General features: G+C 70.4%; 47 protein-coding genes (2 of these 47 only partly in view). 24 read left to right on the forward strand and 23 right to left on the reverse strand.

Annotated features, from left to right (window positions below):
• From BQ8420_RS20500 to BQ8420_RS20510, 3 genes are all read left to right on the forward strand, one after another.
• Window positions 1-1791, forward strand: partial view of an NACHT domain-containing NTPase gene (locus BQ8420_RS20500; protein ID WP_087100763.1) — the 3' portion only. Its footprint begins 1521 nt before the window's first position; the window shows 1791 of its 3312 coding nt (coding positions 1522-3312); the start codon falls outside the window, past its left edge; its stop codon occupies window positions 1789-1791.
• A gap of 264 nt (window positions 1792-2055) precedes the next feature.
• Complete coding sequence (locus BQ8420_RS20505) at window positions 2056-3813, forward strand: GAF domain-containing sensor histidine kinase (RefSeq protein WP_087100764.1); 1758 nt, start codon at window positions 2056-2058, stop codon at window positions 3811-3813.
• A gap of 240 nt (window positions 3814-4053) precedes the next feature.
• The gene (locus BQ8420_RS20510) at window positions 4054-5700 is read left to right on the forward strand and encodes a transposase (protein ID WP_200816018.1); all 1647 of its coding nucleotides are present in this window, start codon (window positions 4054-4056) and stop codon (window positions 5698-5700) included.
• Window positions 5701-5836: 136 nt separating this feature from the next.
• Here BQ8420_RS20510 and BQ8420_RS20515 read toward each other — a convergent pair whose 3' ends face one another.
• Complete coding sequence (locus BQ8420_RS20515) at window positions 5837-6493, reverse strand: response regulator transcription factor (RefSeq protein WP_087100765.1); 657 nt, start codon at window positions 6491-6493, stop codon at window positions 5837-5839.
• A gap of 341 nt (window positions 6494-6834) precedes the next feature.
• Here BQ8420_RS20515 and BQ8420_RS20520 point away from each other — a divergent pair, with 341 nt between their 5' ends.
• The 3 genes from BQ8420_RS20520 to BQ8420_RS20530 all read left to right on the forward strand — a co-directional run bounded on the left by BQ8420_RS20520 (window position 6835) and on the right by BQ8420_RS20530 (window position 10760).
• Complete coding sequence (locus BQ8420_RS20520; protein ID WP_087100766.1) at window positions 6835-7365, forward strand: pyridoxamine 5'-phosphate oxidase family protein; 531 nt, start codon at window positions 6835-6837, stop codon at window positions 7363-7365.
• Between the two features lie 231 nt (window positions 7366-7596).
• Window positions 7597-9888: a DUF6351 family protein gene (locus tag BQ8420_RS20525; protein ID WP_235006388.1), complete on the forward strand. Its 2292-nt coding sequence runs from the start codon at window positions 7597-7599 to the stop codon at window positions 9886-9888.
• A gap of 101 nt (window positions 9889-9989) precedes the next feature.
• Window positions 9990-10760, forward strand: a complete 771-nt coding sequence (locus BQ8420_RS20530) for a hypothetical protein (protein WP_087100767.1) — start codon at window positions 9990-9992, stop codon at window positions 10758-10760.
• 29 nt (window positions 10761-10789) lie between these two features.
• Here BQ8420_RS20530 and BQ8420_RS20535 read toward each other — a convergent pair whose 3' ends face one another.
• Window positions 10790-11344, reverse strand: a complete 555-nt coding sequence (locus BQ8420_RS20535; protein WP_087100819.1) for a transcriptional regulator — start codon at window positions 11342-11344, stop codon at window positions 10790-10792.
• Window positions 11345-11419: 75 nt separating this feature from the next.
• Here BQ8420_RS20535 and BQ8420_RS20540 point away from each other — a divergent pair, with 75 nt between their 5' ends.
• Both BQ8420_RS20540 and BQ8420_RS20545 read left to right on the forward strand, forming a co-directional pair.
• Window positions 11420-12715 (forward strand): MFS transporter, encoded by a 1296-nt coding sequence (locus BQ8420_RS20540; RefSeq protein WP_087100768.1) that lies wholly within the window; start codon window positions 11420-11422, stop codon window positions 12713-12715.
• A gap of 43 nt (window positions 12716-12758) precedes the next feature.
• On the forward strand, window positions 12759-13559 hold the full coding sequence (locus tag BQ8420_RS20545; protein WP_087100769.1) for a phosphotransferase: 801 nt from the start codon (window positions 12759-12761) through the stop codon (window positions 13557-13559).
• Between the two features lie 13 nt (window positions 13560-13572).
• Here BQ8420_RS20545 and BQ8420_RS20550 read toward each other — a convergent pair whose 3' ends face one another.
• Window positions 13573-14274 (reverse strand): class I SAM-dependent methyltransferase, encoded by a 702-nt coding sequence (locus tag BQ8420_RS20550; RefSeq protein WP_087100770.1) that lies wholly within the window; start codon window positions 14272-14274, stop codon window positions 13573-13575.
• A gap of 443 nt (window positions 14275-14717) precedes the next feature.
• On the opposite strand from BQ8420_RS20550, the gene erm reads away from it, so the two are divergent.
• The 4 genes from erm to BQ8420_RS20570 all read left to right on the forward strand — a co-directional run bounded on the left by erm (window position 14718) and on the right by BQ8420_RS20570 (window position 18627).
• Window positions 14718-15497: an ErmE/ErmH/ErmO/ErmR family 23S rRNA (adenine(2058)-N(6))-methyltransferase gene (gene erm, locus BQ8420_RS20555; protein WP_087100771.1), complete on the forward strand. Its 780-nt coding sequence runs from the start codon at window positions 14718-14720 to the stop codon at window positions 15495-15497.
• A gap of 50 nt (window positions 15498-15547) precedes the next feature.
• On the forward strand, window positions 15548-16138 hold the full coding sequence (locus BQ8420_RS20560) for a hypothetical protein (protein ID WP_087100772.1): 591 nt from the start codon (window positions 15548-15550) through the stop codon (window positions 16136-16138).
• A 179-nt stretch (window positions 16139-16317) separates the two neighbouring features.
• A complete protein-coding gene (gene guaD / locus BQ8420_RS20565) occupies window positions 16318-17700 on the forward strand; it encodes a guanine deaminase (protein WP_087100773.1) in 1383 nt (460 codons plus the stop codon).
• Window positions 17701-17709: 9 nt separating this feature from the next.
• Window positions 17710-18627 carry an alpha/beta hydrolase gene (locus BQ8420_RS20570; protein WP_087100774.1) on the forward strand — a complete coding sequence of 306 codons (918 nt, stop codon included), beginning with the start codon at window positions 17710-17712 and terminating at the stop codon, window positions 18625-18627.
• Here the strand turns inward: BQ8420_RS20570 and treZ are convergent.
• Entirely contained in the window at window positions 18616-20400 is a 1785-nt protein-coding gene (gene treZ, locus BQ8420_RS20575) for a malto-oligosyltrehalose trehalohydrolase (RefSeq protein ID WP_087100775.1), read from the reverse strand. The two genes, BQ8420_RS20570 and treZ, sit on opposite strands and share 12 nt — an antisense overlap.
• Before the next feature lie 55 nt (window positions 20401-20455).
• Window positions 20456-21244 carry a class I SAM-dependent methyltransferase gene (locus tag BQ8420_RS20580; protein ID WP_235006389.1) on the reverse strand — a complete coding sequence of 263 codons (789 nt, stop codon included), beginning with the start codon at window positions 21242-21244 and terminating at the stop codon, window positions 20456-20458.
• Between the two features lie 100 nt (window positions 21245-21344).
• Here BQ8420_RS20580 and BQ8420_RS20585 point away from each other — a divergent pair, with 100 nt between their 5' ends.
• Window positions 21345-21926 (forward strand): NADPH-dependent FMN reductase, encoded by a 582-nt coding sequence (locus tag BQ8420_RS20585; RefSeq protein ID WP_087100776.1) that lies wholly within the window; start codon window positions 21345-21347, stop codon window positions 21924-21926.
• Window positions 21927-21936: 10 nt separating this feature from the next.
• Here the strand turns inward: BQ8420_RS20585 and BQ8420_RS20590 are convergent, their stop codons facing one another.
• Both BQ8420_RS20590 and treY read right to left on the reverse strand, forming a co-directional pair.
• Entirely contained in the window at window positions 21937-22815 is an 879-nt protein-coding gene (locus tag BQ8420_RS20590) for a putative RNA methyltransferase (protein ID WP_087100777.1), read from the reverse strand.
• An 8-nt stretch (window positions 22816-22823) separates the two neighbouring features.
• Window positions 22824-25199 carry a malto-oligosyltrehalose synthase gene (gene treY, locus BQ8420_RS20595; protein ID WP_087100778.1) on the reverse strand — a complete coding sequence of 792 codons (2376 nt, stop codon included), beginning with the start codon at window positions 25197-25199 and terminating at the stop codon, window positions 22824-22826.
• 323 nt (window positions 25200-25522) lie between these two features.
• Here treY and pstS point away from each other — a divergent pair, with 323 nt between their 5' ends.
• Window positions 25523-26674 (forward strand): phosphate ABC transporter substrate-binding protein PstS, encoded by a 1152-nt coding sequence (gene pstS / locus BQ8420_RS20600; RefSeq protein WP_200816019.1) that lies wholly within the window; start codon window positions 25523-25525, stop codon window positions 26672-26674.
• 174 nt (window positions 26675-26848) lie between these two features.
• Here pstS and BQ8420_RS20605 read toward each other — a convergent pair whose 3' ends face one another.
• The 5 genes from BQ8420_RS20605 to BQ8420_RS20620 all read right to left on the reverse strand — a co-directional run bounded on the left by BQ8420_RS20605 (window position 26849) and on the right by BQ8420_RS20620 (window position 33006).
• A complete protein-coding gene (locus tag BQ8420_RS20605) occupies window positions 26849-28507 on the reverse strand; it encodes a glycosyltransferase family 2 protein (RefSeq protein WP_369825524.1) in 1659 nt (552 codons plus the stop codon).
• 165 nt (window positions 28508-28672) lie between these two features.
• A complete protein-coding gene (locus BQ8420_RS32400; RefSeq protein WP_200816020.1) occupies window positions 28673-28840 on the reverse strand; it encodes a hypothetical protein in 168 nt (55 codons plus the stop codon).
• Between the two features lie 90 nt (window positions 28841-28930).
• A complete protein-coding gene (locus BQ8420_RS20610) occupies window positions 28931-29938 on the reverse strand; it encodes a C40 family peptidase (RefSeq protein WP_087100781.1) in 1008 nt (335 codons plus the stop codon).
• A 524-nt stretch (window positions 29939-30462) separates the two neighbouring features.
• Window positions 30463-32361 (reverse strand): S9 family peptidase, encoded by a 1899-nt coding sequence (locus BQ8420_RS20615; protein WP_087100782.1) that lies wholly within the window; start codon window positions 32359-32361, stop codon window positions 30463-30465.
• Window positions 32362-32547: 186 nt separating this feature from the next.
• Complete coding sequence (locus BQ8420_RS20620; RefSeq protein ID WP_087100783.1) at window positions 32548-33006, reverse strand: Rv3235 family protein; 459 nt, start codon at window positions 33004-33006, stop codon at window positions 32548-32550.
• 155 nt (window positions 33007-33161) lie between these two features.
• Here BQ8420_RS20620 and BQ8420_RS20625 point away from each other — a divergent pair, with 155 nt between their 5' ends.
• The 5 genes from BQ8420_RS20625 (at window position 33162) to BQ8420_RS20645 (ending at window position 40135) form a co-directional block, all read left to right on the forward strand.
• A complete protein-coding gene (locus tag BQ8420_RS20625; RefSeq protein WP_200816021.1) occupies window positions 33162-33977 on the forward strand; it encodes a glycerophosphodiester phosphodiesterase in 816 nt (271 codons plus the stop codon).
• A 6-nt stretch (window positions 33978-33983) separates the two neighbouring features.
• Window positions 33984-35378 carry an MFS transporter gene (locus BQ8420_RS20630; RefSeq protein ID WP_087100784.1) on the forward strand — a complete coding sequence of 465 codons (1395 nt, stop codon included), beginning with the start codon at window positions 33984-33986 and terminating at the stop codon, window positions 35376-35378.
• A 127-nt stretch (window positions 35379-35505) separates the two neighbouring features.
• A complete protein-coding gene (locus BQ8420_RS20635) occupies window positions 35506-38499 on the forward strand; it encodes a DEAD/DEAH box helicase (RefSeq protein WP_369825523.1) in 2994 nt (997 codons plus the stop codon).
• On the forward strand, window positions 38496-39191 hold the full coding sequence (locus BQ8420_RS20640) for a hypothetical protein (protein ID WP_087100785.1): 696 nt from the start codon (window positions 38496-38498) through the stop codon (window positions 39189-39191). Before BQ8420_RS20635 ends, BQ8420_RS20640 begins: the two co-directional genes overlap by 4 nt.
• A gap of 107 nt (window positions 39192-39298) precedes the next feature.
• A complete protein-coding gene (locus BQ8420_RS20645) occupies window positions 39299-40135 on the forward strand; it encodes an SAM-dependent methyltransferase (RefSeq protein WP_087100786.1) in 837 nt (278 codons plus the stop codon).
• Window positions 40136-40159: 24 nt separating this feature from the next.
• Here BQ8420_RS20645 and BQ8420_RS20650 read toward each other — a convergent pair whose 3' ends face one another.
• The 8 genes from BQ8420_RS20650 to BQ8420_RS20685 all read right to left on the reverse strand — a co-directional run bounded on the left by BQ8420_RS20650 (window position 40160) and on the right by BQ8420_RS20685 (window position 47801).
• Complete coding sequence (locus BQ8420_RS20650) at window positions 40160-41032, reverse strand: isocitrate lyase/phosphoenolpyruvate mutase family protein (RefSeq protein ID WP_087100787.1); 873 nt, start codon at window positions 41030-41032, stop codon at window positions 40160-40162.
• Window positions 41033-41085: 53 nt separating this feature from the next.
• The gene (gene pcaD, locus BQ8420_RS20655) at window positions 41086-42219 is read right to left on the reverse strand and encodes a 3-oxoadipate enol-lactonase (RefSeq protein ID WP_087100788.1); all 1134 of its coding nucleotides are present in this window, start codon (window positions 42217-42219) and stop codon (window positions 41086-41088) included.
• Window positions 42216-43598, reverse strand: a complete 1383-nt coding sequence (gene pcaB / locus BQ8420_RS20660) for a 3-carboxy-cis,cis-muconate cycloisomerase (RefSeq protein WP_087100789.1) — start codon at window positions 43596-43598, stop codon at window positions 42216-42218. Before pcaB ends, pcaD begins: the two co-directional genes overlap by 4 nt.
• 19 nt (window positions 43599-43617) lie before the next feature.
• Window positions 43618-44181: a protocatechuate 3,4-dioxygenase subunit alpha gene (pcaG, locus tag BQ8420_RS20665; RefSeq protein WP_087100790.1), complete on the reverse strand. Its 564-nt coding sequence runs from the start codon at window positions 44179-44181 to the stop codon at window positions 43618-43620.
• Window positions 44178-44927 (reverse strand): protocatechuate 3,4-dioxygenase subunit beta, encoded by a 750-nt coding sequence (gene pcaH / locus BQ8420_RS20670; RefSeq protein ID WP_087100791.1) that lies wholly within the window; start codon window positions 44925-44927, stop codon window positions 44178-44180. The genes pcaG and pcaH overlap by 4 nt, the downstream gene beginning before the upstream one ends.
• A gap of 27 nt (window positions 44928-44954) precedes the next feature.
• Complete coding sequence (locus BQ8420_RS20675) at window positions 44955-46130, reverse strand: thiolase family protein (RefSeq protein ID WP_087100792.1); 1176 nt, start codon at window positions 46128-46130, stop codon at window positions 44955-44957.
• Between the two features lie 61 nt (window positions 46131-46191).
• Complete coding sequence (locus tag BQ8420_RS20680; protein WP_087100793.1) at window positions 46192-46953, reverse strand: CoA-transferase subunit beta; 762 nt, start codon at window positions 46951-46953, stop codon at window positions 46192-46194.
• On the reverse strand, window positions 46950-47801 hold the full coding sequence (locus tag BQ8420_RS20685; RefSeq protein WP_087100794.1) for a CoA transferase subunit A: 852 nt from the start codon (window positions 47799-47801) through the stop codon (window positions 46950-46952). Before BQ8420_RS20685 ends, BQ8420_RS20680 begins: the two co-directional genes overlap by 4 nt.
• A gap of 181 nt (window positions 47802-47982) precedes the next feature.
• Between BQ8420_RS20685 and BQ8420_RS20690 the strand changes: the two genes are divergently transcribed.
• Window positions 47983-48786: an IclR family transcriptional regulator C-terminal domain-containing protein gene (locus BQ8420_RS20690; protein ID WP_087100795.1), complete on the forward strand. Its 804-nt coding sequence runs from the start codon at window positions 47983-47985 to the stop codon at window positions 48784-48786.
• A 172-nt stretch (window positions 48787-48958) separates the two neighbouring features.
• Window positions 48959-49837, forward strand: a complete 879-nt coding sequence (locus BQ8420_RS20695; protein WP_235006390.1) for an aldo/keto reductase — start codon at window positions 48959-48961, stop codon at window positions 49835-49837.
• Here BQ8420_RS20695 and BQ8420_RS20700 read toward each other — a convergent pair.
• Entirely contained in the window at window positions 49834-50259 is a 426-nt protein-coding gene (locus BQ8420_RS20700) for a very short patch repair endonuclease (protein WP_087100797.1), read from the reverse strand. The two genes, BQ8420_RS20695 and BQ8420_RS20700, sit on opposite strands and share 4 nt — an antisense overlap.
• Window positions 50260-50314: 55 nt before the next feature.
• Here BQ8420_RS20700 and BQ8420_RS20705 point away from each other — a divergent pair, with 55 nt between their 5' ends.
• Window positions 50315-51526, forward strand: a complete 1212-nt coding sequence (locus BQ8420_RS20705) for a DNA cytosine methyltransferase (protein ID WP_087100798.1) — start codon at window positions 50315-50317, stop codon at window positions 51524-51526.
• A gap of 65 nt (window positions 51527-51591) precedes the next feature.
• Here BQ8420_RS20705 and BQ8420_RS20710 read toward each other — a convergent pair whose 3' ends face one another.
• The gene (locus tag BQ8420_RS20710; protein ID WP_087100799.1) at window positions 51592-52113 is read right to left on the reverse strand and encodes a GNAT family N-acetyltransferase; all 522 of its coding nucleotides are present in this window, start codon (window positions 52111-52113) and stop codon (window positions 51592-51594) included.
• Between the two features lie 144 nt (window positions 52114-52257).
• Window positions 52258-53889: a transposase gene (locus BQ8420_RS20715; RefSeq protein WP_200816022.1), complete on the reverse strand. Its 1632-nt coding sequence runs from the start codon at window positions 53887-53889 to the stop codon at window positions 52258-52260.
• Window positions 53890-54211: 322 nt separating this feature from the next.
• Between BQ8420_RS20715 and BQ8420_RS20720 the strand changes: the two genes are divergently transcribed.
• Complete coding sequence (locus BQ8420_RS20720) at window positions 54212-55198, forward strand: glycoside hydrolase family 6 protein (protein ID WP_235006391.1); 987 nt, start codon at window positions 54212-54214, stop codon at window positions 55196-55198.
• A gap of 182 nt (window positions 55199-55380) precedes the next feature.
• On the forward strand, window positions 55381-57217 hold the 5' portion of the coding sequence (locus BQ8420_RS20725; RefSeq protein ID WP_087100801.1) for a glycoside hydrolase family 13 protein. 2 nt of this gene lie beyond the right edge of the window; the window shows 1837 of its 1839 coding nt (coding positions 1-1837); it begins with the start codon at window positions 55381-55383; the stop codon is cut by the window's right edge — 1 of its three bases falls inside, at window position 57217.

The following is a 57217-nucleotide window of genomic DNA, read 5'->3' on the forward strand; positions in this document are numbered from 1 at the left end:
CAACGTGGAGTGCCGGGCGTGGATCTCTCTCGTCGGGAGTTGGTCCTACTGTTGCAGGAGCTGGCCAAGTGGCTGATCCTCAACGGCAGTTCGGACGCCCCGATCACCACCGTCAAGCGCCAGGTCGGCAGGCTCTTGGCCGGGATGCACCACATCGAGGAAGGGTCGGAGGAGGTCTTCACCCACCTGAGGGTGCGCAGCGGACTGCTCCAGTGCCCGACCGTCGACCGGGTGAGCTTCCTGCACCGCACCTTCGAGGAATACCTGGCGGCCAAGGCCCTGGTGGAGGAGGACAGTCTCCCCCTGCTGGTCAAGCACGCCCACGATGACCAGTGGCACGAGGTCGTGGTCATGGCCGCAGGCCACGCCACCCCGGCCCAACGCGAGGAACTGGTCACCGGGCTTTTGGAACGCGCGGACCAGGTCAAGAAGCACCACGACCGATTGCTGCTGGTGGCGTTCGCCTGCTTGGAGACCTCACACCAACTCGCCGAGCGGCTCCACTCGGAGGTGACCGAGCGGGTTCAGAGCATCCTCCCGCCGAGAACCAAGGAACACGTCCACACGCTGAATCTGGTGGGAGAAGCCGCCCTGCCACTCCTGGCCCGTACCCCACCGACCAACGCACGCGAGGCGGCCAAGTCGATCAAAGCGGCGTCCCGCATCGGCGGGCCCAGCTCGTATTCCGTCATCGAACAGGCTCTGCCGTTCCGAAGCAGAGACGTATTCTACGCTGCACGAGAGGCCTGGGAACGCGATCCCTCATCGGAGCTCGCCGAAGTGCTCTTGGCCGACACCCTCACCACCTACCCGTACGTCTTCCCCATCCGGGCCGAACACCTCAACCTGGTCGCACCCCATATCGGAGCGATCGAGCAATTCGTCTTGAAGGGCCACGGGAACGACTCCATCGAGACGTTATCGAAACTACCCCAGTTGGTCTCACTCATCCTGTGGCCGGGGTCGTCCGACGAGCGTTGGGAGATCGATCTGGATCCACTACGAGGAATGCCCTCGCTACGTATCCTGAGTTGCCTCGGCCAGACTTCTAGCTCTGGTATCGCGCCCCTCACGGAAAGTCCTCTCGAGCAGCTCCACCTCTCACACCCCGACCCCATCTCTGACCTGGGGCTTCTCAGTGAAATGACGGACCTGAAGAAACTCGGGTTCGGTTACGGACTCCCACAAGAGTCACTCCGAGACCTCCTTCCGGTGGAGCCTCTGAATGAGTTCTCGATCCACCATGAAACAACGCTTTCCGGCCTGGACTATTTGTCCACTGCTCCGGACTCGATGGGAGGGGTCCAGCTGCTGGGCTGCCCTGAGCTCAACAACATCGAAGGGCTAGTCAGCCAGAGCGGATCACTGACCGATTTCTTCTACTACGGAGAGGTGAACCCGAAACTGGACCTGTCTTCGCTGAGGGAACTTCCATTACTCGAGGTTCTTAAACTGAGCGAAGCCTTGGCGACCACCCCGGCATCGAGGAAGGTACTCACGTCACTATCAGGGGTACGTCTCCTGGAGTTGCTGCATGGTAAGGCGATCATGCGACCACCCGCGTGGCTTCGGGACATGCCGCGCCTGCGAACACTGCGAGCAACTGGGTCAGGGGACGTGGACCTGACCGACCTAGCCGGGGCGACCGGCCTCACCATCGAAATCAGCGCATTCGGACGCCGGAACGTCATCGGGGCCAAAGCACTCGGACCCGGATCTCGAGTGATTCACGAACGTCCAACCGCATTGTTCAGAAGTTTTCAGCGGAAGAGACCAAAACCGTCTCGGTAGTGCCGGCCGCCTGTCGACGGAGCGCCGAGCGGGTGAAGTCCGGCGGAGAAGAGACGTGGGTGGGTCCACCGTGAAAATGGCCCAAGGACCCCTTTACCGGTGGCCTTCGGCACTTGTGTCGGGTGGAGTGACAGCTCGGGGAAGTGGCTGGTCAGAGGGGGTGATCTGGGGCACGTCGCTGTTCGTGGGGCCGAGTCGAACCCGTACAGACCGCCCATAGACTCGGTTGTGGAACCTTTGGACAGCAGCCGGAAAGAGTCCCCCATGAGTGAGACAGACGGCGACCACTTCGATCCTCACGAACACGACCGGCTGTCCCTGCCCCAGGTTCGGCTGGACGACCTGCTCGACGAGGTCCGGTCCCGATTGACCGAGATCTCCCGCAAACAGGAACGCATCCACACCCTTCTGGAAGCGGTCATCTCCATCGGTGAGGGTCTCGAACTGGATCCCCTCCTGCTACGGATCACCGAGACCGCCACCGGACTGGTGAACGCGCGCTACGGGGCCCTGGGGGTGATCGGACCCGACGGGAACATGAGTCGGTTCATCCCGGTGGGCCTGGACCCCCACGAGATCTCCTGCATCGATCACTGGCCCAGGGGCGAAGGCATCCTCGGGCTGCTCATCAAGGAACCCGAACCGCTGCGGCTCAAGGAAGTGAGCGACCACCCCGAGTCGCGAGGGTTCCCCGCGGGCCACCCGCCGATGCACACCTTCCTGGGGGTGCCGATCCGCATCCGCGACAAGGTGTTCGGCAACCTCTACATGACCGACAAGGCCGACGGCACGGAGTTCACCGGCGACGACGAACTCCTGATGCGCGCCCTGGCGACGGCCGCGGGCACCGCCATCGAGAACGCCCAGTTGTTCGCTCAGACCCAGAGCCGTGAGACCTGGTTGGACGCCTCCGGGCAGATCACCACCCGGTTGCTGTCCGGGGCCGCACCCGAGGAGGTGCTGCGCCTGGTGGCGCGCCGGGCCCGGGTGATGGCGCAGTCCGACATCGCGGTGATCGCCATGCCCGGGGAGGACCCCGAGACCCTCACGGTGCGGGTGTGGGACGGCCCCGAGGACCAGTGCGAGTCCCTGGCGGCCGGGGCGCGCGGAGCGACCCTGACCCGGGCCGAGGACACCCTGCTGGGCCGGGTCTACCTGAGCGGCACCCCGCTACAGACGGACGTGTCCGAGTTCGAGCACCTCGGGGTCGGTTTCCTCACCCGGATGGGGGTCGGTCCCGTCCTGGTGCTGCCGTTCGGTCCGCCCGACGGCGCCCGGGGCGTGCTCGTGCTGGCTCGGGACAGCGGCCGGGAGGACTTCCAGGGCAGCTGGTTGAACATGTTGTCGTCGTTCGCGAACCAGGCGGCGGTCGCCCTGGAGTTGGCCGAGGCACGCCTGGACTCGGAACGGTTGAGCGTGTTGGAGGACCGGGACCGGATCGCCCGCGACCTGCACGACACGGTCATCCAGCGGCTGTACGCCACCGCGATCACGTTGATGGGCACGGTGCGACGGATCGACGACGCGACCTCCGCCAAACGGGTGCAGGGCGCGGTGGACGACCTGGACGACACCATCCGGCAGATCCGGTCGACCATCTTCGCCCTGCAGAGTTCGGGTGAGGACGACTCCTCGTGGTTGCGTTCGCGGGTGCTGGAGTTGGTCAACACCTCCGCGGAGACGTTGGGCTTCGCGCCCAGGCTGCTCACCCAGGGCCCGGTGGACAACGCCGTGGACGAGCGGGTGGGCGAGCATCTGATTCCGGTGCTGCGGGAACTGCTGTCCAACGTGGCCCGGCACTCGGGGGCGACCACGGTGGACGTGGAACTGTCGGTGGACAACGGTGAGGTGGTGTTGCGGGTGTCCGACAACGGCCGCGGCATCCCCGAGGGGGTGGCGCGCAGCGGGTTGCGCAACCTGGCCTCGCGCGCCGAGGAACTGGGCGGTGCGATGGCGGTGGCCTCCGGCCCCGGCGAGGGCACGGTGGTGGAGTGGTCCGCGCCCGTCCAGCGTGAGGAATAGCCTCTGGGGGGGTTCTCATCTGTTCGTGTGCGCGGTCACATGAGTGTGCGTGAACGTACACGAGCGAACACGTCGAACCACTCCGCCCGCGAAGAGTGTGGGAACCGGATCCGAGCGGTGCGCACCCCCACCCCCGGGCGGAGGAGTTTCCCGGTTCGTGCCACACCCACCCCCGGAGGTGGCTAGCGTGAGATTCGAACACGGGAACCGAACATGGCCAGGGACGGGGGTGGCAAGCGAGTGGCAAGCACCGACCAGCGGGGTCTACGACCGATCGCGGCTCCCTACCTGGTTCCGGGGCCGACCGGTGTGGCCGTGCGCACCCGCCTCAAGCACCTGACCTCGCAGGATGAGAAGGTGCTGCGGCTGGTCGGCGCACACTTGGGGTCGCTGGCCGCCACCGACCTCAAGGCCCGCTGTGCTGATGGCCTGGACCACGACAGCCACACGTGGGCGGAGCGTAAACGCCACCTGACCCCGGAGTGCTCCTCCCGGTGGGCGGGGTCGATCACCAAGGCCACCCACGACCAGTGGGCGCTGGCCCGGCGTGGCCAGGTGGCGCACCTGCGCTCTGTGGAAGCCGGGATCGCCACGCTCCGCCACCGGCTGTCGTTGCCGGTCGGGACCAAAGGCACCAAGAAGAGGCCGGGCGGCTACCGATCCAAGCAGGAGTGGCACGCCAAGTCCCGGCGCCTGGCCACCTTGCAGGAGCGGCTCGCCACGGTGCGGGCCGACTTCGAGGCCGGTGTGGTGCGCGTGGTACGTGGCGGTAAGCGCTTGGCCCGCAATCGCCACCACCTGGACGCCACGGGTTTGAACCAATCTCAGTGGCGTGAGCGATGGCAAGCGGCCCGTTGGTTCCTTCAGGCCGATGGAGAGTCCGGCAAACGATTCGGGAACGAGACGATCCGCATCACCCCGCAGGGTGAGGTCTCGATCAAACTCCCGGCCCCGCTGGCCGGGTGGGCGAACGCCCCGCACGGCCGGTACCGGCTCTCGGGAACGGCCGTTTTCGCCCACCGAGGCCAGGAGTGGGCCGAGCGGGTGGAAGCGAATCGGGCGGTGGCCTACCGGGTGCACCATGATGTGGAACGCGGGCGCTGGTACATCACCGCCTCATGGCAGATCCCGACCACACCGCAGATCCCCCTTCGAGCCCTCCTGGCCCAAGGGGTGATCGGTGTAGACACCAACGCCGACCACCTGGCCGCCTGGCGTCTGGACACCCACGGCAACCCCATCGGGGACCCGCGCCGCTTCGACTACGCGTTGTCCGGCACCGCCTCCCATCGCGACGCCCAGGTCCGCCACGCCCTCACCCGACTGTTGCGCTGGGCGCAAAGCTGTGGTGTGCAAGCGATCGCGGTGGAGGACCTGGACTTCACCGACTCCAAGAGTCGGGAGAGGCACGGCCGTAGGAAACGGTTCCGGCAGGTCATCTCCGGGATGCCCACGGCCAGGCTGCGTGCTCGGCTGACCTCGATGGCCGATGCCACCGGTATCGCGATCATCGCCGTGGATGCGGCCTACACCTCCAGGTGGGGTGCCCAGCACTGGCAAAAACCCACCACCAGCAAGAAACGTCAGACCTCCGGTCATGATGCGGCGAGCATCGCGATCGGGCGACGCGCCCAAGGGCACCCGATCCGGCGACGGACGGCACCGCCCCGCACCCACCGGAGTGATGGGTGCGGGCCTCGGACCGTCCAGGCCGAACCGGGAGCTCGTGGGGATGAGGGAATCCGCCACCCCGGTTTGGAACGCGCACATGATGCGCGCACCCCGACCTTGGGGGAACGAGAACGCGGAGGACCAGCGCATCCAACACCGTTCGGGGTGCGCGCAGGACCAGGGGCGGCATCGGATGTCACTCCTGCACACTGCTGAGGAACGGTTGATCGGGTTCCGCGGCCGGCTTCGAGAGACGCCTCGAAGCCCCGACGCCCCGACGCCCCAGCAGAACGGGAGGAGCCGGGCCGCCCCCTTCTCGGGGTGGTCCGGCTCCTGGTTCGGTCCGTGCGGGTCAGGTGGTCTGGGTCATGGACAGACGCACCGCGTAGGCGGCCGCCTGGGTACGACGGGCCATGCCGAGCTTGGCCAGGACTCGGGACACGTAGTTCTTCACGGTCTTCTCCGCCAGGTACATCCTGGCGCCGATCTCCCGGTTGGTGAGTCCCTCACCGATGAGCTCCAGGACACGACGTTCCTGTTCGGTGAGCTCGCTGAGCGGGTCCTTGCGGCCGGCCTCGTCACGTAGTCGCTTGAGCATGCGCGCGGTCGACTCCGGGTCCAGCAGGGACCGCCCCTGGGCGACCGTGCGGACGGCGCCGACGAGGTCGGTTCCGTGGATCTGCTTGAGGATGTAGCCGGCGGCACCCGCCATGACCGCCCCGTAGAGGGCCTCATCGTCGGAGTAGGACGTGAGCATGAGCATGTGGGTGTCGGGGAGCATCGACCGGATCTCCCGGCAGACGGTGACACCGTCACCGTCGGGGAGTCGCACGTCGAGCACGACCACGTCGGGTTGGAGCGCGGGCACCCTGGCGAGGGCCTGCGCGGCGGTGCCGGCCTCGCCGACCACCTCGATGCCCTCCTCGTCGTCGAGGAGTGACCCCACGCCTCTCCGGACGATCTCATGGTCGTCGACCAGGAACACCCGGATCGATTTGTCGCCGCCCATCAGGTGCGCACCTCCATAGCACTGGTGACCTGAGGCGGCGGCGCCGCCTTGGGTCATGGGCTTTTCGCCGCCTGTTGTGGTGCACCATCGGGCGGTTCCGAGCCGTGTGTTCGCCCCCGACCCGAAAGCTCGGACCAGGTGTGACCACCCTATCCGTGGGCGACCGCCACGAGAGGGGGCGAACGTCCCCTCCTGCTGGGGGCCTGTGTCCCGGTGGGCAGCGCCCAAGTGGGGACCTTCGCCGTGACTCAGGGGATCACGGACCCTGTTCTGGTGTTCGCGGCCCCGAGATGATAAGGAGGACAGGTAGCGGGAAGGCACCGGATTTCGGGGGGCTTGTCATGGTGGGAACGAGCGGTGCCGACGCGTCCGCGAATGGGCGGGATCCGGAGGTGGGGCCGACCCCGACCCCGGAACGACGCAGGGCGTCGGAGGAGTTCGCGGGCCCGGACCCGGCCACCGACGATCAGGGCTCGTCCACCGTCCTGGAGCGTCAGGCGTGCCTGAACCTGTTGGCCACACGGGACATCGGGCGAGTGGCCTTCACCGTCGACGGGGACGCCGCGCCGACGGTGTTGCCCGTCAACTACTTGCTACTCAACGACACCATCGTGTTCCGTTCGACGTTGGCCGGCACCATCATGCGCTACGCGCGCGGGTACACGGCTTTCCAGGTCGACCGTCTCGACGAGGAACACCGGGTGGGGTGGAGCGTGCTGTGTTCGGGGCGTTGCCGTTGGGTTCGTCATGACGGGGAGCTGGGACGCATCCCGCAGGGTCGTATGCCGCAGCCATGGGTGGCCGGTCCGCGGGATCAGGTCCTGAAGCTCGTCCCGGCCCGGATCAGTGGCCGGGAGATCCACCGGCCCTGACAGTCCGAACACGTACGTGGGTCGGGTGGCCGGATCCGGACGGATCCGACCACCCGACCTTTTTGTTCGTTCCGTCGCTTTTGCGGGTATCGATGGCGGCATGGGAGTGCAAAGCCGGTTCCCGCTTCGGTGCGTCCCCCTTCGACGGGGCCGTGCCGCGGAGACCATGCCGGCATGCGCCATCGACCGGTTCGTTCCTCCTCGTCCCGCGACCGCCACCAACGTCCCCACATGTGCGGACCCACCGTCTCCGGGGCCGCCGTGATGGGGCCGGCCTGGCGGAGGGCGGCCCTGGGCATGGGGGCGGCCGGTGTCGCGGCGCTGTTCACCGTCTCGGGCAGTACGGTGCCCGAGCACGCCACCGCGCTGGAAGCACCCCTTTCGGCGGCGCCCTTGGCACGCCCCTCGGAGGTTCCTCGGGAGGGACTCGACGTCGAGGTGCTGTCCTCGCGGCCCGACACCGTCATGGGCGACACCGTGCTGGTCAGGGTGACACCGCCCCGCCCCTACCAACCCCACCAGATACGGCTGGAGTCGGGCGGCGAGGACGTCACCGAGGCGCTGCGTCGGGTGCACCTGCCCGGGGTGGGTCCGGTGATGGAGGGAGCGGTGTCGAACCTGTCCGAGGGGGCCAACCCCCTGGTGGCCTCCGTCCATGCCACGGAGGAGGACACGGCGCGGGACGGTGACGCACCGCCCGAAGCGGTGGAACTGACCGTGACCGCCCACCCCATGACCGGTCCGGTGTTCTCCGGACCGCACCAGGAACCGTTCGTGTGTCGGACCGAGGACTTCGCCCTGGCCTGGGGCGGGACGTTGGGCGCCGCCCTGGACGAGGACTGCTCGGCGACCACCCGGGTGGGATACGTGTACCGGTCCACCGACGAGGAGTTCAAGGCGCTGCCGGACCGGGACCGGCTGCCGTCCGACGTGGCCACCACGACCACCTCCACCGGAGCGGAGGTGCCCTACACCGTGCGGGTGGAGACGGGGACGGTGAACCGTTCGGTGTACGAGACGGCGATGCTGCACGACCCCCGCGAACCCGAACCCGACCCGTGGACCTCCCCCGAGGGGTGGAACCGGCGTCTGGTGTACAAGTTCGGCGGCGGCTGCCCGGGCGGTTGGTACGTGCAGGGGGATCACACGGCCGGGGTGGTGGACCACGGCATGCTCGCCCAGGGGTACGCGGTGGCCTCGGCGTCGTTGAACGTGTTCGGCAACAACTGCAACGATCTTCTCGCCGCCGAGACCATGGCGGCCACCAAGGAGCGTTTCGCCCTCGCCTACGGCTCCCCCGACCACACCCTGGGCTGGGGTTCCTCCGGGGGTTCCTACCAGGCCCACCAGATCGCCGACAACCAGCCCGGGCTACTGGACGGGATCCTGGTCTCGCAGAGCTACCCGGACGTGGGTTTCGCGACCACGCCGGCGGCGACCGACGCCCTGTTGCTGCGTTCCTACGCCGAGAAGCACCCCGAGGAAATCACCCCCGAACAGGTGGGCGCGGTCTCCGGGTTCGGTGGCCCCGAGGGTGTGGACGCGATGGCCGAGGCCGCGTCCCGGATCGATCCCCAGGGCGTGTGCCCCGACGCGCTGCCCGAGTCCGAGCGCTACCACCCCGAGGACAACCCCGATGGGGCGCGCTGCGACCTGTACTCGCACACCGTCAACGTCTACGGGACCGATCCCGACACCGGGCTGCCCCGGCGGCCGTTGGACAACGTGGGTGTCCAGTACGGCCTGTCGGCGCTGCTGGCCGGGGACATCGACGTGGACGCCTTTCTGCACCTGAACGAGCACATCGGCGGGCTCGACACGGACGGACGGGTGGTGTCCGAACGTACCGAGGGCGACCCGGAGGCCATCGCGGCGGCCTATGACAGCGGCCGGTTGCTGCACGGGGGCGGCGGACTGGCCGACATCCCCGTGGTGGACCACCGCCCCTACCAGGACGACGCGCCGAGCGGCGACATCCACATGCGCTACCACTCCTTCTCCACCCGGGAACGGCTGTCGGCGGCCAACGGCACCGACGCCAACCACGTGATGCTGGTGGAGCCCTACCGGTCGGGGGTCTTCGACGCCCGGAGCACGGTCGCCGGGCGCGCCCTGGTGGAATTGGACTCCTGGGTGAGTGCGGCCGCCCATGACGCGCGGGTGCGCCCGCGCTCCACCCCGGGCGAGCGGGTGGAACGCACCCGCCCGGACTGGCTGACCGATTCCTGTTGGATCGAGGGCGAGCGTGTGGTCGCGCCCCAACTGCCGCTGCCCGCCGGGCAGGGCGACCGGTGCGCGGACGCCTTCCCCGTGCACGGTTCACCTCGGACGGTGGCGGGCGGCCCGCTCGCTTCGGACGTGGTCAAGTGCAGGCTCACCCCCTTCGAAGAGAGCGAGCATCCGGTGGACTTCGACGCCGGTCAGGCCGAGCGGGCCCGGGAGGTCTTCGCCGAGGGGGTGTGCGACTGGTCGCGTCCGGGGGTGGAGCAACGGCCGCCGAAGGGTCCCTGGCAGTTCTTCTGAGTGTGATCACGACCGTGACCTGGGCCGGCGCAACCGGTCGGGGTTCGGGCGCGTCCTAGTCGGCGTATCGGTTCCCTCCTTCCCTTCCCCCGGAGCCCGCCGTGTCCGACGTCCCCCAGGCCGTGATCCCGTTCGTGATCGACCGTGCCGCCGCAGAGGCGGTCCTGTCCCGTTGGTCCGAAGGGCTGTGGTTCGCGCCCCGTGGGATCCGGCGCTCGGGCGCCTTCGCGAACCTGCGCCCGGTGTTCGTCCCCTACCGGGTGTTCGAGGCCGACACCGTCTCCCGGTACGAGGGGTGGCACGGGGAGCACTACTGGGTGGAGCGGGGCAACCATGATACCGACGGGCGCCCCGACCTGACGGGTTCGCACCAGACGCGGGAGACCTCCTGGCGTCGGGTTCGGGGCACGTTGGAACGCCACTTCGGCGACGTGGTGGTGTGCGCGGCGACCCGGCCCGCGGGGGCCGAACTGCTGGGCTCCTGGCTGTTGGACAAGGTCGTGGCCCACACCCCCGACGCGGTCCAAGGGGTGGAGGTCGCCGCGGTGGACACCTCCGCCGAGGACGGGTGGGAGCGGGCCGAGCAAGTGATGCGCGAGTCCATCGAGCGGGCCTGCGCCGAGGAGATCGGCGGGGACGAGCAGCGGGTGGAGACAGTGGAGAGCACGCTGTCGGACCCGGTCCACACCCTGGCGTTGATGCCGGTGTGGGCGGCCTCCTACCGGCTGCGAGGCCGGGAGTGGCCGGTGGTGGTGAACGGGCGCACCGGGCGCGTGGAGGGAGAACACCCCTACAGCAGAGTGAAGCTGACGGCGGCCTTCGCCGCGTTGATCGCCCTGGCCGAGCTGACGAAGGAGATGTTCTTCGGCTGAGGCGAGGGGCCGGGCAAAGGGCCGTGCGGTCAGTCCGCGGGGCGGTGCAGGACGAAGATGCCACCGTAGGCGGGCTGGTCGAGGCGTTCGTCGTCGGTGGCCACGTACTCGTCCAGGACCGCCAGGACCCGCCGATCCAGTTCCTGGAGCTGCTCCTCGCTCAGGTGCAGGACGAAGCGGGCGTAGGTGCGCAGCGACTCGGGGCCGGCATGGGCGAGTTCGTCCTGGAAGGCCTGGACCGGCGCGGCCCGCGCGATCGGTTCCTCGTCCGCGAGCGGCCCGTCCAACCACCAGGTCTTGTCGGTGGCCCGGTAGGGCTTCTCCAAGGCTCCCCCGTCGCCGGTGCGGACCGGAGCGACCGCCAGGAGTCCCGCCGCCACCAACTGGCGGACATGGTAGAGAACCGTGCCGGGCGAGGTCTCCAAGCGGTCGGCGAGCTCCTTGTTGGTGAGTTCGCGCAATCGGCACTCGCGGAGGATACGCAGGCGCAGGGGATGCCCGAGCGCCTTGACCTCCTGAGCGGTGGCGGGGCGGCGCTTCCTTGGCTCGGACTCGGGGGGCGGGGTCGGCTCCGACTCACTCATGTGGCCCACACTAATGGATCGATCTATCAAAGCCATTCGATTGAGTTTTCTCAATCGATCTGTCATTGTCGATCCATGGCCGAGAACGATGGACACACGCCCTCCACCCCTCCGTCCGGCATCACCACGACCGCTCCCGGACCACTGGGCGGCTCCTACTGGCGACTATGGACCTCCTCGGGGTTGTCCAACCTCGCCGACGGCGCGCTCAAGGCCGCTCTGCCTCTGGTGGCCCTGCGCCTGACCGACTCACCCCTGCTCATCGCCGGTGTGGCCACCGCGCTGACCCTGCCCTGGCTGCTGTGCGCCCTGCCCGCCGGTGCCCTGGCCGACCGACTCGACCGCCGCATGGCCATGATCGGCGCCAACGTCGTGCGCGCCACCCTCCTCGTGCTGCTGGTGCTCTCCCTGTCCCTGGGGTTCGGTTCGATCTGGCTGCTGTACGCGTTCGCCTTCGCCATCGGGGTCACCGAGACCCTCTACGACACCTCCGCCCAGTCGATCCTTCCGCAGATCGTCCCTCGGAGCAGCCTGTCCCGGGCCAACGGCCGCCTGTACGCGGCGGAACTGACCGGGCAGGAGTTCATCGGCCCACCGCTCGGCAGCGCCCTGGTGGCGGTCGGTGTCGCCTTGGCCTTCGTCACCCCGGCGGCACTGTGGGCCGTCGCCGTAGGGATGTTGCTACTGGTCAAGGGCCGATTCCGGGCGAAGAGGACCGGGCCGGCCACCACCATGCGCGCCGAGATCGCCGAAGGGGTGCGGTTCCTCTGGGGCAACCGACTGCTGCGCCGGTTCGCCCTCATGGTCGGGGCGTCCAACTTCGCCACCCAGGCGGCCTTCGCGGTGTTCGTGCTCTACGCGGTGGGCCCCGGTTCGCACCTCGGGTTGCCCGAGGCCGTGTTCGGCCTGCTGCTGATCTCCACCGCCGTGGGCAGCCTGATCGGGTCCTTCCTGGTCGAGTGGGCCGAACGGTGGTGCGGGCGCACCTGGGCGCTACGCGTCTCCATGGTCGGGTTCGCCCTGTTGCTCGGGGTACCCGGGCTGAGCACGAACCTGTGGGTGGTGACGGCGGGCCTGTGCGTGGGCGGTGCCGCCATCATGGTCTGGAACGTGATCGTGGTGTCGCTACGCCAGCGGTTGACCCCCGACCACCTTCTCGGCCGGGTGAACAGCGTCTTCCGGCTGCTGGCCTGGGGCACCATGCCGCTGGGCGCGGCCACCGGCGGAGTGCTCGCCTCCCTCATGGGGCTCAGGCCGATGTACCTGCTGCTGGGCGGGTCGATGTTGCTGCTGTTGTTGCCGTTGATCCGGCTGAGCGACGCGCGCTTCGAGGCCGCCGAGACCGATGCCATCGCCCGAGAAGCTCGCTGAATTCGATGGACCCGCAGGAGTGCCGGCGGCCAGGATGGGGCACATGAGTTCCACCGAACCCGCCCCGGACGACGTCGAGGTGTTGGAGGGCGGCAACGTCGCCGAGAGCGTGCTGCGCGTGGGCGCCACGGTGCGCAAGCCGTGGCTGCCCTCCTCCCCCGCCGTCACCGAACTCCTGCGCCACCTGGACCGGCACGGCTATCCGGCAGTACCCGCCACGTACGGGCGGCACCCCGAGGGTTCCCAGTGCCTGGAGTACATGCCCGGGACCCTGGCCGACCGGATGCCGCCGATGCCGGTGGCCGAACTGCGGCGGGTGGGCGCGCTGATCCGGCGCCTGCACGACCTGACCACCGACTTCCGCCCGCGAGGCGAACCCGTGTGGGGATCGGTCTTCCCACCGGAGGAAGGCGAGGTCGTCTGCCACTACGACCTGGCCCCCTGGAATCTGGTCGTCGGCGGGCAGAACACAGAGGACGCGCAGCCGCGCTGGTGCTTCATCGACTGGGACGGCGCCGCCCCGGGCACCCGGATGGGCGATCTGGGCTACGCGGCGCACGGGTTCGCTCCCCTGCACGCGGGCGGTGATCCCGACGTCGACGGCCGGCGTCTGCGGGCACTGGCCGACGGCTACGGCTGCGACCCCCGACAGCGCGCGTCGCTGCCCTGGGCGGCGTTGCACCGGGTGCGCGGCATGTTCGAACTGTTGGAGGAGGGTGCGCGAACCGGCGCTCAGCCTTGGGCGCGGCTGCACGTCGAGGGTCACGCCGACCATTGGGGCCCGGCCGCCGACCACATCGAACGCCACGCGGACCTGTGGGCGCGGATGCTCACCGCACCCTGACGGCGTTCATTTCTCAGTCGGTGCGGGCCCAGACGAAGACGGCCGAGATGGGGTGCCCGCGAAACCTCTCCCACTTGGGTTTGGCCGCCACCCAGCCCTCGTCCACCACGGCCTCCTCCAAAGCCGACAACCGCCACCCGGCGGCCAGGGCCGCGCGTACGTGGTCGCCGATGTGGTGGACGTGCGTGGTGATGGCGACGTCCTCACCGAAGGCGTCGGTGAAGTGGGTGGGCATCCCGGAGACCATCATGAACTGCGGGTGGTAGGCGACCAGGACGAAGTGTCCGCCGGGTCGGGTGAGCCGCCACGCCTCGGCGTAGAGCGGGTCGAGTTCGGGCAGGTGTTCGTCGATGAGCGAGGCGATGGTCAGGTCGTAGGAGTCGCCGGGCAGTCCACTGGCGCGCACGTCGCCTCGGGCGAGGGTGGTGTGGGCGCCGCGTTTCTCGGCCAGCGCGAGCATTCCGGCGCTCAGGTCCACACCGTCCACGCGTGGGATCCCGCGTTCTCGGAGCCAGCCCCCGGTGCGGCCCGTCCCGCACCCCAGGTCGGCGGCGCGGTCGACCGTGCCCCAGTCGGGGATGGTGAGCCCGTCGAGCAGGTCCAGGTCCATCGCGTCCAGGACGGAGTCCTCGTAGGTGGTGGACCAGCCGTCGTATCCGGTGGCCACGTCCACGGTGCGGTAGTGGCGGGTGTCGAAGGTGGAGAAGTCGGCCATGGCGGTGAGTATCCCGTGTTCGGGCCGGAGGGGACCACCCGTTTTTCGCCGGGTCGCGGCCCCAGGGAAAATGCGTTGCCCGCCCCGCCGCGCCTCCTCTACCGTGAGCGTCATGGCAGCATTCCACGCGATCTTCCAGGGTCCGCAGGCCTGGCCCGCGGTCGCCTACGCACGAGTCCGGTCCGCCCTGTCGGACCGGTAGCCGAACTCCTCTGAGCGCACCGCCGTTTCCGCGTCCTCATCGGCGCGACGTCGGCGGTGCCGGGTTCGTCCTTCGTCGCACCCGCGTCTTCGCCGGTCCGGCCACAGCCGACACCCCTTTTCTTCCGGGCGGTCGGCCGGCGGATCCTGCCTTTTCCTGACGCGCCCTGGCCGGGCGCGGGTTCCGTCGTGCCGTTCGCGCCCATGTCGGCCACCCCGGTGGCGGAACGGACCACGCACGCATGGCACGCGCCAGGAACAACGACCGTCGACGTCTGTCCCAGAACTTCCTCACCGATCCGGCGACCGCCCGTTGGGTGGTGCGCATCGCGCGGGTGGAGCCCGAGGACCTGGTGGTGGAGGTGGGTCCGGGCGACGGCGCCCTCACCCGCCACCTCACCCGAGACGCGCGGCGGGTGATCGCCCACGAACTCGATCCGCGTCTGGCCGACCGACTGGCCGAACGCTACCGGGAGCGGGCCCCCGGCCTGCGGGTGGTGCGCGGGGACTTCACCCTCTCGCGCCCGCCGGGCTCCCCCTTCGTGGTGGTCGGCAACATCCCCTACTCGCGGACCTCCGACATCGTCCGCTGGTGTCTGCAGGCCCGCCACCTGACCTCGGCCACGCTCGTCACCCAGTTGGAGTACGCCCGCAAACGCACCGGGGCCTACGGGCGGTGGAGCAAGGTGACGGTGCGGAGCTGGCCGGAGTGGTCCTGGAACCTGGCGGGTCGGATCGATCGGCGCAGGTTCCGGCCGGTTCCGCGGGTGGATTCTGGTGTGCTGATACTGCGCGCCCGGGAGGAGCCGTTGCTGCCCCGGGAGTTCCTGGGCGAGTACCGGAGTCTGGTGGAACTCGGTTTCGGTGGGGTGGGCGGTTCGTTGTCTGCGTCCCTACGCCGCGCGTACCCGGCGCGGAAGGTGGCGCGGGCACTGGACGCGGCGCGGGTCGCGGCCGGTGCACCGGTGGGGTTGGTGACGCCCGGACAGTGGATGACGTTGACGCGTGTTCTGACCGATTGAGGCCCCGGACAGGCCGGGGATAACGCGCTGACCTCACCTAACGTGGGGTTATGCGACGAATAACGCCTTACGCCCTGTTGTTGCCGTTGGTTCTGACCGCTGCCGCGTGCGCCTCCCCTGACCAGGAGGTGGCCTTGGAGGACTCGGTGGAGACCTCCGCCACGAGCGAGGAGACCACCGGGTCCGACCCGACGGAGGAGGCCGACGAGGGTGCGGGCGGCGCACCGGGCACTTCGGACCAGGTCGGGCCGCCCGACGCCGGGGACACGCTCGACTTCGGGGAACCGGCCGCCTTCCCGTACCCGGTGGGCGCCTACGAGGAGGAGTTCCAGGACGGGGTCGAGGAGGACGTGGTCTACACCGTCGACGATGTCGCCGGTGACGGCGCCGGGAACGCCGACTTCACCCTGAGCGTGGAGGTGCCCGAACTGGGCCGGGTGTTCGGCCTGGGCAACATGTCCGTGGAGTGCTTCTTCGACGAGGCCGGTACCCCCGCCACGAGCGACGATCCGGTCGTCGAGGCCGAGGCGGGAACGCACACCATGGACATGCGGTGCGAAGCGCCGCAGAGCGCTCAGAACCTGACCGTGGTGATGACCAACGCCGAGGACGAGGCCACCTGGACCGGCCCCCTGGAGTGACCCGGTGGGCGCCGGGACACAGGCCCGCCACCGTGGCCGGCCTCGTCGCCGAGGCCGCCCTGTTCGAGGGAGGCCGCCTGGATACGCTCGGTGAGGAGGAGCCCACCGTGTTCCGCGGGGACCCTACCCCGCCTACGCGGACACGCTCCTGTCCCCGAACCCGATCAAGGACGTGACCGATGCCCCTCGCACCGCCCTGCCCCGCAGGTGAACTCTCGGCCGTACGCGGAGACCTCGTCTACTTCACCGGTGACCTCCTCCGCGTGCCGATACGGGAGTGCTTCGTCCATCAGGTCGACGGGGTGGTCGTGGTCGAGGACGGGCTGATCCGGGAGGTCGGACCGGCCACCGACATCCTGCCCCGACTCCCCGAGGGCACACGGGTGGACCACCATCCGGGGTGTCTGGTCGGGCCCGGCTTCATCGACGCCCACGCGCACTACGCGCAAAGCGACATGCTGGCCGCCCACGGTGACCAACTCATCGACTGGTTGCGCAACCACACCTACGTCGCCGAAGAGCAGATGGCCGACCCCGCTCACGCCACCGCGATGGCCCGCCGGTTCCTCTCGGAGCTGCTGCGCAACGGCACCACCACGGCGCTGACCTTCGCGACCGTGCACCGCCACTCGGTGGACGCCCTTTTCACCGAGGCGTCCAGGCTCGGCATGCGGATGATCGCCGGCAAGGTCCTCATGGACCGCAACGCGCCCGAGGCCCTGCGCGACACGGTCGAAAGCGGCTACCGGGACTCCCGAGACCTGATCGGCGCCTGGCACGGGAGGGAGCGGAACATGTACGCGATCACCCCGCGTTTCGCCCCCACCAGCAGCGACGAACAGCTGGCGGCCGCCGGTGAGCTGTGGCGCGAGTTCCCCGACGTGCACGTGCACAGTCACCTGGCCGAGAACCGGGACGAGGTCGCGTGGGTGCGCGAGCTGTTCCCCGAGCGTTCCGGTTACCTGGACGTGTACCACCACCACGGTCTGACCGGTCGGCGCGCCGTGTACGCCCACGGCGTGCACTTGGACGAGGACGAACTCCGGCTCTGCCACGACACCGGTACCGCCATCGCGCACTGTCCCACCTCCAACAATTTCCTGGGCAGTGGCCTGTTCCCGTTGCACGAGGCGCTGGCCCCCGAGCATCCTGTGCACGTGGGGCTCGGCACCGACGTGGGCGCGGGGACCACGTTCTCGCTGCCCGCCACCATGGGTGAGGCCTACAAGGTGGCGCAGCTGCGCGGCCACAGCCTGGATCCCCTGCGTTCGCTGTACCTGGCCACCCTGGGCGGCGCCGTCGCCCTGGACATCGACCGCCACGTCGGCACCCTCACACCGGGGCATGAGGCCGACCTGGTGGTGCTCGACCCGCACGCCACCCCGCTGCTGTCCCGGCGAACGAGCACGGCCGAGTCGGTCTCCGACCTGATCTTCGCGTTGTCGATCCTGGGCGACGACCGGGCGGTGCGCCGCACCTACGTGGCGGGCCGCCCGGTCGGCCCCGAGGACGTCTCGACGCCGGCCGAAAACCCGTTGCCCGGCGCGTCTTCGCTCCGATAGACCGGCGTCATGGACCTGACACGCGTACCCGCCGCCCTCGATCTCGACACCGCCCGCGCCGCCCTCGTGTGGAGGCTGTCCACCCTGCACGAACGCACCTTCGACCTCCCCGAGGACGCGGTGGCCGAGTCGGTCCCGGCGCGGGAGGGAGTGTGCGCGGGCACCTGGATCAGCACGACCGACGCACCCGCTCGGGACGGGGTGATCCTGTACCTGCACGGCGGCGGGTTCCACCACCGGATGCCCGACCTGATGAACCTGTTCGCCTCGCACGTGTCCGGGGCCACCGGACTGCCGGTGTTCGTGGCGCACTATCGATTGGCGCCCGAGCACACCTTCCCCGCGCCCCTTCAGGACGCGGTCGCCGCCTACCGCTCCCTGCTGGATCAGGGGATCCCGGCGGAACGGGTGGTGGTCCTCGGCGAGTCGTCCGGGGGGACCCTGGCCCTCTCGATGCTGCTCGAACTCAAGACCGCCGGCACGCCCCTGCCCGCCTCGGTGATCGCCTACTCCCCGCCCACCGACCTGACCCTGTCCAGCCCGTCGGTGGACACCGACACGGCCCACGATCCGGGCGTGGACCGCGAGATGCTCACCGCTCTGCTCGGCGGGTACCTGAACGGTGCGCGCGCCGACCAGGCCCCGCAGTCCCCACTGTTCGGCGATCTGACCGGACTGCCGCCCCTGTTGTTGGCGGTGGGTGCGGACGAGGCCCTGCTGGACGACACCCTGCGCTTCGCCACGGCCGCCGACGAGGCCGGAAGTCCGGTGACCGTGCGGGTGTACGAGGCCATGTCGCACGCCTTCCAGGCCTCCGTCATCGACCGGGCCGAGGACCCCGCCGGGCAGATGGTGTGGGAGCACCTCTCCGAGTGGGTGCGGGACTCGCTTGCGGAAACGACCGGGGCGGGTGGGTCACACCCGTAGGACGGCGAAGGACTCCCCCGGCACCTCGACTCGCGTGCCCTGAACGCGCGCGTGTCCGTTGGCGAGCAACGGCGCCCCGGGCGAGGTGTCCAACTCGACCACGGCCTCCTCGGCGGACAGGTTGCACACCAGCCGCAAACGTCCACGGTGCAGGACGAGCACCCGACCGTCCTCGCTCACGGTGACCTCGAAGCGGTCCAGGCGCGGGTCGGCCAGCTCGGGTTCGGCGCGGCGCAGGGCGATGAGCGCCCGGTAGGTCTCCAGGATCGACGCCCCGGGTTCGCGCTCGGGCTCGGACCAATCCAGGACGGCGCCCTCGCGGGTGGCCGGGTCCATGGGGTCGGGGATGTCCTCCTCGGCCCAGCCCAGGGCGGCGAACTCGCGGCGGCGTCCGGCGCGCACCCCCTCGATCAGGGCCGGTTCGGTGAAGGACGCGAAGAACGGCCAGGGGGTGGTGGCACCCCACTCCTCACCCATGAAGATCATCGGGGTGTAGGGCGAACACAGCACCAACGCGGCGCCGCAGGTCAACAGGCCCGAAGAGAGGTGTTCGCCCTTGCGGTCGCCACGGGCGCGGTTGCCGATCTGGTCGTGCGTGGACAGGTAGCCGAGGAACCGGCTGCCGGGGACGCGGTGGGTGTCGACCGGAGCGCCGTGGCCTCGACCTCGGAACGTGGAGGGTCCACCGTCGTGCCGGAACACCCGACGCAGTACGTCGGCGAGCACGTGGGGGCCGGCGAAGTCGGCGTAGTAGCCGTGGGTCTCCCCCGTGAGCGCCACATGCAGGGCGTGGTGCAGATCGTCGGACCACTGGGCCGTCATGCCCAGACCGCCGGCCTCGCGGGGCAGGACGGTGCGCGGGTCGTTGCGGTCGGACTCGGCGATCAGGGACAGGGGGCGGCCGAGCCCGGTCGCCAGGGCGTCGACGGCGGCGGAGAGTTCGACCAGGATCGGCACGGCACGGTCGTCGCGCATCGCGTGCACGGCGTCCAGGCGCAGCCCGTCCAGGTGGTAGTGGCGCAGCCAGTCCAGGGCTCCCTCGACGACCAGGTCGCGGACGGGGTCGGAGTGGGGTCCGTCCAGGTTGAGGGAGGGCCCCCAGGCGTTCTCGCCGAGGAAGTAGGGGCCGAAGCGCGGCAGGTAGGCACCGGAGGGGCCCAGGTGGTTGTAGACCACGTCGAGCAGTACGGCGAGGCCGCGCCGGTGGCAGGCGTCGACGAACCCCTTGAGGGCGTCGGGCCCGCCGTAGGGTTCGTGGACCGCGGACCACAGAACCCCGTCGTAGCCCCAGCCGTGGGTGCCGTCGAAGGCGTTGAGCGGCATGAGTTCGACGTGGGTGACACCGAGTTCGACCAGGTGGTCGAGGCGGTCGACGGCACTGGTGAGGGTGCCGTCACGGGTGAAGGTGCCCACGTGGAGTTCGTGGATCACGGCGCCGGCGAGGGGACGGCCGGTCCAGGCCGAGTCGGTCCAGACGTGGGCGTCGTGGTCGTAGACCCGGCCGGCGGCGTGGACGCCCCCGGGTTGCCATAGCGAGCGCGGGTCCGGCAGGGCCTGTTCGTCCTCGTCCAGCAGGTAGGCGTAGTCAGATCCGGGGCCGGCCCCGGGGACCGCGGTGTGCCACCATCCGTGGTCGTCGCGGCTCATGGGGTGGTCGGTGCCGTCGACGCGCACGCGGACGCGGTGGGCTTCGGGGGCCCAGACCGAGAAGTCTCCGCGGACGCCGCGTCCGGGGGTGGTGGGAGGGGCGGGTTCGGTGGCTGCTTCGTTCACGAGTGGGTGTCTACCCAGGGACGATGGGCGTCGAACCGCCCCACGCGGCGCCGGGCTACTCGGTGGCGCGGGCCCGGACCACGCCCCAGGACAGCTGTTCGATGTGGGGTTCGATCATGTCGGCCTCGGCGAGCAGGGTCCGGGTGGCCCGGTCCCCCATCTGCTCGCGCAGTCGACCCTGGTGTTGACGGATCGAGCCGTAGAGACGACCCCAAGCGGCGCCCTCGCCGGGCAGTTCGGTGCGTGAGTCCAGGCGGAATCCGGCGGCGCGCAGCGGTTCCTCCCAGACCGTGGCAGCCGCGTCCGGTGTACGGGGTTCGGCGCCGGTGAAGAGCAGGGTTCCGCCGGGGCGCAGCACCCTGCGTACCTCGGCGAGGGCCGCCTGGGGATCCATGGCCAGGGCGAGGGCGTCGACGCTGATCACCGCGTCGGCGACGCCGTCGGCGAGCCCGGTGTCGGTGAACGAGCCGGTGCGGAACTCCACCCGTTCGTCGGGCAGCCAGTGGCGAGCGCGCTCGGCGGCGATCTCCACGGCGGCGGCCGACCAGTCCACGCCGATCAACCGGGTTCCGGTGGCCCGAGCCAGCCACAGGCCGGGGCCGCCCAGACCACACCCCAGGTCGGCGATGGTGGCGCCGGGGGCCGGACGCAGGTCGGCGACCATGAGGCCGAGCAGCCGCCAGGGGCAACCGCTGTTGGGCCGAACCTCGGCCGGGTACTGCTCGCCCCAGGCCCGAGCCCACAATTCGGTGAGCAAGGGGCTGCGGTGCTGGGCGCGGAACTGGGCGTCGAAGGCCTGCGGGCTCAGCTGCGCGGCGACGTCCTCATCGTGTTCCAGGGACAAGCGGGTCCTCCTCCGGGGTAGGGACGGGACCCGATTCTGACAGGGGCCGGCTCTCGGAAACAGGGGTGTTCGGACCGGCGCGCCGTGAGACGGTGTGGCGATGGAAGAACGTCTGGTGTTGGGGATCTGCGGGAGCCTACGGCGGGGTTCGCTCAACGCGGCCCTGTTGCGGTTGGTGCCACGGGTGGGTTCGGAGCTCACGCTCGCCGGTGAGGGCCTGGCCGGTCGACTGCCGTTGTTCAACCCCGACGTCGAGAACGATGAGGGCTCCTGGCCCGATTCGGTGCGCGAGTTGCGGGACCTGGCCGCGCGCGCCCAGGGGCTGGTGATCGCCACGCCCGAGTACGCGCACGGCCCCGCCGGGGTCACCAAGAACGCCATCGACTGGTTGGTGGGCTCGGGTGGTCTGGTGGGCAAACCGACCCTGTTGATGAGCGCCTCCCCCGGTCAGGCGGGTGGTATGCGGGCCCATGCGCCGTTGATGCCGACGTTGACCCTGTTGGGCGCGGTGTTGGTCGACTGCGTGGTCGTCTCCCGAGCCGGGTCGCGCGTGGACGAACGAGGTGAGTACGACGACCCGGCGGTGGTGGAGCGGATGCGGTTGGCCGTGGCCGAGCTGGAGGACGCGCTGTCCTACGCCGAGGGCAGGCGAGCGAGTCTGCCCCTGGGCAGGCTCGTCTGACCGGCCCTGTTCAGGCGCTCTGGGGCAGGGGGCGGTAGGCGCCCAGGCGGACGGAGGCGGTGACGCGCACGGGGTCGGGCAGGGCGGCCACGCGTTCGGCCAGGTCCTCGGGGGTGATGTGGCGGGCGCTGGGACCCATTCCCACGACGGTGAGCGCGTCCGGGTGCGGAAGGTCCATCTCGAAACGGACCGGCCGCGCCTGGGTCGGGGTGAAGTGGGTGTGCAGGCTCTGGGCCAGGCGCTCTTCCTTGCGGGGGTCCACGTCCAACAACCCCAGGGCGGTGCGCAGTTCGGCCAGGTGGTCGGGCTCGGGGGTGACCACCAGCAGCGTCCCGCTGGGTGCCAGGACCCGGTGGAACTCGGCGGCGTTGCGGGGGGCGAACACGTTCAGCACGGCGTCGACCGTGCCGGGGACCAGGGGCAGTGCGCGCCAGGAGTCGGCGGTGACCGCTCCGGCGCGGGGGTGCGCCTTGGCCGCCTTGCGGGCGGCGAACTTGGACACGTCGGTGGTCAGCCCCACCGCCGTGGGCAGGGCCTCCAGGACCTGGGCCAGGTAGTGGCCGGTGCCGCCGCCCACGTCCACGATCAGGGGATCCGCACCGGGGTCGGCCAACGCCTGGGCCAGGGCCCGGCCGATGGGGTCGTAGTGTCCGGCCGTCTGGAAGCGCTGCCGGTCGGTGACCATCTCCTTGCTGTCCCCGGTCCCGGGCGGGGTGGCTCCGGTGAGCAGCCCCGCATAACCCTCGCGGGCGACGTTGAAGCCGTGCCGCGCGGGGCAGGTGAGGCCGTTGGCATCCCGGGCCAGGGCCAGCCCACAGACGGGGCAGGCCAGCGCGGCCGCCACACGCTGCGGCATGCGTAGGCGGGGGCCGGTGTGGGTGTTCGTCATGATCGCGGTCAGCCTACCGGCGTTCGGCCTCTGGCCAGCACCGCGACCGGGTAGCGGTCCAGGACCTCGTCCAGGTGGGCCGTGGTGAGGCCGTCCCTGCGTTCGGCCGCGATGGCACGGCCGGTCAGCAGGTCGATCCAGTCGCCCGGCCCCGAGGGCAGCGGCAGGACGGTGTCGGCCCAACCACCGGCGTCGGCCAGGGTGAGCGGCAGCCGGGTGGCGACCACCGCCAGCGCCGGGCCGTGGGAGCCGCGGGTGGTGCGGGCGAAGGCCAGGGCGTGGTCGGCGGCGGGTCCTTCGGCGTTCAAGGGCAGGTAGCCGGTGGGGCGCAGGTCGCGGCGGGCCGTCAGGCAGGTGTGGACCAGGTGGAGTTTGGCGGCGCCGTCGGCGTCGATGGGCGGACGCCACCCCGCCTCGATCCGGGCCAGCGGTTCGGCGCGCGCTCGGTGGTCGACGGGGCGCCGGTTGTCGGGGTCGACCAGGGACAGGTCCCACAGTTCGGTGCCCTGGTAGACGTCGGGTACGCCGGGGCCGAGGAGTTGGACGGCCTTCTGTCCCAGGGCGTTGCTCCACCCGGGCGCGATGATGGACTCGGCGAAGGCTTGTACCTCGGCGTGCAGGTCGCCGTCGGCTCGTAGCCGGGCGGGCCAGGAACGGATCCGGTCCTCGAACTCGGGGTCCTGGTCGGTCCAGGAGGTGCCCAGGCGTGCCTCGCGGGCGGCCTTGAGCAGGTACGCGGTCAGCCGGTCGTCGTCGATGGGCCAGGCGCCCAGGAGGGTCTGCCAGCCCAACAGGTCCAGGGCGGGCTCGGGCAGGGGCGCGCGGGGGCTCCATCGGCGTACGGCGTCGGCGAAGTCTCCGGGGATCTCCGACAGCACTGCCAGGCGGGCGCGCACGTCCTCGGAGCGTTTGGTGTCGTGGGTGGACAGGGTGGTCATGGTGTGCGGTTCGGTGGCCTCCCGGCGCAGCTGCGCGGAGTGGAAGTCGGCCACGTCCATTCCGAAGGCCGCCGGGTCGCCGCCGACCTCGTTGAGGGCCACGAAGCGGGTGCCACGGTAGAAGGCGGTGTTCTCGGTGCCCATGGCCACGACCATGCCGCTGGTCTGTTGGACGCGGCGGGCGAGTTCGCCGCGGGGGTCGGAGCGTACCGACCGGTCGATGTCCTTCAGGATCGGTTGCAGGTCGGGGCGGCGGTCGGCGGCGGTGCGCACGGCGCGCGCCCAGTCGGCTTCGCCTTCGGGCAGGTAGGAGCGGTACACGTCGAAGGAGGCCAGGAGTTCGGCCACGGCCTCCTCCGCTTGCCGGGGGTCGGTGTCCTCCAGGGGTGTCAGGGCGGCGATGCGGCGCACCTCGGTGTGCAGGAGTTCACCGGCGGCGTGGCCCCGGGCCCGAACGTCGATCTCGGCGACGTCGGTGGCCACCCCGTGCTCGCGCGCCAGGGCGGTCAGTACCGGTTCGGCGGCGGGGTCGACGAACACCCCGCACACCTGGCGAAGCGCGTCGTAGCCGGTGGTGCCGGCGACCGGCCAGGACGCGGGCAGGTTCTCCCCCGGGGCGAGGATCTTCTCCACCACGATCCAGCCGTCGAAGCGTTCGGCCAGGCGGCGCAGGTATCCGCCGGGGTCGCTGAGTCCATCGACGTGGTCCACGCGCAGTCCGTCGATCAGGCCCTCGTGTCCCCAGCGCAGGATCTCGGCATGGGTGGCGTCGAAGATCCCGGGGTCCTCCACGCGCACGGCGGCGAGGTGGTCGACGTCGAAGAAGCGTCGATAGGCGAGTTCGCCGTCACCGCGCCGCCAGGACACCAGCCGGTAGTGCTGGCGTAGGTGGACGTCGGTGACGTCGTCCCCGGGAGCGTGGGTGCCGGGGGCCAGGGGGAAGCGTTTGTCGAAGTAGACCAGGTGGCCGTCGGCGATGGTGAGTTCGGTCAGGGCGGCGCGCCCGTCGTCACCGTCGTCGGCCAGGACCGGAATCAGGAGCGGCCCGGAGTGGAAGTCGATGTCGAAGCATCGGGCGTAGACGGAATCGCGTCCGTGGGCGAGCACGTCCCACCACCACGGGTTCGCGTCGGGGCGGGCGACCGACATGTGGTTGGGGACGATGTCGACGACCACCCCCAGTCCCAGGGCGTGGGCGCGTTCGGCGAACGCCGCCAGCGCGGTCGGCCCGCCCAGCACCTCGGAGACCCGGGTGGGATCGACCACGTCGTACCCGTGATCGGAGCCGGGGGTGGCGGTCAGCACGGGTGAGAGGTAGACAGCGTCCACCCCCGTCCCGCGCAGGTGGTCGAGCAGCCCCGTGGCCTCCTTCAGGGTCAGTCCGGGGCCCAGTTGCAGGCGGTAGGTCGACGCGGGTGGGCCGTGGGGTCTTCCGTCAGAGCTCATCAACGGATTTCGTGCCCCGACCATCGGCGTGTCATGCGCACCATTCGATCCCTGGTGAGAGGCCTTTTCCGGCCCGGGCTTCGCTGGGGCCTCCCGCCATCTTTCATCGGTCGAAAACCCCTCGTTCACCTCGTGTACACCCATAGTCCCCCGAGTCGCCACAGATGCGTCCGGTTCCACACACACCCGCGTTGGGGAAGCCGGTCCGATCATGGTTGAATTCATCGGCGGTGTTCCATTACCAGCGACAACGCGCCGGATATCGGCGGCCGACGGTGAAGACGACGAGGACCACCGCCACCGACGAAGGGGATAGAAGCAGCGTGCTCCCGCCCAACAAGCGCACCCGCACCCAGGACCGTCCCGGACGCCGCGCCAACGTCTACCGGGGCGCCGCCTCGGCCGCATTGGCCGGGCTGATGTTGACGGCCACGGCCTGTGGCGGCGATGACGCCGTCCAGGGCTCGGCGCCGGCGGTCCCCGACGACCTGGAGTGCTTCTCGGGCAGCCTGAACGGTGCCGGCTCCAGCGCCCAGGAGAACGCGATGACGACGTGGATCGCGGGTTTCCAGTCGGCCTGCGAGGAGTCGCGCATCTACTACGACTCGATCGGTTCGGGCGGTGGACGCAACCAGTTCATCGACGGCGCCGTCGCCTTCGCCGGGACGGACGCGGCCATGGACCCCGACGAGAACACCGACGCCATGGCGCGTTGCGGTGACTCCGACACCATCAACCTGCCCGCCTACGTGGTGGCCATCGCGGTGGTGTTCAACATCGAGGGCGTGGACTCGCTGAACCTGCGCCCGGACACCCTGGCCAAGATCTTCAACCAGGACATCACGCGCTGGGACGACCCGGAGATCGCCGAGGACAATCCGGACGCGGACCTGCCCGACCTGGCCATCACCCAGGTGAGCCGGGCCGATGACTCCGGCACCACGGAGAACTTCACCGAGTACCTGTCCGAGGCCGCCCCCGACGCCTGGCCGCACGAGCCCGGCGGCCAGTGGCCGCTGGCCCCGCGCGAGTCCGCGCAGGGCAACAGCGGTATCGCCGACACCGTCTCGCGCGCCGAGGGCGCCATCGGGTACGTGGAGATGTCGCACCTGCACGGGCTACCCGCCGCGAACATCGGTGTGGGCGAGGAGTTCGTGGAGATCTCCCCCGACGCGGCCGCCCAGGTCGTGGCCGACTCTCCGCGCCGCGAGGAGAACACCAGTGAGTACGACCTGGCGCTGGATCTGGACTACGGCACCACCGAGTCCGGAAGCTACCCGCTGGTCCTGGTCAGCTACGAGACTGCCTGCCTGGACTACCCGAACGCGGGCGAGGCCGAGCGGGTCAAGGCGTTCCTGAAGTACGTGGTCAGTCCCGAGGGCCAGCAGGAGGCCTCCGCCGAGACCGACTCCACCCCGGTCAACGACAACCTGCGCGAGGACCTCTTGGCCTCGATCGAGGCGATCAACTCCTGATCCGAGGGCATCGTTCGGTATGCCGAACGCGGGCGCGTCACACCGTGGCGCGCCCGTTTCACGTTCGCGATCCGATACCTTGTGCGCAGACCGCATCGCTCAGTGTCACCGATGGTGCGGGGCGAGCGGCACATGAAGGGGGTCGCCCCCGTTCGGGTGGGTGTCTTCCCCCATCTACCCGGGCGTGGGCGGACCTCCCGGTTCGGTGGGGTCCTCTTCGGGCATCTCCCGACCGCAGGCGCGGCAGGCCCGGTGCCAGAGCGCCCGGATCCGTCCCCGCAGCCCGAGTCGCCGCACCTCGCCGCGTTGGGCGTCCTCCTCCACGAGGTCGTCATCGACCACGCCCGGCTCCGCCTCTTCCTCACCCGGGTCGCCCCGGCCGTCCCCGGATCGGGTCTCGGGCACCGGTCTGGGCATCGGCGGCACCGAACGGTGCAGGGTCAGGTCGGTCAAGGTGCCCTCGCCGCCGTGAATCCGGTAGCGGCCGTGCAGTTGGGCGACCACGTCGGTCAGTTCCTCGCCCTCCCGGTGCACCCGCATGGCCCGGGCCAGGGCACGGGTGCGCCACAATCGCACCCCCGCGTCCCGCGTGGGCGAGGAAGCCTGGAAGAGCTCGATGAGACCGGAGCGGGAACGTTCGGCGCCGGCCAGCAGCCGTGACAGGGTCAGTTCGCCCAACCCCCAGGCCACCGGCAGTTGAAGCAGGAACGGGGAGGGAAAACCGGTGCGCGGGGCGACCGAAGCGAAGGTGATCCGGGGTTCGCGCAGGTAGTTGGCCTGGATCAGGCGCAGGTCCAGACCCTGGTGTTCGAGGGTCGTCTCACGCACCCCCGCCCAGTCGGCGACCAGGGTGACCACCAGGTCGGTCTCGGTACCGCCCAGCAACCGGTCCACGCAGCCGCGCACCAGGTCGTAGGGGGCGCCGGAGGCGTCGACCACCGCGTGCACGAGGGGGGTGCGGCGACGTTCGGAAGGCACCCGTTCGCGGTAGGCGTGCGGGTGCGGCATGAGTTCGGCCAGGACCTCGGTGCGGAAGCGTTCGGAGGGCAGGCGGGTCCGGGCGGGAACGGCCGGGCCCACGTGCCAGGCGGTGGCGGCGGGTTCGGGCACCATGACCGCGCCGGCCTGCCACAGGCGGTAGCCGAACTCGGTGTCCTGTCCCAGGTCGAGGTCGGGGTCCACGCCACCGGCGGCCTCGTAGAGGCTGCGGCGGAGGGCGGCCGCGGCGCCGACGTGGGCGTGGAAACCGAGGTGGTCGGCCTCGCGCAGCCGGTCGCTGTCGTCCAGGATCCGTTCGACCCACGCGTGACGCCGGTCGTCGGTCAGGATCCGCTCCGGTCCGCCCGAGCGCAGGGCGGCCATGAGGGCGCCGACGTTCTCGGGTTCGGTGTCGCTGAAGCGGACGCGGCCCAGGGTGACGCACTCGGCGTGGGTGTGCAACCAGCGGGCCTGGGCCTCGACGAAGTCGCGGTTGGCGACCATGTCGGCGTCCATCCACACGAGGATGTCACCGGTACTGGTGTGGGCCCCGTAGGCGCGGGCGTATCCGGCGCCCCAGCCGTGGTCGGGGGCGGGCACGATCCGGCATCGGCGGGGCCGGTGTTCGGGTAGGCGCAGGGGTGGTGAGGAGTGGTCGTCCACGACCACGACCTCCAAGAGGTGGTCGGGGTAGGTCTGGACGGACAGGGAGGCCAGGGCGAGGTCGAGTCGGTCCTGGCCGCCGCGGGCGGGGATGACGACGCTGACGGTGAGTTCCGGGGTCCAGCGGCCGGTGGTGGGCGGCGTCAGCGCGTTCCAGTCGTTGCGGAAGACTCGGGCGGTGACCCGTTCCACCCGGCCGCGGTGCGACACCCCGTCGACATGAGACCCTACGTGCTTATTCAGTGACACAGAGTCACTATAGCGATGATTCCTCACGTGGTGTGAGCGTCACGCTCGCCCGCTGTGTCGGGTTCTCTCCGATTCCTCCGCCGGACCCGGCAACAGGCCCTGGGAGGCTCAGCGCTGGGAGTCGGTCTTGAGCATCTTGATGCCCAGGAAGACCACACCGATCACCAGAGCGACCATCACCAACCACACCAGCAGACCCACCAGCACGGACAGAATCCAGAACACGGCGATCACCACCGCCACACCCGCGGCGATCTGAAGGAGAAGTCTTCCCATGCCGGGAAGAATACGCGAGCCCCCCGTCCCGGCGACACCCCGGCCCACCACCGGACACGGTGAAGGGGCCGGGGCGTCGGGAACCAGTGTCTAGCCCGGGCGGACAGCACCGGTGAAGACGCTGTCCCAGTAGGAGGCCAGGTCGATCTCCTCCAGCGGCTTGGACGGGTTGGAGCCGTGGATCATCATGCCGTTGCCGGCGTAGATGCCCACGTGGCTCGGGGAGGAGGCGCTGTAGAAGAACAGCAGGTCGCCCGGCTGGATTTGGTCGCGGGAGACCGAGGTGCCCGCGTTGACCTGGTCGTAGGTGGTGCGCGGCAGGCTCACCCCGGCCTGTGCCCAGGCGGCCTGGGTCAGCCCGGAGCAGTCGTAGCCGTCGGGGCCGGTGCCACCCCAGACGTAGGGCTTGCCGATCTGGGCGCGGGCGAAGTCGAGGACGGCCTGCACGTCACCGGAGACCGCCGCCGTGCCACCGGAGGAACCGGAGTCGGCGGAGGCGGTGGAAGCGGTGGAGGCGGTCGGGTCGACCCCGCCCAGTTCCTCCAGGACCTCGGCCTGCTCGTCCAAGGCGCTCTCGCCCTGGGTCATGGCGTCCTCGGCCGCGGTGAGGGCCTCGGCGGCACTCTCCTCCGTGGACTGGGCGGAGTCGTACAACTCCTCGGCGTGGTCGACATCGACCACGTAGTCGGCCAGCATCTCCTGCTGACCGGTGGAGATGAAGTCCACGTCGGCGATGTTCTGCAACGCGCTGTCGGCGTCACCGCCGAAGAAGATGCCGAAGCTGCTGTCGGAGGCACCGGTGTAGGAGCCCTGCACGATGCTGGAGATCCGCTCCGAACGATCGTCGAGGGCGTCCTGCGCCTCTTGGAGCTGCTCCTGCAGTTCTTCGAGCTGCTCCTCGGCGGCCGCGTGGTCCTCCTCGGCGGTGTTGTAGGCCTCGTTGAGGACCGACAACTCCTCCTGGAGTTCTTCGTAACGCTCCCGGGCCTCCGACTCGGAGGGTTCGGCCAGGGCCACACCACTGGAGAGGACCACGGCGCCCAGCGCGACGAAGCCGACGGTGGTGAGACGGCGGGTGGGTTCGGGGTTGCGAGTCAAAGCACCGACTGCCTTTCTCCCACACCCGTTTACCGACACAGGGCATCCCGAAGGCACGCCGAAGGTCGGCGTGAGGATACGCGTGAGGGGGATCCGGCGGGCGGCGAAGACGGGCCGCGAGGGGTCGCCGAGCGTCGTGACGGCCTCTGCTCCTGGGAAAAGGACGGCTGTTGAGCGAGCTGAGCAGAGTGCAACGGCAGGCCGGAACACTGTCACCGGGCGGCGACGAATCGGGGCGAACCGACCTGAGGGAACACTAATTCATCCCTCGGGGCAGACGCGACCTTTTCGTGACCTTCCCTTGGGACCCCGACTGACCTGCGAGTGAGTGTCATTTTCCCGGAAATCCCCCAGTGGTCCCGGCTGAGGGCGCATTCTTCCCGCGAAATCGGGGTCAAAACCGGACCAAGCCCCGACTTGACCGTGATGCGAATCACTCCGCACGCGGGAAGGGGGCCGAACACACGTGCGTATTCGGCCCCCTGACCACTCGGTGCCCCTCGACGGCGGCCCCGCCGACGGTCCTACAGGTGACTCCGCCACCAGTCCAGGACCGCCTCGAAACGGGCCACCCGGTGGCTGGGCAGGCCCGAACGCGACAGTTCGTGCCCCTCGCCCGGGAAGAGCAGCATCTCCACCTCGTGCCCTCGCCGCCGGAGCGAGACGAACAACCGCTGGGCCTGTTCCAGCGGGCAACGCCAGTCCTGTTCGGAATGGATGATCAGGAAGGGCTTGTCGATCTGGTCGGCGTAGGTGAGCGGGCTCTCCTTGGGCCAGGACTCCGGTGGCCCGTACAGCGGCTCGGGGAAGAACGCCCCGATGTCGGACGCCCCCTGGAAGCTGTCGATGGCGTTGACGGCGCGTTCGCTGATCGCCGCCCGGAACCGCTCACCGTGGTGCGCGGCCATCCAGGTGGTCATGAACCCACCGTGCGAGCCCCCGTGCACTCCGACCCGGGAACCGTCGAGCCGTTCGTCCTCCAAGGCGGCGTCCAGGAAGGCCAGCAGGTCGGTGGCCGTGAGCGAACCCACCGACCCGATGATCGCCCGCCCGTGCTCCTGCCCGTATCCGGACGAGCCGCGCGGGTTGCAGTAGACCACCGCGTACCCGGCCTCGGTGTACACCTGGGTCTCATCGAAGAGCTGCCACCCGTACTGGGCGAAGGGACCTCCGTGGATCATGAGGATCACCGGGTGGGGGCCCTCCCCCTCGGGGGTGGACACCCAACCGTGCACCGGGTGACCATCGGGGGCGCGGGCGACCAGCTCGGTGACCGGCAACGGCTCCACGCCCTCGAAGAACGAGGTCAGGGCGCGGGCCCCACCGTCCTCGACCACGTACAGCTCACCGCTGTCGTGTTCACCCGCGGCCACCGCGACGGTGACCCCGCCGGCGTGGTCGAAACCCTGCACCTCCACGCGCCCGCCCAGCAGGGTGACGCGCTCTCCTTCGGGGGTGACCCGGCACAGCTCGACGGCGCCGCGGTTCTCCACCCCCACCAGCACACCCCGGTCCGTGACCAGTGTGCCCAGGCCGCTCACCCGCGGATCCTCGGTGCCGGTCAGCCGCCGTGGCTCCCCGGAACCGTCCAGGGGCATCGACCACAGGCCACCGACCCGGCCCACGAAGTCGGTGCCGTCCGCACCGAGCTCGTCGGCGACGAAGTACATCGTGGAGCCGTCCTCGGACAGACCCACCGACCGCGCCCCCAGGTCGCCCCGGGTGATCCGGCGGAGCTCGGCGCCCTCCTTCGGGGCGCAGGCCCACACGTCCTGGTAGAGGTCGCGGTCACGGTTGGAGTGCAGGGACGCGTCGAAGACCAGTTCGGTGCCGTCGGGCGTCCAGACGGGACGACCGTGGTCGGCCTCGGCGTCGGTCACCTGGACCGGTTCGCCCACCTCGCCGGAGGGATCGATCGGGGCGCTGACGAAGATCTGCTGCCACCGGTCGACGAGGAAACCCAGGTTGTCGATCCGGTACTTGAAGGTGGTGATCCGGCGCGGTGGCTCCTTGTCGGGGGTGCCGTCGACATAGCGCCCCTCCTCGGGGATCCGGGCGGTGTAGGCCAGCCGGGTGGAGTCGGGGCTCCAGGAGAAGGCGCCGGCGCCGAGCGGGTGGTCGGTGATCTTCCAGGCCTCGCCGCCGTCGGCGGGCAGGACGTGGATCTGCGCTCTCTTGTCCTCGTCCGGGCGTAGGAGGGCGATCCAACGACCGTCCGGGGAGTATCGGGGCGCGCGGTCGCGAAGACCGTAGGTGAGCCTGCGCGGTCGTTCGGAGCCGTCGGTGGCCACACTCCACAGGGAACCGAGGTAGGCGTCCTCCTCCAGGTCCGGACGGACCAGGGTGAAGACGGCACGGGAACCGTCGGGTGCCAGGGACGGTGCGCTGATGCTGTGCAGGTGAGCGATGTCAGCGGGTTTCATACAGTGAGTGGCGGGCGTGGGGTGCCGCCCGCCGTCTCCTTCCCTTGGGTACTGGGAACCCGTCGACCGGGCCGGCCCCCGGTCAGGGGGACGTTTCCTTGGGGGACCTTATCCACGCCCGCAGTGGAAAATCCATGACTATTCCGGCTTTTCGGGCAGATTCGTTGTGTGCGCCCTCCGACGTCGTCATCGACGTCGGTCGGTCTCCAAACGCGTACAGACCCACCGCTGTCCCTCCCTGCGCAACCGGAAGGCGAACACCCGCGCACGGCTGCCGCAGTCGATCACCGCGCTGGCCTCCATCCCGCCGGCGCCCAGCGACTGATGGAAGACCCGGGTCAGGCGCGGTGTCATCACACAGGACACGCTGCCCCGCAACCGACGCAGCTCCTCGCGCACCGGCACGGTCAGGTGCTCGCGCAGCACCTCGGGCGCCCGGCGCCCCACGAGCACCTCGGCCATGTGCTGGGCCAGTCGGTGCACGTCGGCGGGCGTGCGATGCCCTTCCAACAACGACGCACCGCACCGACCCACCGACATGCGCCGCGTCGGGGTGCGGGCCGGGGTGCGCATCGGCGCCCACGGCGCGTGTCCGCCCTCACATGGGGTGCGGTGACAGCGGTGGGACTCGACGGAGTGCGACATGAACGGATCCCTTCCTCCGGGGGACGAAATTCCTACACCCCTTCAAGGAGCGACCGAACCCACGCCCGTGCCACCTGGCATTCCAGGTTTTCCCGGTCCGGACACGGCCCGACCACACGATCGCCTCCCACGCCACAACCGTCATACTGGATGTCGTGAAACACGCGTACCTTTCCTCCCCCGTTCCCGTGGCCCTCGCGCACCGAGGAGGGTGGCTCACCGACGACCAGGGTGTGCGCCGCACCGAGTTGGAGAACACGGCGGTGGCCTTCCAACACGCCATCGACCTCGGTTACACCTACCTGGAGACGGACGTGCACGCCACCGACGACGGCGTGCTCATGGCCTTCCACGACGACACACTGGACCGCACCACGGACCGCACCGGTGCCATCTCCGCCCTGCCCTACGCCGACGTGGCGCGCGCCCGCATCGCCGGCAAGGAACCCGTGCCCCTCCTGGAGGACCTGCTCGGCGAGTGGCCCCTGGCCCGCTTCAACATCGACCTGAAGTCGGACGGCGCCGTCCTTCCCCTGCTGGAGGTACTGCGCCGCACCAACGCCTGGGACCGCGTGTGCGTGGGCTCCTTCGACCAGAACCGCCTGGAGCGGGCCCGACGGCTGTTCGGCCCCCGTGTGGCCACCTCCTGTGGCCCGGTGGACGTGGCGCGCCTGCGCGTGGCCTCCCTGTCGATGCTGCTGCGTCCCGTCGCCGGGCGCACCCCCACATGCGCCCAGATCCCCTTGGAGCACAACGGGTTCCCGTTGCTGAGCCGGGACGTGATCCGCACCGCGCACCGGCTCGGCATGCAGGTGCACGTGTGGACCATCAACGAACCCGAGGTGATGGAACGCCTCCTCGACGCCGGTGTGGACGGCATCGTCACCGACAACACCTCCGCCCTACGCGACCTGCTCATCCGACGCGGCCGCTGGAACCAGGACACGCGACCCGCCCCGAAGAACGGATAGCCCTCCATGTCCACCACCCCCGAACGGCTCGAAGGGCAGGGCCCCTCCCCCGACCCGGCACAGCGCCGACGCGAACAGCGCGGCTGGTACATGTACGACTGGGCCAACTCGGTCTTCATGACCTCGGTGGTCACCGTCCTCATCGGCCCCTACCTGAGCGACCTGGCCTGCGTGTCGGCCGGGGCAGCCGACGCCCAGGCGTGCCGGGACCCCTCCCTGGCCCTCACCCCGCTGGGCCTGGACTTCCTGAGCGTCCACCCCAACGCGCTGTACCCGGCGTTGACCACCGTGGCGATCCTGCTGCAGATCGTCCTGCTGCCGTTGGTGGGCTCCCTGGCCGACCACACCAGGCACAAGAAGAGTTGGCTGCTGTGGCTGGCCGTGGCCGGGTCGGTGTGCACCACCGGGCTGTACTTCGCCACCGACGGCTACCTGCTCGCCTCGGTCCTGTTCCTGGGCGCCAACCTGCTGTTCGGGTTGTCGATCGTGGTCTACAACGCGTTCCTACCGGAGATCGCCACGGCCGACGAACGCGACCGGGTCTCCGCCGTCGGTTGGGGTCTGGGCTACCTGGGCGGGGCCCTGCTGCTGGTGGTGCACCTGGTGCTCGTGCTGACCGCCGACGACATCGGCATGGCGGCCCGCATCGCCTTCGTCACGGTCGGCCTGTGGTGGGCCGGGTTCACCGTGGTGGCGATCAAACCGCTGCGCAACCGCTACGGCGCGCTGGCCGCGCGCGGAGACGGTCGTGTCAAGGTCGGCCAGTCGTTGCGCCAGTTCGGGCGGACCCTGCGCGACATGCGCAGATATCCCAACACCGTGCTGTTCCTCTTCGCCTTCATCTTCTTCAACGACGGTGTCCAGGCCGCGATCCGCTACGCGGCGCCCTTCGCCACCCAGGACCTGGGACTGAGCCAGAACGTGCTCATCACCACGATCCTCATCATCCAGTTCGTGGCCTTCGTCGGGGCGTTCGCCACCGCCCGGATCGCCGACCGGATCGGCCCCAAGAAGACCGTGTTGGGCAGCCTGGTGATCTGGAGTCTGCTGGTGGGCCTGGGCTATGTGATGCCCGCGGGCAACGTGCCCCTGTTCATCGCCCTGGGCGTGGGCATCGGCCTGGTGCTGGGCTGCACCCAGTCCCTGGCCCGATCGATGTTCTCCCAGCTCATCCCCAAGGGCCGGGAGGCGGAGTACTTCAGCCTCTTCCAGATCTCCGACAAGGGCTCCACGTTCCTGGGTTCGCTGGTGGTCACCATCGCGGTCGCCATGACCGGCGGCTACCGGGTGGCGATCCTGTCGCTGCTGGCCTTCTTCGTACTCGGCGGGTTCCTGCTGTGGCGGGTGCGCATGCGCGAGGGCATCCTGGCCGTGGGCAACACCGTGCCCGCCAAGCTCTGAGGCCGGCCGCCCCACCCGATCACGGAACGTCGTCGGCCCCCGCCATACTGGGGGCCGACGACGTCGGGCGTGTTCAGCGGGGGGTGTGGTGCGGGTTCTGCATGGTGTGTGGTCCAGGGACGCACTGATGGTGTGGGCCGAGGGCACGGCGGTGAGCGACCCGGATCCGGGCGCGCATCCCTTCGCCGAGGACGTGGCCGGGCTGCGCGCTCTGGTCACCACGGTCGGGGTTCCGCCGGAGCGCCTCTCCCCGGGCGAGCTGTCCCTGACCCTGCCCGAGGCCGACGGTCTCCCCGTGCGCTCCCACTCCCCCACGGCCGAGGCCACCGGATTCGGCACCCGGCGAGTCCCCGCGCTGGCCCTGGACGCGGCCGGAGCCGACCTGTTGCTCGGTTCCCTGCGCACACGCCCCGAAGCCTCCGTTCCCCCCGAGGTCGGCCCCGCGCTGGCCCACCTGTGCGGGGTGCACGCCTTCGCCGAACACCTGGTCCACACCGGGTGCGTCCTACCCGACCTGGTCGGCACCCCACCGCGTGCCCGCTGGCGACCCGCCCCACTGGACACCGCCGAGGAACATCTGGCCGCCCTCACCGACGCGCTGCCACCCGCCGCCACCGCCCACCTGGACCGGCCCGAACGCGCCGAGGCCGCCCGCACCTGCGTACTGGCGCCCCTGGAACTCCTCACCGACGCCGCGGCCCGCCGCCTGGCCCGAGCCCCCGAACGCGTCCACGAAGGCGAACTCCCCTCGCCCGCCGCCCGACTGGCCACCGCCCTGACCACCGAACGCACCCGGGTCGACGACGACACCGCCGACGCCCTGCGCGGCCCCCTGCGCGAGTGGCGGAACCGGGTGCGCGGGGGCGGCCGCGCCCGCCTGGTGTTCGTACTGCGCGAACCCGAACCCGAGGGCCCGCGCAACGGTCCGCGCCCCTGGACCCTGGAGTTCTGGGTCCGCTCGACCACCGACCCCGGTCTGCGGCTGCCCCTGGAACAGGTCTGGCTCGGCGAGGGCGCGGCCTGGCTGCCCCGGGACGTGGCCACCACCGCCCTGGCCGACCTGCGCCGGGCCGCCCGCCACCTGCCCGCCCTGGGCCGGGCCCTGGCCGACCTGGCCCCGGCCCGGCTGTTCATGGACACCGCCGGGGCCCAGGCCTTCGTGGGCGAGGGCGCCCAACGGTTGACCGAGGCCGGGTTCGCCGTGGTGCTGCCCGAATGGAGCCGACGCGAGGGCCTGGGTCTGCGGATGACCGTCACCGAGGAGCCCAAGCGGCGCCGTCGCGGTGGGGTGAGCCCCATGGACCTGGTGGACGTGTCCTTCGAAGCGTTGCTGACCGGCCCCGAGGACACCACCCCGCTGAGCGAGGACGAGCTCACCGAACTGGCCGAACTCGCCCGGCTCAAACGCTCGCTGGTGCGCGTGCGCGGCCGATGGATAGAGATGGACCCCGAACGGGTCGCCTCGGCCCTGGAACTGATGCGACGCGGTACGCACCGGCGGATGGGACGCGAGGAGGCACTGCGGGCCGCGATCGGGGCGGCGCCGGCCCCCCTTCCGGTCGCGGACGTGGTGGCCGACGGCCCGCTGGGCGCGCTCCTGGACGGCGGCGCCAAGGCCGAGCCCCGCCCCATGGGCACTCCCGCCACGTTCAAGGGTTCCCTGCGGCCCTATCAGGACCGCGGCGCGTCCTGGCTGCGGTTCCTGGGCGAACTGGGTCTGGGCGCGGTACTCGCCGACGACATGGGACTGGGCAAGACCGTGCAGCTGTTGGCGTTGCTCACCGACGAACGCTCCGAGGGCCCCGCGCCCGGGCCCACCCTGTTGGTGTGCCCGGTGTCGTTGGTGGGCAACTGGCGGCGCGAGGCGGAGAAGTTCGCCCCGGAACTGCGAGTGCACGTCCAGCACGGCCCCGACCGGCCCACGGGCAACGCGATGGCGCGCATCGTCGGCGCCTGCGACCTGGTGGTCACCACCTACGGGGTGGTGGCGCGCGACGCCGACGAGCTGACGGGCATGCCCTGGCATCGGGTGGTGTGCGACGAGGCGCAGGCCTTGAAGAACCACGACACCCGTCAGGCACGGGCGGTCCGCTCGCTGCCGGCGGCCACCCGTATCGCGCTCACCGGCACCCCGGTGGAGAACAACCTGGGCGAGCTGTGGTCGCTGATGGAGTTCGCCAACCCGGGGCTGCTGGGCACGGCCGCCGACTTCCAACGCGCGGTGGCCGACCGCGCCGAGGCCGAGGTGGACGGCGGGGCGGCCCCCATCGACGGTCAGGGCGGTAGCGGCGGTACCGACCTGGTGCGCCGGCTGACCGGCCCGTTCGTGCTGCGCCGGTTGAAGACCGACCGTTCGATCATCGCCGACCTGCCCGAGAAGCACCAGATGCGCACCTGGTGCACGCTCACGCCCGAACAGGCCTCGCTGTACAAGGCCGTGGTGGACGAGATGGGTGAGCGGCTGGCGGAGGCCGACGACAAGGAACGCAAGGGGCTGGTGCTGGCGACGATGTCGCGGCTCAAACAGATCTGCAACCACCCGGCGCAGTTCCTGGGCGACGGGTCGGCCCTGGCGGGACGTTCGGGCAAGTTGGAGCGGCTGGAGTCGATCCTGGGCGAGGCCGTCGCCGAGGGCGACAAGGCGCTGTGCTTCACCCAGTACGCGCGCTGGGGCGAACGGCTGGCGCCCTACCTGCGCTCCCGTCTGGGAGTTCCGGTGCTGTGGCTGCACGGGGGCACCTCCCGTGCCGACCGTGAGCACATGACCGAGCACTTCCAGACCCTGCGGGGCCCGGCCGTGTTCCTGCTCTCGCTCAAGGCCGCCGGAACCGGGCTGAACCTGACCGCCGCCAACCACGTGGTGCACGTGGACCGGTGGTGGAACCCGGCGGTGGAGAACCAGGCCACCGACCGGGCGTTCCGGATCGGTCAGCGTCGCGACGTACAGGTGCGCAAGATGGTGTGCGTGGGCACCGTGGAGGAGCGTGTGGACGAGATGATCGAGCGCAAGAGCGCGCTGGCCGACGCCGCGGTGACCACCGGCGAGGCGTGGTTGGGCGGGTTGTCGGTACAAGATCTGCGAGACGTGGTGCGCCTGGCACCCGAGGCGGTGGCCGGATGAGCTGGTCGGCGCTGATGGGCGAGGCGTTGGAGGGATCCGAGGGCGCCGAGGCCGTCACGGGGTTGCGGGTGCGCTCCGGTGAGGTCTCGGCCCGGGTCGGCGAGCACGAGGTGAGCCTGATCCGTACCGTGTGGCCGGATCCGGAGTGGGCGCGGGTCTGCGCCGCCCTGGCCTCCCAACCGGTGTTCCGCGCCCGTGTGCTGGCCGGCGAACTCCCCGAGGCCGCGGCGCGGGTGTTCGCCCTGTTGGGGTTGGACCTGGTCCCCACCGGGTGGGGGGATCTGGTCGCGACCTGCTCGTGCGACCACTGGCGGGGACGGTGCACCCACCTGCGGGCGGTGGCCGCCGCGCTGGGCGCCCAAGCCGACCTGGACCCGTTCGCGCTGACCCGGTGGGCCGGCCTGGACAAACGGTCGTTGGTCGCGCTGGTCCGGGACCCGTCAACGGGTGAGAGGGGGCTTCCGAGTACCGAGAACGGCGACGTGGAGGACTCTTCGCATTCGAGGGAAGAAGACTCCGAGGACGTTTTAGCCGTGGGGGCGATAACCACCCGACGGATTTCACCGGACACCTTTTGGAACCCGATACCACAACCCTCTGTCCCCACCCTCCCCCCAGGCACCGGAGACCGCGTCAGGGCCGCCGCACCCGGGCTTGTCGCCGACGAGCTCCCCCAATTCGAGGCGCCCTGAACGGTCCGATCGGTTTTCTTTCGCCAAACGCCGGTAAGTCCGACGAAACACGGTTACGATTCCCCTGGAGACGAACTCGAACAACTAGCCCTGATTGGTATTCTCCTATGGCCGATCGCTTCCCTCCGCACATCGACATGGACACCCCCAGCATCGCACGAATGTACGACTACCTGCTGGGCGGAAAGGACAACTTCGCCTCCGACCGCAAGGCATGCGAAGAACTGGCCGCGGGCATCCCCGAACTCGTCTCCTTCGCCAACGACAACCGGGCCTTCCTCGGCCGGGCCGTGGAACACGTCAGCGCCCGAGGCATCGACCAGTTCCTCGACCTGGGCGCCGGTCTGCCCACCACCGACAACACCCACCAGGTCGCCCAGCGCGCCAACCCCCGGGCCCGGGTCCTGTACATCGACCACGACCCGATCGTGCTCGCCCACGGCCGGGCCCTGCTCGGCGACACCGACACCACCGCGTTCCTGCTGTCCGACATCCGCGACACCGAACGCATCCTGCGCTCACCGGAGGCCGTCAAACTCATCGACCCGGACCAACCGGTCTGCGTCATGATGGTGTCCCTGCTGCACTGCCTGCCCGACGACAGCGACCCCTTCGGGATGGTGCGGGACCTGGTGGAGCGGCTCGCCCCCGGGTCGGCGATCATCTTCTCCCACATCGTCTCCGACGACCCCGAGGCCGCCGCCTGGATGACCGACAAGATCCTCTCCTTCGGTACCCCGTGGGGCCGGGTGCGCAGCCCACAGGAGGCCTCCGCCGTCTTCGAGGGGTTGGAGGTGGCCAGTGCCTGGACCGACGGTCGCGAGCAGGAGCCCCGCAAGGTGGACTGCTCCACCTGGCGCAACCCCGACCGCGACCCCATCACCCGCCCCACCGACCCCGGCGTCAAACGCTGGGAGCTCGCCGGGGTCGCCTTCAAGCCCTGACCGGCGCACCCCGACGCGGCGCCCTCAAGGCATCGGCGGCGCCGGTGGAGTGGGATCCTCCGAGCCCAACCACCGGTGCACCTCCTCCATCGGCAGGGCCTGCGTCAACCGGTCCAACCGACCGTGTTCGGCGATCTCGCGGGCCGCTCGCAGGGCGTGGGTGAGAGCGGTCCGCGACAGACCCGACCCCAGGCTGACCCGGCGGGCGCCCAACGCGCCCAGTTCGGCCACCGTCATCCGTGCTGCCGCACCGGCGGCCAGGACGTTCACCGGCACTTCCACCGCCGCGCACACCGCACCGATCGCCTCGGCGTCGAGCAGACCCGGGGCGAAGACCACGTCGGCGCCGGCGCGTTCGAAGGCCCGCAGACGGGCGATGGTGTCCTCCAGGTCGGGGCGCCCGTGCAGGAAGTTCTCCGCCCGGGCGGTCAACGTGAAACGGAACGGCAGCGCACGGGCCGCCTCCACCGCGGCCTCGACGCGCTCCACCGCCTGATCCAAGGGCCGGATCGGTGCGGAGGCGTCCCCGGTGGTGTCCTCCACCGAACCGCCGACCACCCCGGTACCGCCCGCCCGGGTGATGGTACGGGCGACCTCGGCCGGGGTGTCACCGAACCCGCCCTCCAGGTCCGCCGAGACCGGCAGGGTCGTGGCGGCCGCGATCGCCGCCCCGTTGCCCAGGGTCTGGCCCAGCCCCACCCCGCCATCGCCGTCACGCCGGCCCAGCGCGTGCGCCAGCCCGGCGCTGGTGGTACCCAGGGCGGTGAACCCGGCGGTCTCCAACAGGCGGGCCGAACCGGCGTCCCAGGCGTTGGCCAGTACGAATACGTCCGGGCCCTGGTGGAGTGCGTGGAAACGCTCGCCCCGCTCGCGCAGGGCCTCATCGGTGTTGTCCATGGTCCCTTGTACCGTCCCGGAACAGCTCGCGCACACCCTTTCCTCAAGGGGGATCAGTCCTGTTCGGCGAAGACCTCCTGGGCGATGGCGAAGGCCTTGTTGGCGGCGGGCACCCCGCAGTAGATGGCGGCCTGCAGGAACACCTCGCCGATCTCGTCCGGGCTCAGCCCGTTGCGCAGCGCGGCGCGCACGTGCATGGCCAGTTCGCCCCAGTGCCCCTTGGCGACCAAGGCGGTCAACACCATGCAGCTGCGGGTGCGTCGGTCCAACCCCGGGCGGGTCCAGATCTCACCCCAGGCGTAACGGGTGATGAGGTCCTGGAAGGGTTCGGTGAACTCGGTCTTGCGCGCCTCGGCCCGGTCCACGTGGGCGTCGCCGAGCACATCGCGGCGCACCCGCATACCGGCGGCGTGCCGGTCGGCGGCGGTCAGGTGTTCGGTGATGAGGGTGTTGACGCGGTCGGCGCGCTCCCAGGACAGCAGGTGCGCGGCGCCCTCCAGCACCACGGAGCGGGCCCCGGGGATGCCTTCGGCCAGCAGCGCGCCGTGTTCCTCGGGCGGGGTGGAGGGGTCCTGCGCGCCGGAGACCACCAGGGTGGGGGCCGCGACGCGGTGCAGTTCCTCTCGGGTGTCATGGCCTCCGATGGCCTCGCAGCAGCCCGCGTACCCCTGGTCGGGGGTGGCCACGATCTGGTCGCGCAGCGCATGAACCTGGCTCGGGTGTTCCTCGATGAAGCCGGGGGTGAACCAGCGTTCCACCACGGTGTCGGCCAGGGCGGCGGTGCCCCTCTCCCGGGCCAGGGCCGCACGGTCGCTCCAGTTCCGCGCCGGCCCCATGTAGGGGGAGGTGGCCAGGAGGACCAGGCGGTCGATCCGCTCGGGGGCGTTGATCGCCAACCACTGGCCGACCATCCCGCCGATGGACAGGCCCACGTAGTGGGCACGCTCGATGCCGAGCCGATCCAGCAGGGCCAGGACGTCCCCGCCCAGGTCGGCCATGCCGTAGGGGCCCTCGGGCGCGGGAGAGCCCCCGTGCCCGCGGTGGTCGATCCGGATCACCCGGAAGTGCGCGGACAGGGCCTGGACCTGTGGGCCCCACATGTCCAGGGTGGTGCCGAGGGAACCCCCCAGGACCAGGGGCGGGGCGTCCGCCGGGCCGCTCACGGTGTGGTGGAGTTCAACGCTCATGGGTTTCCTTCTTCGCTGTCGGTACGACCTGGCCGGCCGGTCCCATCCGGGCCGGTCCTACCCGTGACCCGGTCGGTGAACACGGGTGCGGCGCCGAGGTAGGCGGCCGGGTCGAGCAGGGCACGGACCTGCTCGGATGTGCGCAGCCCTTCGAGGTGTGCGGTGACCGTGTCGACGAGGTCGCGGTCCTCGGTCACGGACACACGGCAGGCCTCGGTGACCCGACGGTGGGCCTCCATGCGCCCCAGTTCGGGGATCAGGTCGGTGGTCAGGCGTTCGCTCAGGGCCAGGCCACCGGTGAGTTCGAGGTTGGCGCGCATGCGTTCGGGGTGCACGCGCAGCCGTTCGACACCGGTGCGCAGCCAGGACACGGCCGAACCGGCCCGGCGCAGCAGGTCGGTCAGGGGCAGCCACTCGGCGTGCCAGGAACCGGCCGCGCGCTGATGTTCCTGGATCTGCGCGCTCAAAAGGGTGGCGACCAGTCCTGGGGCCTGGCGGGCGTTGGCCAGGACGGAGACCGCCGCGACCGGATTGCGTTTGTGCGGCATGGTCGAGGAACCACCGACTCCGGCGCCACCCTCCTCGGTGACCTCCCCGACCTCGGTCTGAGCGAGCAGGACCACGTCTTGGGCGACGTTGCCCGCCGATCCGCATACCCGTCCCAGGGCGGAGGCGATCTCGGCGACGCGCCCACGTTCGGTGTGCCAGGGCAACAGCGGTTCGGGAAGCCCCAGGCGGGCGGCGTAGGCGGCGACCACGTCGGGTCCGTGCGGGTCCAGGGAGGCCAGGGTGCCCACCGCACCCCCGAATTGGGCGGCCAGGTGGTGGGTGAGGACCTCGTCGAGCCGCCGGGCGGCGCCGGTCAGTCCCTGGGCCCAACCGGCCGCGACGGCCCCGAAGGTGGTGGGCAGGGCCTGCTGGAGGAGGGTGCGCCCGGGCATGGGCGTGGTGCGGTGCCGGTGGGCCAGGTCGGCGAGATCGGCGCTCAGCAGGGTCAGGTCGGTGTGCAACGCGCGACCGGCCCGGCGCACCACCAGCATGGCGGCGGTGTCCATGATGTCCTGGCTGGTGGCGCCGCGGTGCACGTGTCGGGCGGCTTCGGGGTCGTCCTCGCCGACCCGCGCGGTCAGCTCCTTGACCAGGGGGATGACGGGGTTGCCCCCACCGGCGGCCGCCGCGCCCAGGGCCACCGGGTCGTAGTGCTCGGCGGCGCAGGCGGTGGCGATGGCGCCCGCCTGTTCGACGGTGATCAGCCCGACCTCGGCCAACGCCTGCGCCAGGGCGGCCTCGGCGTCGAGCAGGGACCGCAACCACGCGGTGTCGTCGGTGAGCGGACCCACGGGACCCCGATCGAGAACCCCGTCGAACAGGCCGGTCATGAAGGTTTCCTCGCTGTGCTCAGATGTCGAAGAAGACGGTCTCGTCCTCGCCCTGCAGGTGGATGTCCAAACGGTAACCGTCGTCCTCGCGGTGGGCGATGAGGGTTGCGCGCGCCCGCGGGTCCTCGATGGCGTTCAGCACCGGGTCCTGGGCGTTGGCGCTCTCCTCCTCCGGAAAGTACAGGCGGGTGACCACGCGGTGCAGCATGCCGCGCGCGAAGACCGACACGTCCACGTGCGGGGCCTGGTCGCCGGTGGGCCCGGGGACGGGTCCGGGTTTGAGGGTGAGGATGGCGTAGGAGCCGGTGTCATCGGTGGGGCAACGGCCGAACCCGCGGAAACCGGGCAGGTTCTTGGCCCCGCGCGGGTCGTCGGGGTGGTCGAAGCGACCCTCGGGGTCGGCCTGCCAGGTCTCGATCAGGGCGTCGGTGACCGGCGCGCCCGCGCCGTCGTGGACGGTGCCGCGCAACCACACGGCGCCCGGGGTGTCCCGGGCCACCGCGAAGGGGCCGTCGGGCCAGGGCAGCCCGATGTGCAGGTAGGGGCCCACGGTCTGAGACGGGGTGGTGGGGTGGGTGCTCACTCGTCGTCCTCCAGGACCTCTTCCTCGGACTCGAACGGGGTCTGTTCGCGTCCGCGCAACACGATGTCCCACCGGTAGGACAGGGCCCACTCGGGTTCGGTGGTGTCGTAGTCGAAACGGGCGAGCATGCGCTCGCTGGCCTTCTCGTCCGGGACCGACTGCCACATGGGGTCCTGGAAGAAGAGCGGGTCGTCGGGGAAGTACATCTGCGTGACCAGGCGCTGGGTGAAGGCGCGGCCGAACAGCGAGAAGTGGATGTGGGCGGGACGCCAGGCGTTCTGGTGGTTCTTCCAGGGGTAGGCGCCCGGGCGGATGGTGACGAACCGGTAGCGACCCTGGTCGTCGGTGATGACACGGCCGACGCCGGTGAAGTGGGGATCCAGGGGCGCGGGCCAGTTGTCGGCGGCGTGCCGGTAGCGTCCGCCGGCGTTGGCCTGCCAGATCTCCACGAGGGTGTGCGGGACGGGGCGGCCATCGCTGTCACGGACCTGCCCGTGCACGATGATGCGCTGGCCCTGGGCTTCGCCGTCGTGTTGGCGGGTCAGGTCGTGGTCGTCACCGACGACGCGGTCCTCACCCAGAACGGGTGAGGTGATCTCGGTGAGCATGTGCGGGAGCAGGGTGAGCGGGCGCTGGGGGTGGCGCAGGGAGGTGCTCTTGTAGAGCGGGTAGTCCAGCGGGGGGTGGGTGTCGTGGTCGCGCACGTAACCGGGCACGTGCAGACCCTCGTGGGAGGTGTCGGACATGGTGCTGCTCCTTTCAGGCGTGCCCGTTCAGGCGTGCAGGACGACGGCCAACCCCTGGCCGACCCCGATGCACAGGGCGGCCAACCCCCAACCACCGCCGCGACGGCGCAGTTGGTGGGCCAGTGAGCCGATGACGCGCGCCCCCGAGGCACCGAGGGGGTGACCGATGGCGATGGCGCCGCCATTGGGGTTGACGATGTCGGGGTCCAGCCCCTTCCAACTGCGGACACAGGCCAACGACTGGGCGGCGAAGGCCTCGTTGAGTTCCACCGCCGACAGATCGGCCCAGGTGATACCCGCGCGTTCCAGGGCGATCTCGGCGGCGCGCACGGGGCCGATGCCGAATACGTCGGGGTCGACCCCCGCCACGCCCCGGCTGACCAGTCGGGCCAGGGGCTCGTGCCCGGTGGCCCGGACCGCGGCGTCGTCGCCCAACAGCAGGGCGGCCGCGCCGTCGTTGAGGGGCGAGGCGTTGCCCGCGGTGATGGTGCCCTCCTCGCGGAAGGCGGGCTTGAGGGAGGCGAGCTTGTCGAGGGAGGTCTCTCTGATGCTCTCGTCACGCTCCAGGTGGGCGCCCTCGACCTGGACGATCTCGTCGTCGAAGACTCCCCTGGCCCAGGCGTCGGCGGCCTTGGTGTGGCTGGCCAGGGCGAAGGCGTCCTGGTCGGCGCGGTCGACGCCGTATTGCTCGGCGAGCCCCTCGGTGCTCACGCCCAGGGACAGCGTCCACTCCTTGGGCATGCGCGGATTGACCATGCGCCAGCCCAGGGTGGTGGAGTGCAGGGTGGTGTCGGTGGCGGGGAAGGCCTTGGCGGGTTTGGGCATCACCCAGGGGGCCCGGCTCATGGACTCCGCTCCCCCGGCCAGGACCAGGGAGGCGTCACCGGTCTGGACGGCGCGAGCGCCCTGGATGGCCGCCTCCATTCCGGAGCCGCACAATCGGTTGACGGTGGCCCCGGGCACGGAGGTGGGCAGTCCCGCCAGGAGGGCGGCCATGCGGGCGACGTTGCGGTTCTCCTCGCCCGCCCCGTTGGCGTTGCCGAGCAGGACCTCGTCGAGGGCGGCGGGGTCCAGGTCGGGCGCGCGCTCGACCAGGGCGCGGACCACGTGGGCGGCGAGGTCGTCGGGGCGGGTGCCCGACAGGGCGCCGCCGTACCGGCCGAAGGGCGTACGGACGGCGTCGAGAACGTGGACGTCGGTCACCGGTGTCTCCTGGGATGTGTGGCGTACGCTTACCTAACAGTGTTAGGCAAACGGTATCGGGTCAGGTGCGGGCCGTGCCGGTCAGGGAGCGCAGGACGGAAAGCTCGGCACCGGAGGGCTCGGGGGTGCGCCGCGGATCCTCGGCGACCCGCAGGTCCCAACCGGTGGCCGCGCGCACGTCGGCGACCTCCACCCCCGGGTGCACGCCCACCAGGGTGAGCTCGCGGGTGATCGGGTCGGGTTCGAGCACGCCCAGGTCGGTGATGATCCGCACCGGTCCGGCACCGGTGAGCCCCAACCGTTCCCGATCGCCGGGGCCCGCCCCGTGCCCGACCGAGGTGATGAAGTCGACCTTGTCGACGAAGGCCCGCCGGCTGTGCCGCATGATCACGATGACCTCGCGGCAGGAGGCGGCGATCTCGGGGGCACCGCCGGCTCCCGGCAGGCGCACCTTGGGATCGTCGTAGTCGCCGATGACGGTGGTGTTGATGTTGCCGTACCGGTCGATCTGGGCGGCGCCGAGGAAACCGACGTCGATCCGCCCGGCCTGGAGCCAGTAGTTGAACACCTCGGGCACCGACACGACCGTGTCGGCGGTCTCGGCGAGGATTCCGTCACCGATGGACAGCGGCAGGCGGTCGGGGGATGCGCCCAGGGTGCCCGACTCGTAGATCATCCACAGGTCGGGGGCGTGGGTCCGGCTCGCCACGTTGGCCGCGGTGCTGGGCAGGCCGATGCCGACGAAACAGGACATGCCATCGCGCAGCGAACGCGCGGCGGTGACGGTCATGATCTCGTCGGAGGTCCAGGTCAGAGTGGTCATGCGCCTTTTCCCACGGGTTCGGGGTCGGAGGTGGAGGAGGTGTCGGGGCCGGTGGATCCGGTGAGTTCGGCCAGCCAGGCGCCGAAGGCCTCACGGTCGCGTCCCACCGCGTCCCAGTCCTTGTAGGCGGAGTTGTCGCGCTCGTAGTAACCGTGGGCGTAGGAGGGGGCCGCGCCACCGGGGACCACGCTGACCGCGTCGACGACCCGGGCCGGCAGGACGACCTGGCCGGGCACGGGTTCGAGTTCCTCGACGACCTCTTCGACGGTGACCAGGACCCGGTCGGCGGCCATGGCGGCCTCCTTCTGGATCCCGGTGATGCCCCACAGCTGCACGTTCCCGGCGGTGTCCGCGCGCTGGGCGTGGATGATGGTGACGTCGGGGTTGAGCGCGGGGACCGCGGCCAGTTCCTGCCCGGTGAAGGGGCAGGTGATCGTCTTGATGTGGGGGTTGTTGCCGACCAGGTCGGTGCCGCTGTAGCCGCGCAGCACGGCGAAGGGGAGACCTGAGGCGCCCGCGACGTAGCGGTTGGCCATCCCGGCGTGGCTGTGCTCCTCGATCTCCAACGGGACCGGCCAGGAGCGGGTGACGGCGTCACGGAAGCGATGGAGCGAGCCGACCCCGGGGTTGCCGCCCCAGGAGAAGACGAGCTTGCGCGCGCAACCGGCACCGATGAGCTGGTCGTAGACGATGTCGGGCGTCATCCGCACCAGGGTGAGGTCGCGCAGACCCTGCCGGATGATCTCGTGCCCGGCGGCCACGGGGATGAGGTGGGTGAAGCCTTCCAGCGCGACGGTGTCGCCGTCGTGGACGAGCTGCCCGACCGCCTCGTTCAGGGGCACGGCCATAGCGACCCTCCCGTTCGTATAGCGAATGAATGTTCACAGTGCGAACATCTTGGGTATGACAGTAGCGCCGCTCACAGAACGGGTCAAGAGACACACCAGGTGTTCGGTATGAGAACATCGCCCGTGGGCAGAGCAGCGCCCACGGCGAAAAGCACCCCACCCCCCGACTCGGAAAGGCTCCATGACCACCGAAGACGCGCCAGAACGCGGAGCCCACTTCGTCCAGTCCCTGGAACGAGGACTGACGGTCATTCGCGCCTTCTCAGCCGAACGACCCTCCATGACCCTCAGCGAGGTCGCCCGCGCCACCGACCTCACCCGCGCGGCCGCCCGACGCTTCCTCCTCACCCTGGTGGACCTGGGCTACGTGCGCACCGACGGGCGCATGTTCTGCCTGACCCCGCGCGTACTGGAGCTGGGCTACGCCTACGTGGCCTCCGCCGGGCTGCCCGACGTCGCCCGACCCCACCTGGAGGACCTCTCCCGGAGCGTGCGCGAGTCCGCGTCCGTCTCGGTGATGGAGGGCGACGACGTACTCTACGTGGCCCGCGTGGCCACCACCCGGATCATGGCCGTGGCCATCACCGTGGGCACCCGCTTCCCCGCCGCGGCCACCTCCATGGGCCGGGTCCTGCTGGCCGGATTCGACGAGGGCGCGCTCACCGGCTACCTGGACCGGGTCGAACTCCAGCCCCTGACCCGCTTCACCATCACCCACACCGCGGGGCTGCGCTCGGAGATCCTCAAGGTGCGCGAACAGGGCTACGCCATCGTCGACCAGGAACTGGAGGAAGGGCTGCGCTCCCTGGCCGCGCCCATCCGCGACACCGACGGCAAGGTCATCGCCGCCGCCAACGTCTCCGCCCACGCCAACCGATCCTCCATCGACGACGTGCGCCGCGACCTGCTGCCCGCGCTGTTGGCGACCACCGCCCGCATCGAGGCCGACCTGGCCGCCGTGGCCCGCCGCGACACCAGCCGCTGAGACCCGCAGATCACCCACACGCGCGCGGCGCTCGGGCCTTGCGGGGCCCGGGCCGGGCCTGGGACCCTGCCCCGACCCGGCGGCGACACGAGCACGCGAAGACGAGCCACGCCGCCGGCGAACTGACACCATGGCACGCATCCGGCCCTGGCGCCGCTTCGAAAGGGACACCGTGACCGACGCACACACCGCACTCCCCATCGCACAGCAGGCGGGCACGCTCTCGTTCGGCGATGACCTGCACGTCCATCGCCTGGGGTTCGGGGCGATGCGCCTCGTCGGAGAAGGCGTGTGGGGTCCGCCCCGCGACCGTGACGAAGCCCTGTCCGTGCTGCGCCGCGTCGTCGAACTGGGCATCGACTTCATCGACACCGCCGACTCCTACGGGCCCCAGCTCGGCGAGCAGCTCATCAAGGACGCCCTGTACCCCTACCCCGATGACCTGGTCATCGGCACCAAGGCCGGGTTCGCCCGCACCGGCCCCTCCCAGTGGCACAAGCTGGGCCGCCCCGCCTACCTCAAGCAGCAGGTGGAGCTGAGCCTGCGCAACCTGGGCCTGGAGCGCATCGACCTGTTGCAGCTGCACCGGATCGACCCCGAGGTGGCGCTGGCCGACCAGCTCGGCGCCTTGGTGGAGCTGCGAGAAGAGGGCAAGATCCGCCACATCGGGCTGAGCGAGGTGAGCGTGGACGAGCTCTCGGCGGCCCGCGCCATCACCCCGATCGTCTCGGTGCAGAACCAGTACGCCCCCTCCTTCCGCCAGTCCGAGGACGTGCTGGAACAGTGCGAGAAGGACGGCATCGCGTTCCTGCCCTGGGCGCCGGTCGGGAGCGGAGAGATGGCCTCACCCGACTCCCCGCTCGCCGCGATCGCCGCCGAACACGACGTCAGCCCGGTGCAGCTGGCACTGTCCTGGCTGCTGCACCGCTCCCCCGTCATGCTGCCGATCCCGGGCACCTCGAAGGTGGCGCACCTGGAGGAGAACACGGCGGCGGCCTCGGTACGACTCTCCGAGGACGAGGTCGAGCGGATCAGCCGCTTCCTGTCCTAGCGCAAAGCACGGACCTCGGCGATCACGCGCGCGGCCGCGGCGTCGGGGTCCTCGTGCTCCCACACGCGCACCACCCGCCACCCCTGCTCGCTCAAACGGGCGTTGGTGTCGGCGTCGCGTGCCCGGTTGACGCGCACCTTCTCGGCCCAGTAGCCGGCGTTGGTGGCGGCCTTGGTGTGGTGCCGGGGACAACCGTGCCAAAAACAGCCGTCGACGAACACCGCCACCTTGAGCCGGGTGAACACCAGGTCGGCCGTGCGCCGAAGCCCCGGCAGGGGTCGCGCGCAGACGCGGTAGCGCAGCCCGGCCGCGTGTACTCTGCGGCGGATCGCCAACTCGGGCCGGGTGTCACGCCCCTTGTTGGACCGCATGCTCTTGCGGGTGCCCTCGTTCGCCGCCCGTGTCGGCCGTCGCGTGTCCATCGTCTCCGATCCTAGCGATTCGCCGAGGCGGGGTCCCTCCTCTATCTTGAGCCTCATGCTCACGGACGACTCGATCACCATCGTCGACCTGTTCTCGGGGTGTGGCGGGCTCACCGCGGGCTTCCACTCCTACCGGGCACCAGGACACGACGCCTCCCCCTTCCGTACGGTGGGCGCGGTCGAGCACGACCTGGCGGCGGCCTCCACCTACGCGGCCAACTTCGGCGAGCACACCGGCACCGAACGCATCCACGCCGGCGACATCGAGGCCTGGGATCCGGGTGTGGTCCAAGAGGACGTGGACGTCATCCTGGGCGGCCCACCCTGCCAGGGGTTCTCGGCGCTCAACAAGAAGAACCTGCTCAAGGACCAGGGCGACGCCCGCAACGTGCTCTGGCGCGAGTACGTGCGCGTGGTGCGGGCCCTGCGCCCCAAGGTGTTCGTGATCGAGAACGTGGCCCGGTTCCTGGACTCGGGAGAGTACGCGCTGCTGCGCGCCGAGACCGAGGACCCCGGTGGGTTGCTGGGCGAATACGAACTGACCGAGGCCCGGGTGCTGAACGCGGCCGACTACGGGGTCCCCCAGGCCCGCCGTCGGGCCATCGTGCTGGCCACCCGACGCGACGTGCGCGCCGCCGCTCCGGAAGGGCTGGGCCTGGACTACCCCCGGCCCACGCACACCCGCCTGAAGCCCGGCGGCGCCCCGCTGTCGCCGTGGGAGACGGTCCAGTCGATCTTCGCCAAGACCCCGCGCGCGACCACCACGACCGAGTTGCCCGCGCGTCGCTGCGCACCGTTGGGGGTCGAACTTCCCGGGGCCTACCGGACCTTCGAACTGCATCTGGGGCGCACCCCCCGGCCCTTGTCCCGCCTGCGCTACGAGGCGATCCCGCCCGGTGGGAACCGCAACGACCTGCCGCCGGAGCTGTCCACGCAGGCCTGGCTGCGGCACCGGAGCGGGACCGGGGACGTCATGGGTCGGCTGCGCACGGATCGCCCCTCGGTCACCATCCGCACCGAGTTCTTCAAACCGGAGAAGGGGCGCTATCTGCACCCCAGCGAGCACCGACCCATCACGCACATGGAGGCCGCGCACATCCAGGGCTTCGACGAGGACTTCCGTTGGTGCGGGAGCAAGCTGCAGATCGCCCGCCAGATCGGTAACGCCGTCCCGGTGGGCCTGGCCTCGGCGCTGGCCGGCCAGGTGTACCGGTACCTGGTGGGGGTGGGCGCGGTCGCCGACCCGTCGCGACGAACGGCGCCCTGAACCGGCCCGACACGGCGAAGGGCCCGTCGGCCGTTCCGGCGGACCCCATGCCTGTGAAGGTGGGACTATCCCGGCCGCAGGCGGAACACCTGAAGGCGCATGTTGTAGTACTTCTCGGTCTCGCCGACCCATTCCATGTCGAGTCTTCGAGCGACGGCGATGGCTCTTTCGTTCTTGGGCCGGGCGACCGCGAAGACCTCCTCGATGCCCTGCTCGAAGGCCCAGGCGATGATGGCCCGGCTGGCCTCGGTGGCGTACCCCTGGCCCCACACCTCCGGACGCAGGGCCCAGGTCAGTTCGAAGTCCTCCTCAAAGGGCGGGAGCAGTTTCAGTGACAGCCCTCCCACCAGTTCTCCGTCCTCCTTGCGCACGATCGCCCAGCGCCCGGCGGGTGGGATCAGGTTCGGTCCCGCCTCGATCCAGGCGTGGAGCACCGAGCGCATGGCGCTGTCATCGGTCACCGGTTGCCATTCCGGCGTCAGCCAGTGCGCGACCTCGTCGGCCCCGTACACCCGCAGGGCCGCCTCGGCATCGCCCAGCTCCCACTCCCTGATCAGGAGTCGGTCGGTTGGCAGCTCAAGGCTCATACCACAACGTTAGCGCCCTACGAAGCACCGGCACAGGGGGGCTACCGCATGAGTCCCGATCCCTTACTCCATGAGGCCTGGGCATTGACCGAAAAGGCCTGCTCCACCGGGGGATCCAACGACGGAAGCTTGACGTGACCGTTCCTAAAGACGGAGCATCAGTTGCACATGCTCGGCCCAGCGCCCCGAACGGTCTTGGGCGTTGTGGTCCACCGCGTTCTGTCCGCGCCTGGCCCCATCGGATCGTGTCCGTGGTCCGCATGCGCGAGGGCGGTCTCCCTCACGCCCCGGGCCACATGGTCCGGCCTGAACGGTCCGATGCCCCGCACCATCACTCCGGTGATGCGGGGGCGGTGCCATCCGACGCCGGATCGCGTGCCCCAGAGCGCGCCTACCGATCGCCACCGCAGCGGCGGCGTGTCGGGAAGTCCTTGGTTTCCTGCCGGTCAGCGGCCTCTGCCAGTGCTGGGCGCCCCACCTGGAGGTGTAGGCCGCATCCACAGCGATGACCGTGATACCGGTGGTATCGGCCATCGAGGTCAGCCGGGCGCGCAGCCTGGCGGTGGGCATCCCGGAGATGAGCTGCCGGAACCGCTTCCTGCGGCCGTGCTTCTCCCGACTCTTGGCGTCGGTGAAGTCCAGGTCCTCCACCGCGATCGCTCGCACACCGCACCCGTGCGCCCAGCGCAACAACCGGGTCAAAGCGTGGCGGACCTGGGCGTCACGATGAGCAGCGGTGCCGGACAATCGGTAGTCGAACCGGCGCGGGTCCCCGATGGGGTTGCCATGGGTGTCCAGACGCCAGGCGGCCAGATGGTCGGCGTTCATATCCACCCCGATCACCCCTGGGGCCAGGGCGGCCCGAAGAGGGACCTGCGATGGCGCCGCGATCTGCCAGGAGGCGGTCAGGTACCAGCGTCCACGATCCACATCCAGGTGCACCCGGTAGGCCACCGCCCGGTTCGCCGCTACCCGCTCGGCCCACTCCCCGCCCCGGTGGGCTAAAACGGCCGTGCCCGAGAGCAGGTACCGGCCGTGCGGGGCATTCGCCCACCCGGCCAGCGGGGCCGGGAGTTTGATCGACACCTCACCTTGCGGGGTGACGCGGATCGTCTCGTTACCGAACCGCTTCCCCGTTTCCCCGTTGGCTTGGAGGAACCAGCGGGCCGCTTGCCACCGCTCACGCCATGAGGACTCGCTCAAGCCAGCATCGGCAAGGTGGTGGCGTTTGCGGGCCAAGTGCTTACCGCCACGCACCACGCGCACCACACCGGCCTCGAAGTCGTCCCGCACCACAGCCAGCCGGTCTTGAAGGGTGGCCAGGCGCCGTGACTTGGCGTGCCACTCCTGCCTGCTGCGGTAACCACCGGGCTTCTTCTTGGTGCCCTTGGTCCCGACCGGCAACGACAACCGGTGGCGGATCGTGGTGATCCCGGCTTCCACAGAGCGCAGGTGCGCCACCTGGCTACGCCGGGCCAGTGCCCATTGGTCGTGGGTGGCCTTGGTGATCGACCCCGCCCACCGCGAAGACGACTCCGGGGTCAGCGCCCGTTTACGCTCCGCCCACGACGCACTGTCGTGGCCCAGGTCATCGGCACAACGGGCCTTGAGATCGATAGCGGCCAACGAGCCCAAGTGTGCGCCGACCAACCGCAACACCTTCTCGTCCTGGGCGGTCAGGTGCTTGAGACGGGTGCGCACGGCCACACCGGTGGGCCCCGAAACCGGGTAGGGGTCGGCGATCGGTCGTAGACCTCGCTGGTCGGTGCCCACCACTGGCTTGCCACCCCCTACCCCTGGCCATGTTCGATCCCCCTGCTCGAACACCACGCTAGCCACCTCCAAGGGCGGGTGTGGCACGAACCGAGAAATTCCTCTGCCCGAGGCAAGGGGGCGGACCGGTCCCGACCCGGTGCCGAACCCTCTCGTCGGCGAACTGATTCGAGGTGTTCACTCATGAACGTTCCCGCACACCCATGTGACCGCGCACACGAACAGATGAAACCCCCCTTCACACGGAGCGCGTCGGTCGTTAGGGTGCCAAATTGGGAGCGCTCCCACCCCCCGAACTCCGACCCGCCAGGAGTGAAACGAGAAGATGACGACATCACGCACGGCCCTAGGGGCCATGACCGCGATGACGCTGGGCCTGCTCGTCGCAGGCTGCGCCACCCCCGCACAGACCGTCTCCCACGCCGAAGAAGCCCCCGAGGCGACCCAGGACAGCGAATTTTACATCAACCCCGACACCGCGGCGGCCCAATGGGTGGCCGACAACCCCGACGACCCCAGGGCCGCGCTCATCGAGGAGCGCATCGCCGGCGTCGCCCAGGCGACCTGGTTCGCGAACTACGACCCCACCACCATCGAAGCCGAGGTGGACGCCCTGGCCTCGGCCGCCGAAGCCGACGGCACCGTACCGGTCATGGTCGTCTACAACGTCCCCGGCCGTGACTGCGGAAACCACAGCGACGGCGGCGCCCCCGACCACGAGTCCTACCGCTCCTGGATCGACTCCTTCGCCGCCGGCCTGGACGGTCGCCCCGCCACCATCGTGATCGAACCCGACGCGCTCTCGCTCATGGGCACCTGCGAGGGCCAACCGCCCGCCGAGGTCATGGACTCCATCGCCTACGCCGGCGGCACCCTGCGGCAGGCCTCCGACCAGGCACGCGTCTACCTCGACATCGGCCACTCGGACTGGCACGCACCCGAGGACGTCGCCGAACTGCTGCACGGCGTCGACGCGGGCGAGACCGCCCACGGCATCGCCACCAACACCTCCAACTACCGCACCACCGCCGACGAGGTCGCCTACGCCGAGGCCATCGTGGCCGCCAGCGGCCTGGACCTGACCGCGATCGTGGACACCAGCCGCAACGGCAACGGACCCGCCGACGACAGCGAGTGGTGCGACCCGCCCGGCCGCGCCCTGGGCACCGCGACCACCTCCGACACCGGCAGCGCGGTCGTGGACGCCTTCGTATGGGTGAAGCTGCCCGGCGAGGCCGACGGGTGCGCGGGACCGGCCGGTTCCTTCATCCCCGACATCGCCCACGAGCTGGCCGAGAACGCCGGCGGCTGACCGAACGCACGGCGGCCGGTTCCCGTCGTGACGAGCGAGTCCGCCGGACCCGAGAAGTTCGGGGTCCGGCGGACTCCGCTTCCCATGACCGCAAGACACCAACGAAAATTCTTTCGCATAGGCGACAATTTCTTGCAATGATGTGGGGGTTCTTTCAACCGGTTTCGACGGAGTGTCCCCACATGCGGTTCAGCCACGACCCTCACCACGACGGCTCCCCCGACTTCGTGACCCCGAACGGGGGCCACGTCCACGTGCGGGTCCGGGTCCCCGGCGGCGCCGACGGGGTGTACGCACGCCTGGTGGAGGACGGCGAGGCCGTGCTGATCGAGGCCCGCCTGGAACACGAGGCCGACGGTGTGAGCTGGTACGGGGTGGATCTGCCCCGGCTGGAGGTGGTCACCACCTACCGGTTCGCCATCGTGCGCGATCGCCGCTACACCTGGCTGAACCAGGAGGGTCCGCACGACCACGAGGTCACCGACGACGGCGACTTCCGGCTCCTGGACTCCCCCGCCCCACCCGCCTGGGTGCCGGCGACCACCGTTTACCAGATCTTCCCCGACCGCTTCGCCCGCGATGACGACTCCGTCGACTCCCCGGCCGACCACCCCGAGTGGGCCCTGCCCCGGGACTGGGACCACGAACCCGCCGGATCCGGCCTCCTGGCGTCCCGGGAGTTCTACGGCGGCACCCTGGAAGGCGTGCGCCGGCACCTGGACCACCTGGCCGACCTGGGCGCCGAAGTGGTGTACCTGACCCCCTTCTTCCCGGCCGGGTCCACCCACCGCTACGACGCCTCCTCCTTCGACGAGGTCGACCCCTGGCTGGGCGGCGACGCGGCACTGAGCGCCCTGGTGCGCGAGGCCCGCGCGCGCGGTATGCGGGTGATGGGCGACCTGACCACCAACCACACCGGCGACGAACACGAGTGGTTCCGCGCCGCCAAGGCCGACGCCGACTCGCCCGAGGCCGGTTTCTACTACTTCACCTCCCATCCCGAGGAGTACGTGAGCTGGCTGGGGGTGCGCTCCCTGCCCAAGCTCGACTACACCGACTCCGAGCTGCGCGAGCGCGTGTACGGAGCCGATGACTCGGTGCTGGTCTCACGCCTGGTCGGCGAGGACCCGCTGGACGGGTGGCGCATCGACGTGGCCAACATGACCGGTCGCCTGGGCGCGCTGGACCTCAACCACGAGGTGTCCGGCGAGATCGCCGCGCGTATGCGCGAGACCGCCCCGCAGGCCTGGTTGCTGGCCGAGCACTTCTACGACGCCGGCCCCGACACCCGCCACGACGGCTGGCACGGGGTGATGAACTACGCCGGGTTCACCCGCCCGGTGTGGGCGTGGTTGAACACCGGGCCCGAGGGGGTGCGGTACGCGGCCACGCACACCTCCGCTCCGCTGCCCTCCAGCGGGGCCGCCGAGACGGTGCGGGCGCTGCGGGCGGCCAACGCGGGGCTGCCCTGGCGGGTGCGCACGCACAGCGTGAACGCGTTGAGCACCCACGACTCGGCGCGTTTTCGCACGGTGGTGGGCGACGCGGTGCGCCAGGCGGTGGGCGTGGCCGCCCAGGCCACCCTGCCGGGGGTTCCGTTCGTGTTCGCCGGTGACGAGATCGGGCTGCTGGGGCGCGACGGTGAGAACTCGCGGCGCACGATGCCCTGGCATCGGACCCAGGACTGGGACACCGAGGTGCTGGCGGCCCACCGTCGACTGTTGGCGCTGCATCGGGAGCTGCCGGCGCTGCAATCGGGCGGTCTGCGCTGGTTGGACACCGGTGAGCACCACATGACGTTCCTGCGCACCCTGGGCGAGCAGGTGGTGTTGGTGCACCTGACGGACGGGGCGCACGAGGCGGTCACCTGCGCCCTGGGCGACCTGGACGCCCGGGACCTGAAGGTGGTCGAGAGCGGCGGCGGGGCCAAGGCCCGGCTGGAGGGCGAGGTGGCGCTGGAGGCCGACGGGCCCGGGTTCGTGGTGGCCGTGGGCACCGGCACCCTGCCCACCCCCGCCT

It is taken from the genome of Nocardiopsis sp. JB363, from assembly GCF_900143625.1.
Classification (GTDB): domain Bacteria; phylum Actinomycetota; class Actinomycetes; order Streptosporangiales; family Streptosporangiaceae; genus Nocardiopsis.

What these genes read in the sequence shown, in the direction of transcription:
- BQ8420_RS20505 (WP_087100764.1), top strand. Translation starts at nt 2,056, where the DNA reads ATGAGTGAGACAGACGGCGACCACTTCGATCCTCACGAACACGACCGG.
- BQ8420_RS20515 (WP_087100765.1), bottom strand. Translation starts at nt 6,493, where the DNA reads ATGGGCGGCGACAAATCGATCCGGGTGTTCCTGGTCGACGACCATGAG.
- BQ8420_RS20520 (WP_087100766.1), top strand. Translation starts at nt 6,835, where the DNA reads ATGGTGGGAACGAGCGGTGCCGACGCGTCCGCGAATGGGCGGGATCCG.
- BQ8420_RS20525 (WP_235006388.1), top strand. Translation starts at nt 7,597, where the DNA reads ATGTGCGGACCCACCGTCTCCGGGGCCGCCGTGATGGGGCCGGCCTGG.
- BQ8420_RS20535 (WP_087100819.1), bottom strand. Translation starts at nt 11,344, where the DNA reads ATGAGTGAGTCGGAGCCGACCCCGCCCCCCGAGTCCGAGCCAAGGAAG.
- BQ8420_RS20540 (WP_087100768.1), top strand. Translation starts at nt 11,420, where the DNA reads ATGGCCGAGAACGATGGACACACGCCCTCCACCCCTCCGTCCGGCATC.
- BQ8420_RS20545 (WP_087100769.1), top strand. Translation starts at nt 12,759, where the DNA reads ATGAGTTCCACCGAACCCGCCCCGGACGACGTCGAGGTGTTGGAGGGC.
- BQ8420_RS20550 (WP_087100770.1), bottom strand. Translation starts at nt 14,274, where the DNA reads ATGGCCGACTTCTCCACCTTCGACACCCGCCACTACCGCACCGTGGAC.
- erm (WP_087100771.1), top strand. Translation starts at nt 14,718, where the DNA reads ATGGCACGCGCCAGGAACAACGACCGTCGACGTCTGTCCCAGAACTTC.
- BQ8420_RS20560 (WP_087100772.1), top strand. Translation starts at nt 15,548, where the DNA reads ATGCGACGAATAACGCCTTACGCCCTGTTGTTGCCGTTGGTTCTGACC.
- guaD (WP_087100773.1), top strand. Translation starts at nt 16,318, where the DNA reads ATGCCCCTCGCACCGCCCTGCCCCGCAGGTGAACTCTCGGCCGTACGC.
- BQ8420_RS20570 (WP_087100774.1), top strand. Translation starts at nt 17,710, where the DNA reads ATGGACCTGACACGCGTACCCGCCGCCCTCGATCTCGACACCGCCCGC.
- BQ8420_RS20585 (WP_087100776.1), top strand. Translation starts at nt 21,345, where the DNA reads ATGGAAGAACGTCTGGTGTTGGGGATCTGCGGGAGCCTACGGCGGGGT.
- BQ8420_RS20590 (WP_087100777.1), bottom strand. Translation starts at nt 22,815, where the DNA reads ATGACGAACACCCACACCGGCCCCCGCCTACGCATGCCGCAGCGTGTG.
- treY (WP_087100778.1), bottom strand. Translation starts at nt 25,199, where the DNA reads ATGAGCTCTGACGGAAGACCCCACGGCCCACCCGCGTCGACCTACCGC.
- BQ8420_RS32400 (WP_200816020.1), bottom strand. Translation starts at nt 28,840, where the DNA reads ATGGGAAGACTTCTCCTTCAGATCGCCGCGGGTGTGGCGGTGGTGATC.
- BQ8420_RS20615 (WP_087100782.1), bottom strand. Translation starts at nt 32,361, where the DNA reads ATGAAACCCGCTGACATCGCTCACCTGCACAGCATCAGCGCACCGTCC.
- BQ8420_RS20620 (WP_087100783.1), bottom strand. Translation starts at nt 33,006, where the DNA reads ATGTCGCACTCCGTCGAGTCCCACCGCTGTCACCGCACCCCATGTGAG.
- BQ8420_RS20630 (WP_087100784.1), top strand. Translation starts at nt 33,984, where the DNA reads ATGTCCACCACCCCCGAACGGCTCGAAGGGCAGGGCCCCTCCCCCGAC.
- BQ8420_RS20635 (WP_369825523.1), top strand. Translation starts at nt 35,506, where the DNA reads ATGGTGTGGGCCGAGGGCACGGCGGTGAGCGACCCGGATCCGGGCGCG.
- BQ8420_RS20640 (WP_087100785.1), top strand. Translation starts at nt 38,496, where the DNA reads ATGAGCTGGTCGGCGCTGATGGGCGAGGCGTTGGAGGGATCCGAGGGC.
- BQ8420_RS20645 (WP_087100786.1), top strand. Translation starts at nt 39,299, where the DNA reads ATGGCCGATCGCTTCCCTCCGCACATCGACATGGACACCCCCAGCATC.
- BQ8420_RS20650 (WP_087100787.1), bottom strand. Translation starts at nt 41,032, where the DNA reads ATGGACAACACCGATGAGGCCCTGCGCGAGCGGGGCGAGCGTTTCCAC.
- pcaD (WP_087100788.1), bottom strand. Translation starts at nt 42,219, where the DNA reads ATGAGCGTTGAACTCCACCACACCGTGAGCGGCCCGGCGGACGCCCCG.
- pcaB (WP_087100789.1), bottom strand. Translation starts at nt 43,598, where the DNA reads ATGACCGGCCTGTTCGACGGGGTTCTCGATCGGGGTCCCGTGGGTCCG.
- pcaH (WP_087100791.1), bottom strand. Translation starts at nt 44,927, where the DNA reads ATGTCCGACACCTCCCACGAGGGTCTGCACGTGCCCGGTTACGTGCGC.
- BQ8420_RS20680 (WP_087100793.1), bottom strand. Translation starts at nt 46,953, where the DNA reads ATGACCACTCTGACCTGGACCTCCGACGAGATCATGACCGTCACCGCC.
- BQ8420_RS20685 (WP_087100794.1), bottom strand. Translation starts at nt 47,801, where the DNA reads ATGGCCGTGCCCCTGAACGAGGCGGTCGGGCAGCTCGTCCACGACGGC.
- BQ8420_RS20690 (WP_087100795.1), top strand. Translation starts at nt 47,983, where the DNA reads ATGACCACCGAAGACGCGCCAGAACGCGGAGCCCACTTCGTCCAGTCC.
- BQ8420_RS20700 (WP_087100797.1), bottom strand. Translation starts at nt 50,259, where the DNA reads ATGGACACGCGACGGCCGACACGGGCGGCGAACGAGGGCACCCGCAAG.
- BQ8420_RS20705 (WP_087100798.1), top strand. Translation starts at nt 50,315, where the DNA reads ATGCTCACGGACGACTCGATCACCATCGTCGACCTGTTCTCGGGGTGT.
- BQ8420_RS20710 (WP_087100799.1), bottom strand. Translation starts at nt 52,113, where the DNA reads ATGAGCCTTGAGCTGCCAACCGACCGACTCCTGATCAGGGAGTGGGAG.
- BQ8420_RS20720 (WP_235006391.1), top strand. Translation starts at nt 54,212, where the DNA reads ATGACGACATCACGCACGGCCCTAGGGGCCATGACCGCGATGACGCTG.